This window comes from Streptomyces sp. NPDC051636 (assembly GCF_044453765.1).
Lineage (GTDB): Bacteria > Actinomycetota > Actinomycetes > Streptomycetales > Streptomycetaceae > Streptomyces.
Genome location: NZ_JBITDA010000022.1, coordinates 56,459 through 114,129 on the forward strand (window position 1 = coordinate 56,459; position 57,671 = coordinate 114,129).

Sequence of the window (57,671 nt, forward strand, 5' to 3'; positions counted from 1 at the left end):
CCGCGGGCCGGCCCGCCGCAGGTGCCCGGCCGGGCCACCGCTCCTGTGTCAGATCAGCCGCACGTGCCCCGTGGCCGCGTCCGTGTCACCACATCGCTGATGCCGGTGGTCGCGTCCAGCCACACCACCTGGGTGCCGGAGGCCCGCCGCGGCCGGGAGTTGCTCGCCCCGGTTGCAGGAGACCCGGCTTCTGCGCCCACCCGTCGCCCTTGTGCTCCGGTGTGAACTGCCAGAGCTCGGACAGTGATGCGTTGCGGATCTCGCGGTCCGGCGTGCGGGCGACCATCGTCACCGCTTCTGCGGAGGCCGTCACATCGGAGACGCTCAGCGCCCGCGGGCCGGACTCCGGGCTGAGGTCCGTGATGCCCGAGCCGCCGAGCCCGGACCGCCGCAGGGCCGTGTAGCCGTTCTGCTGGATCTCGTCGACCAGCCGGCAGACGTGATCGCCGGTGATGGCCGTCGGGCCGAGGCTGGTCTGCGGAGAGGCCTGCTGGATCCCTTCTCCTCGCCGGTCGCCACATCGATCACCCGGGTGGTGTACTCGTGGACAGCGCTCACTCGCTGTCTGTCCCGGTAGGTGACCTTGCCGTCGCTCACCGACGGGAAGGTCGCCCGGTGGCAGGTACCCCCACCGATCGCCCCGTGCGCCCGCCACTCCACCGTCCTGTCGTCAGTGGCCGGATTCGCGTGGTGGCGGCCGTCGTTGGGGCTCATGAGTCTCAGCTCCCCCTTGCCGTTCGTGCGCACCCCTCCGCCCCGAGGCCGGCCCGCAGCCCGGTGAAGTACTTGCCCGGGGTGCCGGTGACGACCCGTAGGGGCCATGGAACCGGTGATGCGGCGGCTCATCAACGGGGTGAGGATTTCCACCCGGTTACTTCCAGCCTTTGCGTGTGAGGGTGGGCTTGTGGACGGGATCCGTTGTGGATACGTCTGGGAGCACTGTCGGCAGAAGGGAGTTCGGGTGATGACCACTACTGCGGGCACGGCCCGGTCGGCCGAGGCGGCGCCGGGCAGTCTGCGGCTGCCCGGGATCGTCCTCGGGGTGGGGCTCGGCGGGTTCGTCGACGGCATCCTGCTGCACCAGCTCCTGCAGTGGCACCACATGCTCACCAGCACCGACCACGACCACATCGGAGTGAAGTACTACAGCCCGAAGACGGTGTCCGGGCTGGAGATGAACACCGTGTGGGACGGCGTCTTCCACGCGGTCTGCTGGGTCGCGGTCATCGCGGGCCTGGGAATCCTCCACTCGCGGGTCACGCACAACCGTCGGGCGGCGTGGGCGTCGCGGGCGCTGTGGGGCTGGATCCTGGCCGGCTGGGGGATGTTCAACCTGGTCGAGGGGCTCCTGGACCACCAGATCCTCGGCATCCACCATGTGCGCGGCGGCCCGTACCAGGCGTGGTGGGACGCCGGGTTCCTCGCCCTGGGCGGGCTGCTGGTGGCCGGGGGCTTCCTGCTGCAGCGCGGCGGCCGGCCCTTCGACCCGGACGCCCCCCGCGGTGCCGGGCCGGCCGGGGGCCGTGCCTGATGGACGGCATGCAGCGTATGCACCACGACAGCACCGGCGGCGCTCTGCCGGGCTTGGTGCCGACCGGGCTGATCCTGCTCGCCGCCGCCGTCGGCTACCTGCTCGCCGTGCGCCGAGCCCGTCGCCGCAACCCCGCCAGGGGGTGGCCGGCCTGGCGTTCGGCCTCGTTCCTCACCGGGCTTCTCCTGCTGGCCGCCGCGTCGCTGCCACCGCTGGGACCGGCCGCGCACACCGACTTCCGCGGTCACATGGCCCAGCACATGCTCGTCGGGATGTACGCGCCGCCGGCGCTGGTACTGGCCGCACCGCTCACCCTCCTGCTGCGCTCTCTGCAGCCCGCCCGGGCCCGCCAGGTGACGGCGGTGCTGCACAGCCGTCCCGCACGGGTACTCGGCCATCCCGCGGTCGCCCTGGTACTGAGTACCGGCGGTCTGGGCCTGCTGTACTTCACCCCGCTGTACAACACCGCGATGGACCATCCCGCGGGGCACTGGCTGATGAGCGCGCACTTCCTGGCGTCCGGCTGCCTGTTCGCCCACGCCATCGCCGGCCCCGACCCCGCACCCACCCGGCCCGGGGTACCGGCCCGGCTGGTGTACCTGGGCATCGCCGTCGCCGCGCACGCCCTGATGGCGCAGGCGATGTACGGCGGGTTCTTCGTCGACATCCACGCACCCATCAGCGAGGTCCGGCAAGGCGCGGAGATCATGTACTACGGCGGGGACATCGCCGAACTCCTGCTGGCCGCCGCACTGGTGGCCACTTGGCGGCCCGAGCGCCGTACCCGGGCGGCGTGCCGGACCATTGCGGCCGCGGACCTCCCCCGGTCGGCGAACGGCGTTCGCCAGGGATAACGTGGCCCGTCGCGGGAACGCGAACGTCTCCATCCGGATACGCCGGTTGGGACACGCCATCGTCCCGTCATGGGGGAGAGCACATGCCAGTACGCCTATGGTCCTCGGGGCCGGAATCGCCCCTCCGAGGCGCGGTGCTGGCCGGCCGTTACCGCTTGGACGCCCTGCTCGGGCGTGGCGGCGCCGCCGACGTCCACGAGGCTTTCGATCTCCAGCTGAGGCGACCCGTCGCGGTGAAGGTGTTCCGCGCGGGCGGTGACACACAGACGGAGGAACGCTTCGCCGAGGAGGCCTTCCTGCTGGCCCGTCTGCAGCACCCCGGACTCGTCACGGTCCACGACTTCGGACGCGAAAGAGGCCGCCCTTTCCTGGTCATGGAGCTCCTCAAGGGCTCGACACTGCGCGCGCGCATCGCATCGGGCCCCCTGCCCCGTGCCGAGGTGTGCGTTCTCGGCGCGGCCCTCGCCGACGCCCTGGCCCACGTACACGCCGCCGGGGTGGTGCACCGCGACGTCAAACCGTCCAACATCCTCATGGACGAGGCCGGCATCCCTCACCTGACCGACTTCGGCATCTCACGGCTGATCGACGGCACCACGCGCACCGCCACCGGGGCACTGGTGGGCACCGCGGCCTACCTGGCTCCCGAACAGGTCATGGGCCGCGAGGTCGGGCCCGCCGCCGACGTCTACGCCCTCGGCCTGACCCTGCTGGAGTGCCTCAAGGGACGACTGGAGTACGACGGCGCCCCGCTGGAGGCGGCGATCGCCCGCCTGCACCGCCCCCCGGTCATTCCCACGTCCCTCGACGGCGACCTGTCCCGGCTGCTGCGGGCCATGACCGCCCGGGACGAGAGCGAACGCCCCGCCGCGGATGTCTGCGCCGACGTGCTGACCACCCTGAGCCCGAGCGGTCCCCGCACCGTGCTGCGGGCCGGGACGTACGGCACCGGCCGGGTGGACAGCGGCAGTGTCCCGGCCTTTGCCGAGGAACGCGACCCGGTGGCGACCGTTGCGGCCCCGCGCCAGGCCTCGGCCCTCCGCCGACGCAGCGGCCGGAGCCTCGCGACGGCCGGGGCCGCGCTGGCCGCGCTGCTCGGCGTCACCCTGACCGGATCGATCGGAGACCTGTCCGGCTCCGGGAGCACCACCGCTTCGGGCGCCAACGGCCATGGACCGACCGCGCCCGCCACGGAGCCGTCGGGCACCCCCTCGACGCCGTCGGACGAGGAGACGTCGCCGGCCCCCGCGGCACCCGCCGCGCGGGTCCCGAAGATACCGGGCACCGACTCGGCTCCGGCTCCTTCCCTCACGGGCGACGACGCGGCCCGCGAGCGGGACAGGACAATATCGGTGACGACCGCGGCCGGGCCGGGACCGAAGTCCAAGACGAACAGAGCGCAGACGGAACAGAAGAAGGCGTCCAAGAGGCAGAGTGCGGCCAAGCGTGGCAAAAGCGCTGAGCGCTGAGCGTTGACGTGGCTTTTCGGCTCATGGAATCCGGGAACCCGGTCGCCTGTCCCGCCCGTCCGGGAGACAGGAGGCCGACGTGACCCGTGAGCACAACGCCCAGCAGGACCCGACCACGCAGCACCCCCGCCCCGACTTCTCCTCGCAGGACCAGCCGCACCCGGGCTGGACCGGGCCGATGGACCCGCCGCCCGACCACGGCGAGGAGTCGTACCGCGGCTCCGGGCGCCTGGAGGGCCGCAGGACCGTCATCACGGGCGGGGACTCCGGCATCGGCCGGGCCGTGGCCCTGGCCTTCGCCCGCGAGGGTGCCGACGTGCTGTTCACCTACCTCGCGCAGGAGGAGGACGAGGCCCGCGAGACCTCCCGCCTGGTGGAGGACGCCGGTCGCAAGGCCGTCGCCGTCTCGTGCGACATCCGCGAGGAGGGCAACTGCCGGTCGCTGATCGAGCGGGCGGTCGCGGAGTTCGGGCGTATCGACGTCCTGGTGAACAACGCGGCGTACCAGATGTCCCAGCCGGACGGCATCGAGGCGATCCCGACCGAGCAGTTCGACCGGGTCATGCGGACGAACCTCTACGGTATGTTCTGGCTGACGAAGTTCGCCCTGCCGCACATTCCGGAGGGCGGCAGCGTCATCAACACCACGTCGGTGCAGGCGTACAAGCCCAGCCCGCACCTGCTGGACTACGCGATGACCAAGGGCGCGATCGTCACCTTCACCCAGGGACTGGCCCAGATGGTCGCGGAGCGCGGCATCCGCGTCAACGCGGTCGCGCCGGGCCCCGTGTGGACCCCGCTCATTCCGGCGACCATGCCCGACACGGCGGAGTTCGGCAAGCAGAGCCCGCTGGGCCGACCGGCACAGCCGGCCGAGATGGCCCCGGCGTACGTCTATCTCGCCTCCACGCAGGCGAGCTTCATCACCGCGGAGATCCTCAACGCGACGGGCGGCACGCCGCTGCCGTAGCGCGACGGGGGCGGAGGGATGGGCGAGTGCCTGCTTTAGGGCATTCGTTCGGTTTGGCGGCTAGGATTCTGGTATGGGCGGGTGGTGTGTGGATCGGGCGGTGCCGGGGCCGGCGCGGTGGGGCGGGGGCGGTGTGTGATGGGCTCGGTGCCGGAAGCGGGCGCGTCGGGGGTTTTCCCGGGCGGCAACGCGAATGTGGTGGGGGCGCGGATTGCCGGATACCAGGTGCAGCGCGAGCTTGGCCGCGGGGGAATGGCCGTCGTCTACTGCGCGAGGGACTTGCGCCTGGATCGTCTGGTCGCGCTGAAACTGCTTGCCCCGGAAATGGCACGGAGCGAGACCTTCCGCCAGCGTTTCGTGCATGAGTCGCGGGTGGCCGCCGCGATCGACCACCCGCATATTGTGCCGATTTTCGAGGCGGGTGAGGCGGAGGGCGTTCTGTACATAGCGATGCGTTATGTCTCGGGCCTGGATCTGCGTGCTCTGCTGGACCGTGAGGGCCCGCTGTCGGTGGAGGCGGCGCTGCGCATCGCCGGTCAGGTGGCGTCGGCGCTCGACGCGGCTCATGAGCATGATCTGGTGCACCGGGACGTGAAGCCCGGGAACGTCCTGGTGGCCGGTGGGACGGACAGCGATCACCCTGAACACGTGTATCTCACGGACTTCGGACTGACGAAGAAGTCGCTGTCACTGACGGGTTTCACGACGGTCGGTGAGTTCGTCGGAACGCTGGATTATGTCGCGCCGGAGCAGATTTCGGGACGTCCCGTGGACGGCAGATGTGATCTCTACAGCCTTGCCTGTGTCGTCTATGAGATTCTCACGGGCGGGCCGCCTTTCCGGCGGGACAGGGACATCGCATTGCTGTGGGCGCATCAGTACGACGACCCGCCTGCGCTGAGCGAGAGGCGGGCGGAGATTCCATCGGCGTTGGACGAGGTGATGGCCAAGGCGCTGGCGAAGGTTCCGGGGGATCGTTACGACTCGTGTCTGGAGTTCGTGGCGGCTTTGCGGGCGGCTGCGGGCGGCGAGGGTTCCGGCGGTGCGGGAGTGCGCCGGGCGACCCTGGTGGACCCCGGGGTGGCCGAGGCGCGGTGGCGTGGCGGGCCGGTCCCGGACCCGCCGACCTGGGCCCGGCCGGTCTTCGGTCGTCCGACGGGTTAGCTTTCTGGGCGTGGGTACGGGGTTCCCGCATGTTCGTTCACTTGACGACGACATCCCCGCCCGGCTCGGGCGTCGGAGGGGTCGGGCGTGTCGGGGCAGGGCCCCTTCTCGCCGCCGCTGCCGGAGCCGCCAGGCCGTCGCCGCCGTGGTGCCCGCCGCAGCGGCCCGTGCCGCCGCGCCCGCCGAAGTCGCCCGTGCCGGGGTCGCCGGGTTCCGTGCAGACGGGTCCGCCGGTGCCGGTGTCTCTGGGTGCCGGTGCCGGACTGCTGGTCGGTCCGGCGGCTGAGGAAGCGAACCTGCATCCCGTCCGCACCCCTGGCCGCCGCCCTTCACCACCATCGGGCGGCGCCTGCGTCACCTGAGCGAGATGCCGGCCCTCCGTGCCGACCAGACGTCCGGCGGCCACGCGCTCACCCGGGACGACTGCCCCACCCCCCACGGCCGTGCCCCCCGACGACCCGTTCATCTCCCTGACAAGACGTCAGGGTCGTCTCAGGGCAGGGGTGGGGGTGTCACCGATGGCGGCTGATGAGTGGTGAGCGGCAGGCTGATGGTCATGCCGATCTCCACTACTGACCGCCCCGGCCTCTCCTTCGTCCACCGCGCCGCCGTGACCGCCGCCGGTGCCGCCGCGCTCGCAGGTTTGGCGGCCGCGTACGCGCCGGGTACCGCCTACTCCGAGCCGACTTCCACCACCCGTTCCACTACCGATTTCAGCAACTGCCCACCGCTCCCCGCCGGTGCCGACCCGACCCGCTGGAGATGCGAAGTGCACAGCGCCGTGCCTGCGTTGGCGGTAGGAAAGGTCTCCGTGACGCTCGCCCCGATCACCATGACCCACGCCGAGGGTCCTCTGCCGGACGGTACCAAGGGGCAGGTGTGGGGCGCGATGCACAGCGCGCCGACCTCCATACCCGGGGGATTGCCCGGCACCGCGGCGGATGAGCACTCGCGGCTCCTGGGACTGGCGATACAGCCGGAGTACGGCGGCCGATCCGACTTCTACACCGGGCAGTTGAGTCTGCGCTTCCGGCTGCTGAATCCGCTGTTGCCGCACAGCTGCACCATCGGTGCGAACGAGCCCGTCGACTTCCAGCTGAAGAGGTCGGGCCCCTCGGAGTGGCTCTCCCAGAATCCGCCGCTGATCAAGTTCTCGGCGTACGACGACACCTTCACCGCCCCTGCCGCCGAGCACTGCGGGCCCCTGGCCGGACCCCTCAACCGAAGGCTCGGCCTGCCGGCGGCGAGCGGGAACCTGATCTCTTACGACGCCACCTACACGTTCAAGACCTACGACCGGCTCCCGGGGCGCTGACGGGTTGCACGCGGCCCCGGTCAGCCGGGCCGGGATGCCCCACGGCCGGCAGGCTGCTCCCGGGTCCCACTCCCGGGCACTGCCTGGAGGCTTCTGCCAGCGGGTGATCACCTTGGGCAGAGCGTGCGCGGTGACGCTCCGGGGCTGGCCGCCGTGCATGACGATGCTGGTGGTGGTGGCGGTTCAGACGGTGCGGATGGTGCGGCGTCGACGACGTGCTCGGCGCCGACGCCGAGGGTGTGCCGGGGCGGCGACCGTGATGAGCCGCACGGGCCGTCGACGGGCCGCGCGCTCCTGAACATGTGGTTCTCCCCACAATTCCCCCCCAAGGGGTCCTTCCGTGGCATGGGTCACGTCGCGGGACGGGTGTTTTGTCTACGTTCGCAGTTCTGTGCCCCCACGTGAACTGCCGAGGCCCCTCACCATGCCGCACCGACCGCTCCCCCTGTCACACCTGCGCAGCGCGGGGAGGCGCAGGCCCCAGGCCAGGCGTGCCGTGGTCCGCGTCGGCGTTCTCGCGGCCTCGGTGGCGTCGCTCTTCTCGGTCGGCACACTCGCCCCGGCACTGGCGGCGTCTGCGGGGCCTGACGACGCCGCGACCCACTTCCGTGCGCTGGTACATCCACACGGGAACGCGCGAGTGACGGCCGCAGTGCTCGACCTGGACGGCACGGGCCGGGGGCCCGCGGTCTACGGCGACGACACGCCGTACGACACCGCGAGCATCGTCAAGGTCGACATCCTCGCCGCGGCGCTGCTCCGGGCGCAGGACACCGGACACGGCCTGACCGCGCAGGAACGCGCGCAGGCGGAGGTGATGATCGAGCGCAGCGACAACGAGGCGGCGAGCGCGCTGTGGCGGCGCATCGGCCTGGCGCCGGGACTGGCAGCGGCGAACAAGCGGCTCGGGCTGACCTCGACGAAGGGCGGCCCCGGCGCCAGGTGGGGGCTGACCCGGACGACGTCGAGCGACCAGATACGGCTGCTGCGCGCGGTGTTCGACACCAAGTCGGCGTCACCCGGGAGCTCCACACCGCTCAGCGCGTCCTCCCGAACCTACCTCCGCACGCTGATGACCCGCGTCGTCCGTGAGCAGGCATGGGGCGTCTCGGCGGCCGCCGGCTCCGGATGGGCCCTGAAGAACGGCTGGCTGCGGCGCACCACGACCGGGCTGTGGGACGTCAACAGCGTGGGACAGGTCACGGCGAACGGACGCCACTACCTCGTCGCGATCCTCTCGGACGGCAACACGTCGATGAAGGACGGCATCTCGCTGGTGGAACGCGCGGCCCGGGCCGCCGTCTCCTCGGCGACCGCCCACTGACGGCACTTCGCCGATGAGGATGCCGCCGCAGGAGAGGCCATGGGCACGCGCAAAGCAGGACCCTCCGCGGCGTGGCGTACGAAGTGGTCGATCCTCCCGCGGTGAGTATGGCCTTCCGTCCGCGAGCCGGCTTGGAGGCAGGTGTGACACTGAGCCGTATCGGCCTCGTCGTCCATGGAGGACGAGACGAGGCGGTGGATGCCGCTGGGGTCGTTCGCGCGTGGTGCCACGAGAACGACGTGGAGTGTGCGGACATCGACGTGTGGCAGGACGGCGGGCGGCTGAGCGCCCGGGAGGAACTCGAAGCGGCGGGCGATCCGGATCTCATCGTCACGCTCGGCGGCGACGGAACCTTCCTGCGTGGCGCCCGACTGGCTGCCGAGAACGACGCTCTGGTGCTGGGAGTCGATCTCGGGCGGGTCGGTTTCCTGACGGAGGTCCCCGCCACGGCGGTGCGGACGGCGCTGGACGCCGTGCGGGACGAACGGCTCACCGTCGAGAGGCGGATGCTTCTCACCCTGCGGGCTTCGTGCCGTCTGCAGGTGCCTGAGGGCCTGCAGGCACTCCTGCAGTACGGCCGGGGACCCCTGCTTCCACCGCCACGGGTGCGCACCGAATGCGAGATCGGTGACGACTGGGGCATCGCCCTGAACGTCACCGCGCTCAACGACATCGTGGTGGAGAAACTGTCGAGGGACCGGCAGGTGTCGGTCGGCGTCTATCTGGCCGGTCGGCTCCTGGCGTCCTACTCCGCCGACGCGCTGCTGGTGGCCACGCCGACGGGTTCGACCGCCTACAGCTTCGCGGCCGGCGGGCCGGTCGTCTCGCCTCGTGCCGAAGGCCTCATCTTCACGCCGGTCGCCCCGCACATGGCGTTCAACCGGTCCGTCGTGGCCGCCCCCGACGAACCCATCGGCCTGAGGGTGCTCGAACGGTCGGGCCAAGCCGCCGTCAGCATCGACGGCCAACTGCGCGGCGTCCTCGACCCGGGGGACTGGATCGGCGTGTACGCCTCTCCCCGTCGGCTCAGAGCGGTCCGCCTGGGACCGACGGACTTCTACGGCCGCCTGCGTGAGCGCATGAACCTCACCGACGCACCGGCCGCGATCGCCGACGGAGAGGCCGCTCCGCTGTGGCCGGTGACCACTCCGCCACCAGGTGACCTCGCCCATCTCGCGCTGCCGGCCGCTCCGGGTGACACGTCGGGCCGTCCATGAGCTCCCCCAGCGGGTTACCGCGTTGCTGTTGAGGAGTGCCGCGCACCACTGGCGGGGCCCGTCGCTGCCGTCCGGACAATGCCCGGGCGGTCCCTCGACCGCCACGGCCGGCCCGTACACCGCCGCGGTGAGCGCATCTGCGTGGCGGCACAGCACGCCGCCGACATCTTGACCCGTAAGAACCGGCGGCTTGACGTTCCGGCGTTCGACGCTGATTCAAGAGATTCAATCCGTCTCGACCCCTGCGGCCCACTGATGCATGAACACATGCCGCAGCGCGGCCGGGATCTCACGCCGTTCGGTTCTGACCGCCGGACTGACCGCCGCTACCACGGTGGCCCGCTGGGGCGTGCCCTCGACATCCCCGATGGCGAGTCCCTCGGCCTCAAGAACCTGGACGACTTCCGCTGCCCGGCCGGCGGCCGGGACACGGCCGGGCGCACGGTGCTGTCCTGCGAGGCGGGCCCGTACAACGGGCCCGCGCACAGCACGACATGGGACCGTTTCCTGCGCACCAGGGGCACGTTCCGGCGTGACCGTCAACGGCGCGCGGCCGCCACCGGCCGACCGCCTGCACCCCGTCATCGACGTCGGCGCCCCGGGGCGGCGCGGTGAGAACACCCTCGAAGCCGGGGTGGCGACACCGCTCCAGCCGAACCCGGCGTGACCGCAACGGCGGTGACGGCGCGCTCCGAAGGCTGCCGGCGCGGCACGGTACCCCGCGCCGCGCCTTCCCGACGCGACCGCGGGGATCGCGCGCATTGGCCGACAACACACTCCGTCCACTGTCAAAGAGCGGGCAAACAACCGTCTGGACGCCCGGGGTGGGCGGTGCTCAGCGCACCGGGAAGCCGAAGGAGTGTCCCTGCTGCTTCAGCCACGGCAGGATTTCGCGCAGGGCGGCCACGGTCTGGGAACGGTCTCCGCCCGCGTCGTGGAAGAGGACGGTCGGACCGTTGGACATCTCGTTCTCGACGGTGGCGACGATGGCGTTCGTGCCGGGCTGTTCGAAGTCCTTGGAGTCGACGTTCCAGCCCAGCGGCCGCATCCCCCGGGAGGCGGCGAGCCGGCGGCTGTAGGGGGTGAAGGCACCGCCGGGCGCCCGGTAGTACAGCGGCCGGACGCCCCCCGACGCCTTGGTGATCATGCGCTCGGCGTTCAGGATCTGCTGTGACTGGTACGCCTCGGACTTGGTGTCCATGGTCGTGTCGTGCGAGACCGTGTGGTCACACAGCCGGTGCCCGGCCGCCACCACCGCCTTGACCAGGTCGGGGTGCGCCTGGGCCTGGGTGCCCACCATGCAGAACGTGGCCTTCACTCCGTTCTCCCGCAGCACCTCCAGCACCTGCGGCGTCCAGGCGGGATCCGGCCCGTCGTCGATGGTGATGTTGACGCCCCGGGCACCGCGGTCCGAGGCATGGGCGATGTCCACCGACACCGGCGCCCCGCCCGGGTGGGCGGGCCTGGCCGAGACGCCGGCTCGTGCGTGCTGCCCCGCGGCGGAATCGGCCTGCGCGGACCACACCGAGGTGGCGGCGGCCACCGCCGTCACCCCGATCGCCGCCGCGAGCACCCGGCCGTGCCAGCCCCGTCCGCCATGCCTCACCATGTCCGCCCCGTTCCTTGCCGTCTCCGTGGGTTGCGTGCACCCGTCAGGACGGAGGAATTCGGTCACAGGATCCGTTCGTTACGGATCACGGACAATTCCGCGGGGATTCCGCGACAGGACGGGGACGAGCCGTTCCGACGTCCCGCCACCTCTGCGACCGAAGCGGTCGTGCGGCGCCGGCTGCTGTCGCCCCTGCCGCGGCCGAGGGGGAGCATGGGAGCTGAGCGGAAGAGGGAGGTCTGTCATGAAGACCGGAGCTTCGGAATACGACCGCTGGCTGTACTCTCACACCCCGTCCCAGGCCGAGGGCGAGCGCGACGAACCGGCCGAGCGCGCGGCCGTGGAACAGCACCCTGACGTCCCCAGGACCGAGCCGTCGCAGGCGGAGGGCGAGCGGGTGGACGACGCCAGGAGCGCATGATCGCCGCTGTGCCCTGACGACACGGCGTTCCGGGCACGTGGTCCATCGTCACGCCGGACGGCCTGCCCGCGGGTTTCCTGGTTCGGCGGCCGGTGCCGGAGCGGAGCCGGGGTCGCGGCGCCGCAGCTCCCGGCGGAGTCGGTCGAGTGCCCGGTGCAGTGTGCTCTTGACCGTTCCGGGGGCCATGCCGAGGGCGGCGGCCGTCTCCTCGGTGGACATCTGCTCCCAATGCCGCAGTATCACGACGCTGCGCTGCTGGGGCGCCAGTGTCCTGATGATGTCCATCAGCAGCGCGCGGTCGGCGTGCTGCTCGGTGGAGTCCTCGATGCACGCGTCCGGCAGCTGATCGGTGGGTAGTTCTTCGAGTTTGCGGGCCCGCCACCATTCCGTGCGGGTGTTGATCATGACGCGGCGCAGGTAGGCGTCCGCGAGCTGTTTGTCCGCGATACGCTCCCACCGGCGGTAGGTGCGTAAGAGCGCGGTCTGCAGCAGATCCTGGGCGTCGCGCGAGTCGGGGACCAGGCGCCGGGCGCTGCGCAGCAGAGCGTCGTGCCGGGTACGGACGTACTCCTCGAATCCCAGTACCGCGCCAGGGTGCTCGCTCGGATTCACTTGGTGGGCTCCCTTCGTACGCCGGACGATCCGGAGTCGGCCGTCCGTGCCGTCTGACCGTGACTCTTCCGCCCCGGGGATTGAATGGGCAGCTGGTGTCGCCGCTCCGATCAATGGCCGCAGCGCAGGTCGCGGGCCCGCCGCAGGCCGCTGACCGAAGAAACGCCCCTGGATTGCCGTTCTGTCACCCGCGTGCGTAGCGTCGTGCCGGTGCACCGCGTCCACGGGGGAAGCGGGCGGAGGGGGATGGTGTCGATGGCGGGGCGTCCGGAGAGCCCGCTCGATCCGAGCGCGGGGCCGGTGACGCGGTTCGCGGCCGAGTTACGCAAGCTCCGTGCAGAGGCCGGCAGTCCGACGTACCGGGTGATGGCGCAGCGCGCGGGTCAGGGGGCGAGCACGCTGTCGCAGGCGGCGGCGGGGGAGCGGCTGCCGACGCTGCCGGTCGTGCTGGCCTACGTGCGTGCCTGCGGCGGGGATGAGAAGGAGTGGGAGGCGCGGTGGCGTGAGGCGGCCGCGGAAGCAGCGGCCGAGCCGCGTACCGGGAACGAACGCGCTGAGCCGCCCTACCGGGGCCTGGCCCGGTTCGAACCCGGCGACGCCGCGTTGTTCTTCGGCCGTGACCAGCTCACCGACCGCCTGCTCGAGCTCACCGCGTCCCGCCGGTTCACCGCGGTGTTCGGCCCGTCGGGCAGCGGCAAGTCCTCCCTGCTGCGCGCCGGCCTCATCCCCCGCCTCCGGGACCCGGCCACGCCCGGCCCGCGGCCGGCCGCGCTGCGCGTCCTCACCCCCGGCGAACATCCCCTGCTCGCCCACGAGCAGCGCCTGGTACCGAAGGACGCCGACGGCGACACGTGGCTGATCGTCGATCAGTTCGAAGAGCTCTACACGCTCTGCCCGGACCCGGCCGAACGCGACCAGTTCATCGACCGCCTCCTGACCGCCACCGATCCGACGAGCCGGCTGCGGGTCGTCTTGGCCGTACGAGCCGACTTCCTCGGCCGCTGCGCCGAACACGCCGCGATGACCGGGGCGTTGCAGGACGCCACCGTGCTGGCCGGTCCGATGAGCCGCGAAGAGCTGCGCGAGGCCGTCGTCAAACCCGCCCAGACCGCCGGACTGATCGTCGAACGCGCCCTGACCACCCGCATCCTCGACGACGTCGAAGACGAGCCGGGCGCCCTCCCGCTGATGTCCCACGCGCTGCTGGAGACCTGGCACCGCCGCAAGGGCCGCGCGCTGAGCCTTGAGGCGTACGAGGCGGCCGGTGGCCTGCACGGCGCCATCGCCCGCACCGCAGAGAACCTCTACACCCACCTCGCCCCGGCCCAGGCCGCCCTCGCCCGCCGCCTGCTGCTGCGCCTGGTCACCCCGGGCGACGGCACCCCGGACACCCGCCGTCCCACCCCGCGCACCGAACTCGCGGCCACCGGTGCGAGCGGGCAACTGGACGCGGTCCTCGACCAGTTGGTCCGCGCCCGGTTGCTGACCGTGGACGAGGACATCGTCGATCTGGCGCACGAGGCGTTGCTCACCGCCTGGCCGCGGCTGCACGCCTGGGTGGAGGAAGACCGCGAGCAGCTGAGAATCCACCGGCGGCTCACCGAGGCCGCCGCCACCTGGCACGAACTGCGGTGCGATCCAGGGGCGTTGTATCGCGGCACCCGGCTGGCCGCGGCCGAAGAGGCTTTCGCGGCACCCGGGCGGCGAACCGCCCTCACCGAGCTGGAGTGGTCGTTCCTGTCCGCCGGACTCTCGGCCGCGGAGCAGGAGCGCCGGTCGGCGGCGCGCACCGCCCGGCGTACACGGGCCTTCGTCATGGTCCTCTCCGTGGCCGTGGTCCTCGCTCTCGTGGCCGGACTGGTGGCCTGGCAGCAGAATCGCGCCGGCGAGCGCAGACGGGTACAGGCCGAGGCCCGCCGCATCGCCGCCGTGGCGGAGAGCCTGCGTGCCTCGGAACCGGTGACCGCCATGCGTCTCAGCCTCGCCGCCTGGCGCATCGCCGACCTCCCCGAGACCCGTTCGGCCCTGCTGGGATCCCTGGCCCAGCGGAACCAGGACTCCTTCCGGATACCGGGGCCTTCCGACACCGACGTGACGTACCTCAGCGACAACGGACACGTCGCCGTGTCGGTGGCAGGGCGGCAAGCCGCGCTGTGGGACGTGCGCACGCATCACCGGCTCTCCTCGTTCCGGGTCTCCGCGGCCGACGACGGGATGCCGGTCGTGCGGTCCGCCCTTTCCCCGGACGGCCGGATCCTGGCAGTCGGTACCGGCCGCTCCGTCATCCTGTACGACGTGCGCACGGGCCGGCGCACCGGGCAGCTGCCCGACATCGACATGGCGTCCCTTTCCTTCGGGTCGAGCGGGCGGACCCTGCTCCTGTCCGCCACGGCGTCCAAGGCGGGCTCCGTGACGCGGCTGTGGGACGTGCGCCGTCACAAGCTGCTGTTCCGGGCCGGCAAGGCCGACGGCCCGGGCGGGCTCGTCGAGTGGGGCGCAGGCGGCGACAGCGACGGCGACACCATGGTCACCGCTTTCGTGGTCGGCGGTGGCCCGGGCGTCAGTGCCGACGATCGGTACCTCGTCGACTGCTCCCACGACAGACTCGAGGTGTGGGACACCGCGACGCACCGTCGGTCACCCGGTCCCTGGACGACGCTGCACAGTGAGCAGTGCACCACCGCGGGGGCCGGTTTCGTGCCGGCCCGCGACGAACTGGCGGTCACCACCGACAGCGGCATCCGGATCTGGGACGTTCCCTCGGGCAAGGAACGCACCGAAATCAAGTACCGCGGCCTCCAGGCGACGGCGTACACACCGGACGGCCGCTTCCTCGTCGCCTCGGACGGCGGACAGGTGCTCGTGTGGCGGCTCGACGCACCCCGGGCGCCCGTGTACCGGGCCGCGGTGACGGCGGAGGTCTCCTCGGAGCTGCGGCTCGACCGGCGCGACGGTCTGATCCGGTACGTGTCCAGTGGCGCGAGCAGCACAGTCTGGTCGCTCTCCCTCGACCACGTCTTCCAGCCGGGCTACCGGAAGGACGTGACGACGAGCGCCGCGTTCAGTCCGGACGGACGGTTGCTCGCGGTGGCACGGCAGGCGGGCGGCGGACAGCGCCTGCGGCTGATAGACGTGAGGCACAACAGAGTGCTGGCCGATCGTCTGCCCACGGCTTCATGTCCGGTTGACAGCGGAACGGACGACGGGGAGCCGGGTTGCACGGACAGGGTGGCGTTCTCGCCCGATGGCCGGCACCTGATCTACTACTCCCGCATGTGGGACGAATACGACGGCGACCTCACCCTCACCGTCGTGGACAGCCGGCATCCGGTTCGGCGGTCCACTGTCCGCTTCACCACACCGTCCGACGAGGTGTCGGAGATCGATTCGATGGCGCTGGCCGACGGGCGGACCGCGCTGGTGTCGCTGTCCGGTGAGCGCACAGAGCGATGGGACCTACGCCGTCACGTCAGGACCGGCCGGTGGCCGGACGTCTCGTCGGAATCCCTGGCCGTGCGCGACGACGGCCGGCTGCTGGTGACCGCGGAGGGGCACGTCGTCGACCTCGCATCGGGCCGCTCGACGCCGCACACCCTCACGCGGGGGAGCCCCACGGTGGTGGCCTACAGCCACGACGGCGCGCGTCTCGCGGCCGGTGACGACTCCGGATGGGTCACCCTCTGGGACGGTGACGCCCGGCGGCGCCTGGGCGAGCTCCCCGTCGGCCCCGCCGGCACGTCCGAAGCCGACGGCGCCGCGGGGGTCTCGGCGATCGCCTTCTCCCACGACGGCACGACCCTGGCCGCCGGCACCGAGGACGGCCTAGTTCACCTGTGGGACGTCACGACCGGACTGGCCATGGGCTCCCCGCTGTACGGCTCGGGGGGCCGTGTCACCTCGCTGGCCTTCGACGAGGACGACCACACCTTGTCCGTCTCGGGCGAACACATACCACTGGATCGCTACGACATCGCGCCGGACCGGGTGGCAGCCGATGTCTGCCGGCGGACCGGAACCGGCCTGTCGCGGTCGGCTTGGCGAACCTACGTGCACGACCTGCCGTACCGCGCCTCCTGCTGACCGCCGACTGCAGGCGCGGGCCGGGTGGAGTCAGCAGTCGTTCTGGGCGGGGCGGTCGTTGAAGCGGTCGCCGAGCCAGGAGGCGATGTGGCCGACGGCCTGGTTGTCGGTGAGGAGATGGCCGCCGAGATACGTCCGCCGGGTGGTGCCGATGCCCGCGGCGCGGGGCGTTGCGGGTGGCGTCCTCGGTGGAGGCGGGGATGACCTCGTCGAGCGGGCCGCGGTATTGAAGTACGGGGAAGGAGATGCGATAGCGGGCCTGCGAGGAGGCGGGTCCCACGTCTGCGCCGAGCCGCTGTTCGGCGAGGACCCGGCCCAGCTGCGGCCGTCGGTGCCGCGCTGCTGGTAGAGCTCGTCGAGGCTGAGCCGGCCGGTGGTGCGGTCGCTGATGTGCTTGCCGGCGAGCGTGGTCGGGGTGCCGACCAGGCAGACGGACGTGGCGGTCGTGACGGAGCCCCGGCCGTGATGGCCGCGTCGGCGAGGAAGCCGGCGAAGGCGCCGCCGTCCAAGGAGGCGGCCACGGTCCTCGGATCGCCGCGGACGCCGCAGGAGGCGTCACCGACGACATGCGGGTGAGCGTGGACCGTACGGCCTGTTCACCGACGCCGACGCGGCCGAGTGGGTTGTGACTTCTCCCACCTGCTCTTGCCGGGGCGCGGAGGGCCTACCTACGTTCGGTCGCATGTCCTCCCACGGTCCCCTCCTTCCTGGTGAACCGGGCGAATCCGCCGCGCCGGCCGACTTCGCCGTCGACCTGGACTCACACGAAATGCTCCGGCGGACTCATGTCCTGGCCGCCCTCGGCCCCGACTGGGACCCCGTCGTGGCACTGCGGGGCGAGGAAGAGGCCTACGAGCTGCTGTACTCCGGCCTCAGCCCGGAGCAGCAGCGCCTGTACGAGGAGCTGGTCTCGGCCGGTGTGCTCCCGAGGAGAGGGGACGGCCATGCTGCCGCTTGACCCGCAGGCCGACATCGGACGCCGCGCATGGGTGGACTGTCCCAACTGCGGCGACCACCGCGGGTGCGTCACGTGCGAGCAGGGCCGTACGTGCTCCGAGCACTGGCGCTACCTGCTCTCGAACACCGGCAGCCTGCTCCACCTGCAGTGCCCTTCGTGCACCCACATCTGGACACACGAGACCCATTTCGGCGCCACCCGCTCCCAGCGGTAGCGCACCACTCGCCGGCACAACCCCCACGGCTCATCCGGCGCCGGCCTGGACTTGCCTTCGAGTGCACTCCAGCATCCACACTGATCCCGGCAAGATGCGTGTTGGGGACAGAAGGGCGGCAGCAGATGGAGACGACGAGCCGGGCGGGGCACCCTCTGCCGTACGACGTCTACCGGCAGGCGATCGAGCGGGAGACCCTGCGTTTCGCCGAGGTGGTGAAAGACGCGGACCCGGCGATCGCCGTGCCGTCCTGTCCCGACTGGACGCTGGCCGATCTCACCCGGCATGTCGGAGCGCTGCAGCGCTGGTTCTGCACGTTGCTGACCGGGCTGGTACAGGAACCTCCGCGCAGCCGCGACGTGGAGTTGGGGCTGCCGGAACAGGCGCGGGAGTACGCCGACTGGGTGGCAGCGGGCGTACCCGGTGTGGCGGCCGTACTGCGGGCCACGGATCCCCAGGCGGCGATGTGGGCCTGGGGTGAGGACCAGCACGCGCGGTTCTGGGCCCGCCGGATGCTGTTCGAGACGCTGGTGCACCGGGTGGACGCGGAGCGGGCCGTGGGCCGGGAGTCGGACATCGACGCCGTGCTGGCGGCGGACGGGGTGGACGAGTTCCTCGTCAACCTGCCCTACGCGGGCCTCTTCGCCCCGGCTGTGAAGAAGCTGCGTGGCAACGGCGAGACCATCGCTTTCCGGTGTGCGGACTCCGGCGGCGGAACCGGCGAGGAGTGGCGGGTGCGGCTGGAACCGGACGGTTTCCGGCTGCTGGAGCGGGCAGGTGGCGACACCTCGGCTTCCGACGTGCGGGCGGCGGTACAGGGGCAGGCGGCGGATCTCCTGCTGCTGCTCTACGGGCGGCGCTCCTACCAGGACACCGCTTTCGGGATCTCGGGAGAGCCCGCGGTGCTCGACCACTGGTTCACCCACACGGCCTTCTGAACCGTACGGAGGCGGGTCTCCAGGCCGTCGGGGTCATCCGCTCCACGGCCACACCCGCACCAGGTTCTCGCAGCCGCCGGCGGCGAGCGGGTCGCCGTCGGGATCGGGAAGTCGTCGTACCGGCCCGCCTGTTCGCGATGACGGATCCCGGGGCTGTCGGTGGCCTGGCAGAGCCGTCCGCGCCGCAGCCACAGCACGCGACCGTCGTCCGTGCACAGCAAGCGCATGGCCTTGGCGCCCAGGCCGCCGCGGCTGTCCCGCTCGCTGAAGGCGCGCCGCAGGACGAGCGAGCGGTCCACGATCCGCCGCACGAGGAGTTCACGGAAACCGGCGCACGCGACGTGTGCGCCGGACGGGGAGACGGCCAGCCGGCAGCCCGGGCGCAGGAACTCCAGCCGGTTGCGAAGGGACCATTCGGTCGCAGGCACCCCGGGGCGGTGCACAAAGAGCCGGTTGGTCGTGGCCAGGGCCACCACCGAGCCGTCCGCGCTCACGGACGACGCCGCCAGGCCGGAGGGACGGGGAGTCTCGCGGAGGATCCTGCCGTCGAACGAAACCGAGCAGGGCCACGCGCCGTCGGTCGTGCGTGGCGATGACTTCTCCGCCGTCCGTTCAGCAGCCGCGGCACGTCACACCACGCCGCGCACAAACGGTCCGGTCTGTGCGCGGTGCCGGCGGTGACGCGTGGACGCCGGTTCCGGCGGGCAGGCACATCGGGGCACTACGACGGCTCCGGGACCTGGCACCAGATACGAGTGGATTCGCGCGCACCCTGCAGAGGAGGCCTGGTTACCGGTGTGACTCATGGGGCAGCAGGTAGGGCAGTGAGCAGGGCTTATTGGGTTGGGTGGTGACGACCCGGGACCCATAGTGCTAGAAAGGCCGAATGGGAGACCAATTTGCCCGGCTTAGACGCATATCGCTGCGGCCGCTGGCAGGAAAGAGCCCGCGAAGCGTCGCCGGACAGGTGTTCATCCTGCAGGCGGCGCTGGTGGTGCTGCTCGTGGTCTTCGCCGTATTCGCCCTTGTCCTGCAGTCGCAACGCGACACCAACGCCGAGGCCAAACGCCGCTCCGTGGCCGTCGCGCAGACCTTCGCCCACTCCCCGGGCATCCTGGCCGCACTGCAGACCCCCGCCCCATCGAAAGTGCTCCAGCCGCTGACCGAGGCGGGACGCAGGTCCGCGGGCGTCGACTTCGTCGTGGTCATGGACACCCACGGCATCCGCTACACCCATCCCCTGCCCGACCGGATCGGAAAGCGGTTCGTAGGCACCATCGGGCCGTCGCTGGCCGGAAAGGTCTACACCGAAAGCGTCCACGGCCCGCTCGGTGAGGAGGTGCAGGCCACCGTCCCCATCAAGAACGACGACGGCAAGGTGGTGGCCCTCGTCTCCGCGGGGCTGAAGGTCAAGAACGTCACCAACCAGGTCGACCGGCAAATACGGATCATCCTGACCGCTGGGGCAGGCGCGCTCGGCGCGGCCACCGGCGTGACGGCGCTGGTGGGCCGACGGCTGCGACGGCAGACCCACAGTCTGGCGCCGGACGAGATGACCCGCATGTACGACCACCACGACGCGGTGCTGCACTCCGTGCGCGAAGGAGTTCTCATCGTCGGTGACGACGGGATGCTGCTGCTGGCGAACGACGAGGCCCGACGGCTCCTGGACCTGCCTCCGGACGCCGAGGGAAGGCATGTGGCCGAGCTGTCGACCCTGGAACCCGAAACGGTCGCGCTCCTCACCTCCGGACGCGAGGCCACCGACGAGGTGCACTTCGCCGGGCCGCGACTGCTGGCGGTCAACCAGCGGCCCACGGATCGCTGCGGAGGCCCCAAGGGAACCGTGGTCACCCTGCGCGACTCCACCGAACTGCAGGCCGTGTCCGGCAGGGCCCAGGTCGCACGGGACCGGCTCAAGCTGCTGTACGACGCCGGACTGGGCATCGGGACCACCCTCGACGTGGTCCGTACGGCCGACGAGCTCGCACGGGTCGCCGTCCCCCGCTTCGCCGACTTCGTCACCGTGGACCTGGCCGACGCCGTGCTGCACGGCGAGGAACCCGCCACCACGGCGACCGGCATGCGACGCATCGCCGTGTGCGGCATCCGGGACGACCATCCCCTCTACGAGAAGGACCGGCTGATCGACTTCCTGCCCTCCACACCCCAGGCGCGCGGCTACGGCACCGGCCACTCCGAGCTGGTGGCCGACCTGTCGACCGCCACGGACTGGCACGCGCAGGACCCGGAGCGCACCGAGGAGATCGTGGACTACGGCATCCACTCCCTCATCACGGCCCCCATCCACGCCCGCGGCGTCGTGCTGGGCCTGGCCAACTTCTGGCGGTCCAAGGAGCACGGCCCCTTCGACGAGGAGGAGCTGTCGCTGGCGGAGGAGCTGGTGGCCCGTGCCGCCGTCAGCATCGACAACGCCCGCCGGTACACCCGCGAGCACGCCCTGGCGGTCACCCTCCAGCGCAGCCTGCTGCCCCGCGCCCTGCCCGAGCAGAGCGCCCTCGACGTCGGGTACCGCTATCTCCCCGCACAGTCGGGGGTGAGCGGCGACTGGTTCGACGTGATACCCCTGCCGGGCAGCCGAGTGGCCCTGGTCGTCGGCGACGTGGTCGGTCACGGCCTGCACGCCGCCGCCACCATGGGACGCCTGCGGACCGCCGTGCACAACTTCTCCACGCTCGACATGCCGCCCGACGAACTGCTGTGCCATCTGGACGACCTGGTCGGCCGTATCGACCAGGACGAGGCGAGCACCGGGGCCGCCGCGGCCGTCGTGGGTGCCACCTGCCTGTACGCGATCTACGACCCCGTGACGCGCCGCTGCGCCATGGCACGCGCGGGGCACCTGGCGCCCGCACTGGTCCTGCCGGACGGCAGTGTCACGTTCGCCGACCTGCCGGCCGGGCCACCGCTCGGCCTGGGGGGCATGCCGTTCCAGACGGCGGAACTGGACCTCACCGAGGGCGCCCAGCTCGTCCTCTACACCGACGGCCTCATCGAGGACCGTGCGCGCGACCTGGACGTGGGCATGGAACTGCTGCGCGAGGCCCTGGCAGGCCACCCCGACCGGCCGCCCGACGAGAGCTGCCAGGCCGTGCTGGACGAGCTGCTGCCCGGGCGGCCCCAGGACGACGTCGCTCTGCTCATCGCCCGCACCCGCGCGCTGCCGCCCGACCGGGTCGCCGGATGGGACGTACCGCCCGACCCGGCGGCCGTCGCCAGGGTGCGCCTCGCGGCGTCCGACAAACTCGACGAGTGGGGCCTGACCGAACTCGGCTTCGGCCTGGAACTCGCACTGAGCGAGCTCGTCACCAACGCCATCCGTTACGGTGGCGAGCCGATTCACGTGCGGCTGATCCGCGACCGCACGCTGATCTGCGAGGTGGCCGACGGCAGCAGCACTTCGCCCCATCTGCGGTATGCCGCAACGACCGACGAGGGTGGCCGCGGCCTGTTCCTGGTCTCGCAGCTGACCGAGCGCTGGGGCACCCGGTACACGCCCCAGGGCAAGGTGATCTGGGCGGAACTGGCGCTGCCACCGGCGGTCACCGAGGACCCCGGCCGGGCGCCGGCCGAAGCCGACGTGAACCGTTAGGCACGCTGGGCGGTGCGGCGGATCCTGGAAGCAGGGCGGACCTGCAGCGAGGCGGGACGCCGGCACCACCGGCCCGACGCCGGCGCGCGCGATGGTAGGGATCCCGTCTACGTCGTGAAACAGGCGACCGGACCGATCAGGATTCGAGAAGCGCCGGCGCCCGAGGCGCAGCTAGCGTGATCGTCATGGACATCACCAGTCCCACGACTTCAGGAGTGACCATGACCGGCTCTTCCACCCAGGGAATCAAGACCGTGCTGCATCCCGTCTCCGACCTGGAGACGGCCAAGAAGGTGTACGCCGCCCTGCTCGGCGCACCGCCGCAGACCGACGAGTCCTACTACGTCGGCTTCGAGGCCGCGGGCCAGCACATCGGGCTGGTGCCGGGCGGCGGACCGCAGGGCATGACCTCACCGGTGGCCTACTGGCACGTACCGGACATCGAGGGGAAGCTGGCCGAGGTGACCGCCGCGGGTGCCACCGTGAAGGAGCCCGCGCACGACGTCGGCGGCGGCCGCCTGGTGGCCACCGTCACCGACCCCGACGGCAACGTCCTCGGACTGCTTCAGGACCGATGAGCGCCGCCCCCCGCTCCCGCGCTCAGCGCCGTCGCGACACCGAACACCTGCTCACCCACGACATCGACATCTGGGTGGCCAGTGCCTCGGCGGACGGTGCGCCGTATCTGGCGCCGCTGTCCTTCGACTGGGACGGCGAGGCACTGCTGATGGCCACGCCGGCGGACAGCCCCACGGGCAGGAACCTGGCCACCACCCGAACCGTTCGGCTGGGCCTGGGCCCCACCCGCGACGTGTCCATGATCGAGGGCGACGTCGAGGTCCTCGGGATCGACGCGCTGCCGCAGGAACGGGGTGACCGGTTCGCCGCGCGCACCGGCTTCGACCCGCGTGCGCCGGCCACCCCGTACCGCTGGTTCCGTGTCTCCCCGCGCCGTATCCAGGCCTGCGCGAGGTGAACGAGCTACCCGATCGCGAACTGATGCGCGCCGGCCGCTGGTTAGTCTGACCCCGCGAAGGCGTCCCCGCTCAACAGATGGAGACACGATGGGCATGGCCACGAGGACGGACACGCAGTCGTCTGTGCCGCACGTCGCCGACAGCCACGATCTGATCCGCGTGCACGGCGCGCGGGTGAACAACCTCAAGGACGTCAGCATCGAGATCCCGAAGCGCCGGCTGACGGTGTTCACCGGCGTCTCCGGCTCGGGCAAGAGCTCGCTGGTGTTCGACACGATCGCCGCGGAGTCGCAGCGGCTGATCAACGAGACCTACAGCGCCTTTGTGCAGGGCTTCATGCCGACGCTGGCGCGGCCCGAGGTCGACGTACTCGAAGGGCTGACGACCGCGATCATCGTCGATCAGCAGCGGATGGGTGCCGACCCCCGCTCCACGGTCGGCACCGCCACCGACGCCAACGCGATGCTGCGGATCCTGTTCAGCCGGCTCGGCAAGCCGCACATCGGCTCGCCCAAGGCGTTCTCCTTCAACGTCCCCTCCATCAGCGGAGCGGGCGCGGTCACCTTCGAGCAGGGCGGGAAGACCGTGAAGGAGCGGCGCAGCTTCAGCATCACCGGCGGCATGTGTCCGCGCTGCGAAGGCCGCGGCACGGTCACCGACATCGACCTCACCCAGCTCTACGACGACTCCAAGTCGCTCTCCGAGGGCGCGCTCACCGTCCCCGGCTACAAGGCGGGCGGCTGGAACTACCGGCTCTACAGCGAGTCGGGCTTCTTCGACCCGGACAAGCCGATCCGCACGTACACCAAGCAGGAGCTGCAGGACTTCCTCCACCGCGAGCCGACCAGGATGAAGATCGCGGGCATCAACATGACCTACGAGGGGCTGGTCCCGCGGATCCAGAAGTCGATGCTCGCCAAGGACAAGGAGGCGATGCAGCCGCACATCCGGGAGTTCGTGGAGCGCGCGGTCACGTTCACGGCCTGCCCCGAGTGCGACGGCACCCGGCTCAACGAGGGGGCCCGGTCGTCGAAGATCGAGGGGATGAACATCGCCGACGCGTGCGCGATGCAGATCAGCGACCTGGCCGAATGGGTCCGCGGCATCGGCGAGCCGTCGGTGGCGCCGCTGCTCGCCACACTGCGGCACACCCTCGACTCGTTCACGGAGATCGGTTTGGGCTACCTCTCGCTGGACCGACCGGCGGGCACGCTGTCGGGCGGCGAGGCGCAGCGCGTCAAGATGATCCGCCACCTCGGCTCCTCGCTCACCGACGTCACCTACGTCTTCGACGAGCCGACCATCGGCCTGCACCCCCATGACATCCAGCGGATGAACGACCTGCTGCTGCGGCTGCGGGACAAGGGCAACACGGTGCTCGTCGTGGAGCACAAGCCGGAGACGATCGCGATCGCCGACCACGTCGTCGACCTCGGCCCCGGCGCCGGTACGGGAGGCGGCACCGTCTGCTTCGAGGGCACCGTCGAGGGACTGCGGGCGGGCGGCACCCTCACCGGCCGCCATCTCGACGACCGGGCCGCCCTCAAGGAGACGGTGCGCAAGCCCACCGGCACGCTGGAGATCCGCGGGGCCACCTCCCACAACCTCCAGAACGTCGACGTCGACATCCCGCTCGGGGTGCTCTGCGTGGTCACCGGCGTGGCGGGCTCCGGCAAGAGCTCCCTCGTCCACGGCTCGATACCGGCCGGCGCGGGCGTGGTGTCGGTCGACCAGGGAGCGATCAAGGGCTCGCGGCGGAGCAATCCGGCGACGTACACCGGACTGCTCGACCCGATCCGCAAGGCGTTCGCGAAGGCCAATGGCGTGAAGCCGGCGCTGTTCAGCGCCAACTCCGAGGGCGCCTGCCCCAACTGCAACGGCGCCGGAGTCATCTACACCGACCTGGGGATGATGGCCGGCGTCGCCAGCACCTGCGAGGAGTGCGAGGGCAAACGGTTCGAGGCATCCGTACTGGAATACCGCCTCGGCGGCCGGGACATCAGCGAGGTGCTCGCGATGTCGGTGACCGAGGCCGAGGAGTTCTTCGGCGCCGGCGAGGCGCGCACGCCGGCCGCGCATGCCATCCTCGGCCGGCTCGCCGACGTCGGGCTCGGCTACCTCACCCTCGGCCAGCCGCTCACCACGCTGTCCGGCGGCGAGCGCCAGCGGCTCAAGCTGGCCACCCACATGGCCGAGAAGGGCGGCGTCTACGTCCTCGACGAGCCGACCACCGGCCTGCACCTCGCCGACGTCGAGCAGCTGCTCGGCCTGCTCGACCGGCTCGTCGACTCCGGAAAGTCGGTCATCGTCATCGAGCACCACCAGGCGGTCATGGCGCACGCGGACTGGATCATCGACCTCGGCCCCGGCGCCGGCCACGACGGCGGCCGGATCGTGTTCGAGGGCACACCCGCCGACCTCGTCGCCGCCCGCTCCACCCTCACCGGCGAGCACCTCGCGGCCTACGTCGGTACCTGACCGAGGCGGTCGCGGACCCGTAAGCAAGCTGCCGGGGCGGGGCGCAAGGCGTGTGCTGTGCCGGCCGACGCGTCGTGTTGCTCCCCGACGCGTCGGGGCACGCGGGTCGGTCTTCCTGGGCGTGGCGCTGCTGATCGCCTTGACGAAGTGACGCCCTGGCACTCGCCGGGGTCCACCGCGCGGCGCGCCCGTCACCGCCCCGGCGCCCCCGCCCGCAGGCCGTCCATGACGAGGTCCAGGAGACGGGTGGCCCGGGACTGCCAGTCGTCGCGGGGGTCGATCTGCCAGAGGCCGGCGATGGCGAGGAGGAAGTCGTCCGCGGTCACTCCCGGGCGGATGGTGCCGGCTTCCTCGCACGCGCGGAGCAGGAGTTCGGCCGCGGAGGTCACCGGGGTGTGCGCCGGCCTGCCGGGACTTCCCGGCGCGCTGGTCGCCTGGCGTATCGCTTCGGCCAGGCCGGCCTTGGTCATGGCGAACTCGGCGAGCCGGTCCATCCACGCGCGCAGGGCCTGGTGGGGTGCCCGGTCCTTGAGCAACTGAGCCGCGCTGTCGGCGACCTGCCGCATCTCGTGGCGGTAGATCTCCAGGACCAGCGCCTCGCGGTTGGGGAAGTTGCGGTAGAACGTGCCCTGTCCGACGCCCGCCTTCCTGGCGATCACGCTCAGGGCGGCGTCCGCGTTCCCGGTCAGCTCGGCCAGTGCGACTTCCAGGATGCGCTCACGGTTGCGTTGCGCGTCCGAGCGCAGGGGTGCTTCGTTCTTCTGCTGCACTCGTCCTCCTCCTCGAGCTCGTGGCCGAAACCCCGTCCTTGCTAAGCGGACAGCTGTCCGTTAGGTTTCCTTGACGGCGGACAGCTGTCCGGTTCGGTCCACCATAGCCGTGGCCGCGGCCGCGGCCGGGCCGCAGTGCGCTGTCGCCGTCGGCGCCTCGCGCCCGCGTCATGCGTCCTCGTCCTGTTCGTTCCTTCCGCAGCAGCGTCGCCCCGTACGACGCCCTCCCTCCGACACCCGACTCTTCCGGCTGCCGGACTGTCCTCCCTGTTCCGGAAAAGCGAAAGAAGCTGCTCATGGCCCTCTCGGCGTCCAGCGACATCACCCTGAACGTCAACGGCGAGAAGTACACGTTGCCCGTCGACCACCGCACCACCCTGCTTGACGCACTGCGCGAGCGGCTCGACCTGACCGGCACCAAGAAGGGCTGTGACCAGGGGCAGTGCGGCGCCTGCACCGTCCTCCTCGACGGACGTCGGGCCGTGGCCTGTCTGCAACTGGCCGTGGCAGCCGAGGGGCGCGAGATCACCACCATCGAAGGGGTGGCCGAGGGCGAGCGGCTGCACCCGGTGCAGCAGGCCTTCCTCGATCTGGACGGATTCCAGTGCGGCTATTGCACGCCCGGACAGATATGTTCGGCGATCGGCGTGATCGAGGAGCACGCGGCCGGCTGGCCGAGTGCCGTCACCGACGACCTCAGCCCCGAAGCGGGGCCACCACCGCTCACCTCCGACGAGATCCGGGAGCGGATGAGCGGCAACCTGTGCCGCTGCGCCGCGTACGTGTCGATCGCCGAGGCGGTCGCCCGGGCCGCCGCGACCGTGGCGGACCGGACTGCCGCGGCGCAGGTCGATGCCGCCGCGGAGAAGGGGCAGGCCACGGCATGAGGGAGTTCGGCTATCAGCGGGCGTCCGACGTCGCCGGCGCCATCGCGTTGCTCGGGGCAGATCCCGACGCGCGCTTCCTGGGCGGGGGCACCAACCTCGTCGACCTGATGAAGACCGGCGTCGAACGTCCCGCCCGGCTCATCGACGTACGCGACCTGCCACTGGACCGCGTCGAGCCTATGGAAGACGGCGGACTGCGCATCGGCGCCACCGTCACCAACAGCGACCTGGCCACCCACCCCGAAGTCCGGCGCCGCTACCCGGCGCTGGCGCAGGCAGTGCTGGCCGGCGCGTCCGGGCAGTTGCGCAACATGGCCACCGTCGGCGGGAACCTGCTGCAGCGCACCCGCTGCGGTTACTTCACCGACATGACCAAGCCGTGCAACAAGCGCGTCCCGGGCAGCGGTTGCCCCGCCGTCGAGGGCGAGCACCACAACCACGCGATCCTGGGCGCGACCGACCACTGCGTGGCCGTACATCCCTCGGACATGGCCGTCGCGCTGACCGCCTTCGACGCGGTCGTCCGCTACGAAACCGCCGACGGGCCCGGTGAGTTGCCGGTCGGCGAGTTCTACCTGCCCGTCGGCGACACCCCGCACCGCGAGACCGCACTGCCACCGGGAGCACTGATCACCGGTGTCACGCTGCCGCCCGCCCCGGTCGCCGCCCGCTCCCGGTACCGCAAGGTACGTGAACGCGCCTCGTACGCGTTCGCCATCGGAGCGGTCGCCGCCGCGATCGACGTCCGCGACGGCGTCGTCCAGGACGTGCGACTGGCCCTCGGGGCGGTCGCGTCCCGTCCCTGGCGGGCCGTCGCGGCGGAAGCGGTGCTGACCGGAGCACCGGCCGACGCGGAGACCTTCACCGCCGCGGCGGCCGCCGAACTGGCGGCCGCACGGCCCCTGCCGCACAACGGATACAAGGTGACCCTGATGCGCAACCTCGTGGTGGCCGCGCTGACCGAACTCGCCGAGGAGGCCACCCGATGACCACCGTCACGACCGGGACCAGGACTTCGACGCCCTCCGCCGGCACCCCGCACACCCGCGTGGAGGGCCGGGACAAGGTCACCGGAGCGGCCCGCTACGCGGCGGACATCCCTTTCACCGAACTCGCGCACGGCTGGCTGGTGTTGTCCACGATCGCCCGTGGACGCATCCGTGCGATCGACACCGTTCCCGTTCTCGCCATGCCGGGCGTCCTCACCGTCCTGGACCACCGCAACGCTCCGCGGGTCGACACCGACTACACGACCCTGCTGGGCACGCGGCCTGACCCGACCTGCGCCGTCTTCCAGCACGACCGGGTGCCGCACGTGGGCTGGCCGGTGGCGCTCGTCGTCGCCGAAACACCCGAGCAGGCCCGGGAGGCGGCCGAGGCGCTCGTAGTGCACTACGAACAGCAGCCGCACGACGTCGAATTCACCGGTGAACACCCGGATGCCCACCCCGTGGACGGCCACATGCCGGCGGTGACGGACAAGGGAGACCTGGAAGCCCGACTCGCCGCGTCCGCCGCTGTCGTGGACGTCGAGTACACCACGCCCGAAGAGCACCACAACCCGATGGAACCCCATGCGGCGACGGCCCGCTGGGACGGCGGCCGGCTCGAGGTCGTCGACTCCAACCAGGGCGCCACCTGGGTCGTGGGCGAACTCGCCAACCTCTTCTCACTCGACCCCGCCTCGGTACGCGTACGCTCCGAGCACGTCGGCGGCGGCTTCGGCAGCAAGGGTGTCCGCGCCCACCAGGTGGCCGCCGTGATGGCCGCCACCGTTCTGCAGCGCCCGGTGCGCGTCGTCCTGACCCGCCGCCAGATGTTCTCGCTGGCCGGCTACCGCAGCCCCACGGCCCAGCGGATCAGGCTCGGCGCCGACGCCGACGGGCGGCTGCGCGCACTGGAGCACCGGTCGGTGAGCCTCACCTCCACCGTGCACGAGTTCGTCGAACCCAGCGCCGGAGTGGCACGGGTGATGTACGACGCCGACGCCCATCACACGGCCAACCGCGTCGTACGGCGCGACGTACCGACCCCGACCTGGATGCGCGCGCCGGGTGAGGCGCCAGGGTCCTTCGCCCTGGAGGCCGCCCTCGACGAACTGGCCGAGAAGTGCGGCATCGACCCGATCGAACTGCGCCTGCGCAACGAACCCGACAAGGGACCGGTCTCCGGCCTTCCGTTCGCCGGCCGCAATCTGCGCGCCTGCTTCGTCGAGGGCGCCCGCAGGTTCGGCTGGGCGGACCGGGACCCACGTCCCGGCCGGCGCCGCGACGGGCGCTGGCTGCTGGGCACCGGCACGGCGGCAGCATCCTTCCCCGCCGGAGCGGCACCCTCCACGGCGGCGGTGACAGCCGAGGCGGACGGCACCTTCACCGTGCGGATCGCCGCGGCGGACATCGGCACCGGTGCCCGGACCGCGCTCACCCTGGTCGCCGCGGACGCACTGAACGTGACCCCGGACCGTGTCCGGGTACGCATCGGCGACAGTGACTTCGGACCCGCGATGATCGCCGGCGGTTCGATGGGCACCCGCTCCTGGGCCTGGGCCGTCACGGCGGCGGCCGGCGAACTGCGCGAGCGGCTCGCCCTGGGCGCCGGCATTCCCCCGGAGGGCATCACGGTACGGTCGGACACCACCGCCGCCATCGGCGCCCTCGCCCAGAAGGAACGGCACTCCTTCGGAGCGCAGTTCGCCGAGGTGGCCGTGGACGTCAGCACCGGAGAAGTACGCGTGCGGCGCATGCTCGGCGTCTTCGCGGCGGGCCGGATCATCAACCCGCTCACGGCGCGCGGCCAGTTCGTGGGCGGCATGATCTGGGGCATCTCCATGGCCCTGCACGAGGAGGCGGTCCGGGACCGCGCCTCGGGCGGCCACGTCGGTGCCGACCTCGCGGGCTACCACGTGGCCACACACGCCGACGTGCCGCTCATCGAGGCGGACTGGGTGGAGGACCCCGACCCGGACGACCCGGTCGGCATCAAGGGAATCGGGGAGATCGGCCTCGTGGGCGCCGCGGCGGCCATCGCCAACGCGGTCTGGCACGCGACCGGCGTCCGGCACCGGAGCCTGCCCATCCGCCCGAGTCGCGTCCTGGCCGATGTACCCCGTGAACCCCATGCGTCCGATGGGGGAGCACCGCATGCTTGACATCGCGGAGGAGCTGAACCGCTGGATGGACGAGGGCCGCAGCTTCGCCGTCGCCACCGTGGTGGCCGTCACCGGCAGCGCTCCCCGTGGCCCCGGCGCCGCGCTCGCCGTCGACAGCGCGGGCACCGTCGTCGGTTCCGTCTCCGGGGGTTGCGTGGAGGGCGCGGTGTACGACCTGTGCCTCCAGGCACTCCGCACCGGTGAGAGCGTCACCGAACGGTTCGGCTACAGCGATGAGGACGCCTTCGCCGTGGGGCTGACCTGTGGCGGGGTCATCGACGTCCTGATCACGCCGGTCGGCGCGCGGGCGCCGGCCAGGGCGGTGCTCCGCGCGGCGCTCTCGGCCGCCGTCCGGGGCGAGCCGGCGGCCCTGGCCCGGGTCGCCCGCGGCCCGGCCGAAATCCTGGGCCGGGCCTTGCTGGTGCGCCCCGACGGCACGTACGAGGGCGGTCTCGGCGGCCAGGAGGACCTGGACCGGACGGCGGAGGCGAATACCCGGGCGATGCTGGAGACCGGCCGCACCGGTACCGTCGGGCTCGAAGGATGCGGCTGGGACGGCTCGTACCGTCCCGGCGGGCTCACCCTGCTGGTCGAATCGAACGTGCCGCCCCCTCGAATGATCGTCTTCGGCGCGATCGACTTCGCCGCGGCGTTGGTGCGTGCGGGCAAGTTCCTCGGTTACCACGTGACCGTCTGCGACGCACGTCCCGTCTTCGCCACGCGGGCCCGCTTCCCGGAAGCCGACGACATCGTCGTCGACTGGCCGCACCGCTATCTGCGGCACACCGAAACCGACGGCCGTACGGTGCTGTGCGTGCTCACCCACGACGCCAAATTCGACGTACCCCTGCTGCAGGCGGCGCTGACGATGCCGGCCGCGTTCATCGGCGCGATGGGTTCACGCCGCACCCATGAGGAACGCGACCGGCGCCTGCGCGAAGCCGGAGTGACCGAGCGGCAGCTGGCCCGACTGAGGTCCCCGATCGGCCTCGACCTCGGCGCCCGCACACCGGAGGAGACCGCCCTGTCCATCGTGGCGGAGATCATCGCGGTCCGGCGAGGAGGAACGGGGGTTCCGCTGACCGGATCGGAGACGCCGATTCACCGTGAGCGCATCGGATCGGGTGCGGAAAATCCGGCAAACCTGCACACCGTTCACTGACGGCCGTACGAAACCTGAGCGGCAATCACGACTGAGCCGTGGCCCGAGGGATTCCGCACGGGACCGTGCACCGGCGCAGCAGGCCGTGTGAAGGAGTGAGCGTGTTCGGTCACCACGCCGTCACGCCGGTGAAGGCGGCTTCGGCGGTGCGTCCTGCTCGGGCCTTGGGCGGCTGGCCGTCCCCATGCCCGCGTGCTTTGATCATCGCGTGGCGCGGGTCGCCGTCAACGGCTCTCGGCAACGGGAACCGAGCGAGCCGACTCGCCATGGAAAAGTGCCTATTCGAAGGGAACAGCGCGTCATGAACCTTGCCCCCCAGGTTGAGACAGCCGAGATCTCCGACGCCGGCCTGGACCATGTCTCCGGCGGTCTCTCGGGCGGCGGCTCCGGGGGTCTCCACCTCGAGACGCCGGTCGCGGACATCTGCGCCGACGTTCTGGCTGTTGCCTCTCCTGATGGTCTTGCGGCGGGCGGGAGCCTCCACGTCGCTCACTGAGGGAAACGTGACCGCGTCCATGGGTCCCGGATCATCCGATCCGGGACCCATGGACGATCAGCGTGCTCCCGCCGGCCGGGTTGGCCCGTGCGAGAGGACGCGGGGGCGGGGGCGCTGGTCTTCACGGTGAACAGCGCCCGCGCTCAGTCCCGGTTCTCGTCCGGCTGTCGCCGCATGCGGTCGGGGGACCAGTCCTGGTACGGGATGCGCGCCAGATCGTGGATCTGCCCGACCGTGCCCCACTCGTTCCCGCCCAGCCGGGCCAGGGGGCGCAGCAGCCCGATGTCCGGTCGGCCGTCCACCAGGACCTCGTCACTGACGACCGCGTGCACGACCCGGCCGAACACCACCGTCGAGTTGCCCAGCCCCAGCGTCGCGTGCAGCGTGCATTCGAGCGCCACCGGAGACGCGGCCACGCGCGGAGGCTTCACCCGCACCGAGGGCTCCCGTGCGACACCCACCGCCTCGAACTCGCCCTCGTCACTGGGGAAGTCGGTCGCGGTCGCGTTGATCTGCTCGAAGAGCGGCTCGGGAGTGAAGTTGACGACGAACTCACCCGTCTCCTCGACGTTGCGCAGCGAGTCCTTGCGCCCCACGGAGGTGAACTGGACGATGGGCGGATCGGTGCAGGCGACGGTGAAGAACGAGTGCGGTGCCAGATTGGCCGTCCGGCCGTCCGCGGTGAGGGTCGAGACCCAGGCGATCGGCCGGGGCACGATCACGGACGTGAGCAACCGGTAGAACGAACCCGGATCGATGGATTCCGGTGAGTAGTCGACGCGCATGGCAGCACGTTATCCACCGCCGCCGGGGATGCCGGAGCGGCCCCCGGCACCGGCGAGCAGGCAGACGGTGAGCGCCGCGGTGTCGTCCTGCAGGCGGCCGTGGCTGTAGACCAGCAGGTCGTGGTGGAGCTGCTCCATGAGCTCCCGCGGCGGGAGGGGACCCCAGGAACGGAGGCGCTGGAGAAGGGGGTAGAAGGAGCCGGCCGCGTCGCGGGTCTCCGTGATGCCGTCCGTGTACAGCAGGATCTGGTCACCGGGCCGGAGGGGGTAGGCGTCGACGTGGTACGGGTCCCCGACGAGCACGCCGAGGTTCAACGGCGGAGCCGACCGCCCCTGGTCCAGTTCGCGCACCTCGTCAGGGCGGATGAGGAGCGGGGGAGGGTGGCCGCAGTTGACGACGCGGACGAGATGGCCGTCGGCGGGGATCTCGGCGAAGACGGCGGTGACGAACCGTTCGCTCATCTCGCTTCCGCCGAGCTGCGTCATCCTGCGGGTCACGCTCGTCTCCACGCGGTCCACCAGGGCGGGAAGGCCGGGTTCGTCATGCGCCGCCTCACGGAACGCGCCGAGCAGGGCGGCGGCCGTCTCCACCGCGAGCAGGCCCTTGCCGCGGACATCGCCGATGAGCAGCCGGACCCCGTGTGCGGTGGGGACGGCCTCGTAGAGGTCGCCCCCGATGCGCGCCTCCGCGGCGGCGGAGAGGTAGAAGCTCTCCAGCAGGAGGTTGCCGATCCGGTGCGGAACCGGTCTGAGCAGGACGCGCTGCGCGATCTCGGCGACAAAGCGTACGTCGGCGAGCGTGCGCTCACGGCGGATGCGATGAGCGGCCAGGATCGTGCCAAGGGCGCCTACCAGGGCGGTACACACGTAGGTGGTCACGTAGTGGCGGTCCCACAGGTAGCCGACGGCCCGGCCCGCACAGCACGGCGTACCGGCCAGCACCCCTTCGAAGACGACGGCGAACGCCGTGACGCCGCCGACGACGACGGGGCCGTGGGCGAAGGCGGTCACCAGCGGGAGGGCGGTCAGCACGAAGCTCACCGGCCACTGAACGGGCGTGACCGGTTCGATCAGCAGGACGGCCGCGACGTACATGACCGGAAGCCAGCGCATCCACGCCGGGGGCGCGGGCAGCCGCGTCCGCCCGGCGGTGCCCGCCTCCGGCTCCCGACGGGCCGCCCGACCGGTACGTCCGTGCCTCACCGGTCGCTCCCGTGCGCGGACGCCGCCGGGCCGCAGCGGACAGTCCCGGGCGTGGGACGAGCGGGCGGACGACACGCCTGACGGCTCGGCTTATGCGGCCTGCGCACACGGGACTCCTGTCACGCGATCTCGACAAGAGGTCCAGCCTGCTGCGCGGCGCCGCGGCGCACCGGTGATTGCTCCACCCAACGGCATGTTCGGCGGGCACCCGCACCGTCGCCGTGAGCGACCGGGCGGGGAGCAGGGGCCTGGGTCCGGGCCGCCGTGGAATCCCGCCAAACGGGTGATGCCCGGCTCCGGCCCAATGGCGCGGGAAGCCAAGGCCCACATGCCCGTGCAGCACTCGTTTCCTTCACCGGCGATCGATTCGGAGTGGCAGCCCGACGGAGGCCGACCGAAACTGAGATCCACGGTTCGTGATCACGAAATGACGCATAGCGATCGCGGCTTCCATGGTTCGGTAGCCGGCTCTCGAAACGTCCTCCAGGAGGTCGAAAGATGGAGCAGTCCTCCGAGGTCCATATATCCGGGCCGGACGAAGCCGTCGTCGACAGGCGCAACAGCTCCGGCCCGACGGTGACCGAAACGGAGAGGAGGCTCGCCGACGTACTGGCCGATGTCACGTCCGTCGAACGCATACCGGTCGACAGCCACTTCTTCGACGACCTCGGTGCCAATTCCCTCGTCATGGCCCAATTCTGCGCACGGATCAGGAAGAGGCCGGATCTGCCGTCCGCGTCGATGAAGGACATATACCGGCACCCGACGATACGAAGCCTGGCGGCGGCTCTCGCGGCGGCGACTGACGCTCCGGCCCATTCGCCGCACCCGAAGTCCCCTTCAGCGCGGATGACCGCGTCGGCTCCGGTGACGCCGAAGAGCCGCCGGAACCATGTACTCTGCGGAACTTTCCAACTGTTGGTCTTCCTGGTGTACTCCCTGGTCGCGGGGTTCGCCGCGGCACGAGGCTACGGGTGGATCGCCACCGGACCGGGGCTGGCCGACATCTATCTGCGGTCGCTTCTCTTCGGGGGCAGCGGCTTCGTGGCCATGTGCCTGTTCCCGGTCATCGCCAAATGGACACTGGTCGGCCGCTGGAAGCCCTGCGAGTTTTCCGTGTGGAGTCCCGCCTATCTCCGCTTCTGGCTCGTCAAGGTGCTGCTGCACGCGAATCCGATGGTCTTCTTCGTCGGCAATCCGCTGTACGTGCTGTATCTCCGGGCACTCGGCGCGCGCATCGGAAAGGGAGTCACGATCCTCTCCCGCTCCGTACCGGTCTGTACCGACCTGCTCACGATCGGCGCCGGGACGGTGATCCGCAAGGACTCGTTCTTCCTCTGCTACCGGGCGCACGCGGGGCGCATCGAGACCGGGCGGGTCACGCTCGGGCACGACGTGTTCGTCGGCGAGAAGACCGTCCTCGACATCGACACGACGATGGGTGACGGAGCGCAGCTCGGGCACTCCTCCGCCCTGTACCGCGGCCAGGTGGTACCGGACGGCGAGCACCGGCACGGGTCCCCGGCCCAGCCCACGGTGACCGACTACGTGCGGGTCGCGCCGACGAGGTGCGGCACCTCGCGCCGGGCCTGGTTCGGGCTCTTCACCCTGCTCCAGCTGTTCTTCCTCTATCTGCCGCTGGCCTTCGGCGGGGTGTACATGCTGTTCACCGAGGTTCCGGCGATCGGCAAGCGACTCGGCCCGGACACGGACGGACTCGCGCTCTCGGTCCTGACCACCGACGCGCTGGCCGTGTCCCTCGTGCTGTTCTTCGGCTTCGTCGTTCTGGGGCTCGTCGCGTTGTACTCCGTGCCGCGTCTGCTGAGGCCGGCGGTAAAACCCGACCGGGTCTATCCGCTGTACGGATTCCACTACGCCGTCCACCGGGCGATGGCCCGCATGACCAACGTGAAGTTCTTCGCCTGGCTCTTCGGCGACAGCTCCTACATCGTGTACTACCTGCGCGGCCTCGGATACGACTTGTCCCGCGTCGAGCAGACCGGGTCGAACTTCGGCACGGAAATGCAGCACGAGAGTCCCTTCCTGGTCTCTGTCGGCAGGGGGACGATGGTGGCCGACGGACTGTCGGTCCTCAACGCGGAATTCTCCAGCACCTCCTTCAGGGTGTCCCGGGCGTCGATCGGACCGCGCAACTTCCTCGGCAACAACATCGCCTATCCCGCGGGCGGCAGGACGGGTGAGAACTGCCTGCTCGCGACGAAGGTGATGATTCCCCTCGACGGTGAGGTGCGCGAAGGGGTGGGACTGCTCGGCTCGCCCTGCTTCGAGATTCCCCGGTCGGTCGAGCGCGACGGACGGTTCGACGCTCTCAGGACCGGAGACGAACTGCGCCGCCGCCTCGCCGCGAAGAACCGCTACAACCTCCGGTCGATGGCCTTGATGCTGTTCGCGCGGTGGCTGCACACCTTCCTGCTCACGGTTGTCGCTCTCGCCTCCATCGACCTGTACGGCGTACTCGGACATGTGGTGATCGCCGCATACCTGGCCCTCACGCTCGGCGTCACCACCCTGTACTACGTCGTCGTGGAGCGCTGCACCACGTCGTTCCGTGCGCTGCGCCCTCAGTTGTGCTCCATTTACGACCCGTATTTCTGGTGGCACGAGCGCCTGTGGAAGGTTCCGGACCAGTACCTGAACGTCTTCAACGGAACTCCGTTCAAGCCCCTGGTCTGGCGGCTGCTGGGAGTGCGCATCGGCCGGAGGGTGTTCGACGACGGCTGCTACCTCACAGAGCGGACGCTCACCACCATCGGGGACGGGTGCACCCTCAACGCGGGGAGCAAGATCCAGTGCCACTCGCAGGAGGACGGCACCTTCAAGTCCGACGGCACCACGATCGGTGCCGGCTGCACGCTCGGTGTGGCCGCCCACGTGCACTACGGCGTGACGATGGGCGACGGCGCCGTGCTGGCACCCGACTCCTTCCTCATGAAAGGCGAGGAAGTCCCCCCGAACGCACAGTGGGGTGGCAACCCCGCCGTGGACATGCCGGATGCCCCCGATCAGTTCCGCGGCATCGGCTCGGCAACAGCAGCGTCTCCGGCCGACGGCGCTCCGGCGACGCTGAATTGAGGAAGGCCATTCGATGGGAGCGAGCGTGGAGACGGACCGCGAGTTCTGGAGCCGTGTGCTGACCGCTGGTGGTCTCACCGCGGTGCCACGATGGGTTCGGGAACCGGTCGCGGGAGTGGCCGAGTACGAGGCTGCCGTGCCGGACGACGTGATGGCGGCGGTGCGGAAGCTGGCGCGGCAGTCGGCGGTGCCGGTGAGCGCGGTGCTGCTGGCCGCGCATGCCAAGGTGCTGGCCGCGTTGTCCGGTGAGCAGGACGTCGTGACGGGCTATGTCGCGGGCGTGCGGGGCGGACCGCTGCCGTGCCGGCTGACGGTTCCCCCCGGGTCCTGGCGCACGCTCGTTTCCGAGGCGCACCGCACCGAGGCGGAGTTGTTGGCGCACCGGCACTTCCCGGTGGGGGAGCTGCGGCGGGAACTGGGACTGGCGGAGCCGTCGTACGAGATCGTGTTCGACCCGGCGGGGGAGGAGGCCGGGCTCGTCGACTACGCCGCGCTGAGCGTGGGCTGGTGCGACCGGGACGGGCGGCCGGCGGTGCGGCTGCGGTATCGCAAGCAGGTGCTGGACACCGACTGCGCGGCCCGGATCGGCGGCTACCACCTGACAGCGCTTCGTTTGATCACGGCGAACATGGACGCCGATCACACACGGCAGAGCCTGCTGTCCGCCGACGAGGTGCAGGAGCAGCTCGAGGGGCTGGCCGGGCCCCGCCGGACGCTGCCCCAGGCGCGGATGCACGAGCTGTTCGAGCAGCGGGTGCGCGCGCATCCGCAGGCGGTGGCGGCCGTGCACGGCGAGCGGGAGTGGACGTACGGCCAACTCAACGCACGCGCGAACCGGCTGGCGCGGGCACTGCTGGAGCGGGGACTGGACCGCGAAGACGTGGTCGCGGTGGTCACCGAACGTCATCTCGACTGGCTGGCCGCGACCTTGGCGGTGTTCAAGGCGGGCGGCGTCTACCTGCCGATCGAACCGCACTTCCCGGCCGGACGTATCGCGGCGACGTTGTCACGTGCCGGGTGCCGGCTGGTGCTGACCGAATCCGGCAGCACCCACACCCTCGACCAGGCCCTGGCCACTCTGCCGGGCGTCGAGAAGCTGCTGATCGGGACGGCGTACGAGGAGCGGCATGCCGACGCGGACGTCGCGGTGGAGGTCGACGCCGATCAGCTGGCCTACATCTACTTCACCTCCGGCTCCACCGGCGAGCCCAAGGGCGCGATGTGCGAGCACGCGGGCATGCTCAACCATCTCCACGCCAAGATCGACGACCTGGGGATCGCCGAAGGGTCCGTGGTGGCACAGACAGCCCCGCAGTGCTTCGACATCTCGCTGTGGCAGCTGGTGTCGGCGCTGCTCGTGGGCGGACGGACACTGCTGGTCGGGCAGGAGGTGGTGGTGGACGTGGAGCGGTTCGTCGACACCCTCGTCCGCGGCCGGGCCGGTGTGGTGCAGGTCGTGCCCTCCTACCTGGAAGTGGTCGTCTCCTACCTGGAGCAGCATCCCCGCCCGCTGCCGGACCTACGGTGCGTGTCGGTGACCGGTGAGGCGTTGAAACGGGAACTGGTCCAGCGCTGGTTCGCGATCCAGCCGGGGATCAAGCTGGTCAACGCCTATGGCCTGACCGAGACGTCGGACGACACCAACCACGAGGTCATGGACGGCGTCCCCGAGCGCGTGCTGCTCGGACGTGCGGTCAACAACGTGCACGTGTACGTCGTCGACGAGCACCTGTCCCTGGTGCCCCTGGGCGCCCCGGGTCTGATCGCGTTCTCCGGTGTCTGTGTGGGGCGGGGCTACGTCAACGACCCCGACCGGACCCGGGAGGCCTACCGCGAGGATCCGCACCGGCCGGGTGAGCGGCTGTACCTGGGGGGTGACTGGGGGCGCTGGCAGCCAGGCGGCAAGCTGGAGTTCCTCGGCCGCCGGGACAACCAGATCAAGATCCGCGGCTTCCGCATCGAGATCGGTGAGATCGAGAACACCCTGCTGCGCGTACCCGGGGTGCGCGACGGCGCGGTGGTCGTCGCCGAACGGGCCGACCACAGCGAGCACCTGCACGCCTTCTACACCGGCCGGCGCCTGGAGGCGGACGCGCTGCGTCAGGCGCTGAGCGCCGAACTGCCCGCCTACATGATCCCCTCTGCCTTCCACTGGCAGGCCGGCCTGCCGCTGACCGGCAACGGAAAGACCGACAGGAAGGCCCTGACCGCGCTGGCCGAACAGACGGCACCGCCCGCAGCGAGCGACACCACCGGCGAGCACGACCGGGCCCCGCTCACTCCGACCGAACGGAAGCTGGCGGCCGCGTGGGCGGAGCTGCTGGGCGTCCCCGAGCACCGGATCGGCCGCACGGACCACTTCTTCGACTCCGGCGGCACCTCACTGTCGGCGGTGAAACTCACCATCGCCCTGGACCGCGCCGTGTCCCTCAAGGACATCACCCGGCATCCGGTACTGGCCGACCTCGCCGCCCTCCTCGACGGCACCGCCCGGCAGCGCCCGGAGCTGCTGCAGCCGCTGTCGGAAGCGGACGGCGTGCCGGACCGCGTACTGGTGTGCTTCCCCTACGCGGGCGGCAACGCGGTCAACTACCAGCCCATGGCAAGCGCGTTGGCGGCCGGCGGGGTCGCGGTCCACGCCGTCGACCTGCCCGGCCACGACCTGGCCGCCCACACCGAGCCGTTCGCGCCGATCGAGCAGGTGGCGGAGCGGGTCGTCGCCGAGCTCACCGGACGCGGCCCGGCCGGAGTCATGCTGTGGGGCCACTCGTCGGGCGCCGCGCCGGCGCTGGCGACGGCGCGAAAGCTGCAGGAACGCGGTGTGGACGTTTCCCGGGTGTTCCTCGGCGCGCAACTGCTCGGCACCGCCGGCGACCGGCACGCCGCCGTCGCCGAACTGACGGGCCGCAGCAACGCCGACATCGCCGCGCGGCTGACCGCGGACAGCGGCTACACCGAACTGCGGGAACTCAACGCCGAGCACGCCGAACACGTCGGAGCCGCCTACCGGCACGACTGCGTGTCCGCACACCGCTACTTCGCCGCCGCCCTGGAAACCCCACCGCCGGTGAAGCTGACCGCGCCGGTCACCGTGGTCGTCGCCGTCGACGACCCGAACACCACCGGGTACGCCGGCCGCTGGCGCGACTGGCAGCTCCTGGCCGAGCGCGTGGAGCTCCACGAACTCGCCGACGGCGGCCACTACTTCCCGCGCACCCGTCCGGCCGAAGCGGCACGGGCCGTCCTGGGCGCCGTGGAACCGCTGGCTTCCCCCTGACCCTCCCGTCGCCTCCACCGGGGCAACCGAAAGGAGACTGAGATGTCGTCGTCACCCCCCCTGGCAACGCTGCGTGACGTGCAGCTCGAGCCGGACAGACCGCCGATCCTGCACGTCGACTCCCCCGGCGACAAGCCGAGTTGGGCGGCCGAGCACCGCGAAGCGCTGCGTGCCCAGGTCACCGAGCACGGTGCGCTGCTCGTCCGAGGCCTGGGACTGCGGGACGCGGCCGAGGCCGGTGCCGTGTTCGCGGCACTGGCCGGTGGCCTGATGACCGAGAGGGAGGCCTTCGCGCCCCGCGACACGTACGGCCCCGGGCTGTACTCATCCGCCACCTGGCCGGCGAACCAGCCGATGTGCATGCACCACGAACTGAGCTACGTGCTGGAGGTGCCCGGCCTGATGCTGTTCGCGTGCCTGACCGCGCCCAGCCAGGGCGGGGCGACGGCGGTGGCCGACGCGGAAGAGGTGCTTCAGGCGCTGCCCGCCGAACTGAGCGAACGGTTCGAGCGCGAGGGCTGGCTGCTGACCCGCGCCTACAACGACGAGATCGGTGCGTCCCTCGTGGAGTCCTTCGGCACCGACGACCGCGCGGCCGTCGAAGCTTACTGCCGCGCCCACGCCATCGACTTCGCCTGGCAGCCCGACGGGTCCCTGCACACACGGCAGCGGCGCAGCGCCGTGGTACGGCACCCGCTCACCGGCCGGCGCTGCTGGTTCAACCAGATCGCCTTCATGAACGAGTGGACGCTGGCCCCGGAGGTGCGCGAGTACCTGGTGGACGTCTACGGCGAGGACGCCCTGCCGTTCAACACCCGTTTCGGAGACGGTACCGCGATCGGCGAGGACGTCGTCCAACTGCTCAACGCCACCTACGAGGAGCACACCCGGCGCGAGCCCTGGCAGGCCGGCGACCTCATGCTCGTCGACAACATCCGTACCGCACACAGCAGAGAGGCCTTCAGCGGAGAGCGCCAGGTACTGGTGGCCATGGCCGAGCCCCGGCGCCTGCCCGACTGCTGCCCGAACCCGGAGGCAAGCCGGCGATGACCAACCTGTTGTCACCCACCACCCAGCGGGGCGAGGCCCATCCGGCGACCCCGACCTTCGCGGTGATCTCCGGCGCCCAGGTCCAGAAGGCCCTGAGCGGGCGCGAGAAACAGATCGTGGAGCTCGTCGAGGCCACCTACCGGCTGCACGGCGCCGGGCAATCGGTCAACCCCCCGTCGTACTTCCTGCGCTTCCCGGACCGCCCGGCGGACCGGATCATCGCGCTGCCGGCCTCCATCGGCGGGTCGGTCAACGTCGACGGCCTGAAATGGATCTCCAGCTTCCCCGCCAACGTGAGTGCCGGCCTGCCCCGTGCCTCCGCGGTCCTCATCCTCAACGACCACGACACGGGCTACCCGTTCGCCTGCCTGGAGAGCTCCATCATCAGCGCGACCAGAACCGCGGCGTCCGCCGCGCTGGCGGCCGACTGGCTCAGCCGCACCCGGCCGCGCCCCGCGCGCATCGGCTTCTTCGGCACGGGCCTGATCGCCCGCTACATCCACACCTTCCTGACCGGCACCGCCTGGACGTTCGACACGGTCGGCGTGTACGACGTCTCCGCCGACAGTGCCGCCGGTTTCCGCGGCTACCTGGAGCAGTCCGGCGCCCCCGGACGGGTCACCGTCCACGACAGCGCCGAGGAGCTGATCCGCTCCAGCGACCTGGTGGTCTTCGCCACCGTCGCCGGTGAACCCCACGTCACCGACCCGGGCTGGTTCGCCCACAACCCCCTCGTCCTGCACGTGTCCCTGCGCGACCTCGCCCCGGAGATCCTGCTCTCGTCGGCCAACATCGTCGACGACATCGAGCACTGCCTGAAGGCCGACACCTCTCCCCACCTGGCCGAACAGCTCACGGGCAACCGTGACTTCCTTGACGGCACCCTCGACGACGTCATGACCGGACGGCTCACCCCGCCGCCCGGCCGACCGGTGATCTTCTCACCCTTCGGACTCGGCGTCCTCGACCTCGCCGTCGGCAAGTACGTCTACGACGAAGTGGCCCGGGCGGGTCACCTCCGCCTCATCGACGACTTCTTCCACGACCTGCGCCGCTACGGCTGAGGCCAACCGCTCGGCCCTGGCACCCGGAGGCCCACCGTGCCCGTCATATCCGCTCCCCACGCCTTCAACGAAGGACACCTCTACGTCGACCTCGAGCCGGTCCTCGGGTGCCGTCTCTACCTGAAGTGCGAGGGCTTCAACTTCGCCGGTTCCATCAAGTTGAAAGCCGCGAACGAGATGGTGGAGGCGGCCGAGCGAGAGGGACTCCTGACGGCGGATTCGATCCTGGTCGAGTCCTCGTCCGGAAACCTCGGCGTGGCGCTCAGCATGATCGCCGCCAGCAAGGGTTACCGGTTCCTGTGCGTGACGGACTCCCGTTGCAACCTGTCGACCAGACTCCTGATGGAGGCACTGGGCAGCGACGTGCACATCGTGGCCGACCTGGACGCCAACGGCGGCTTCCTCGGCAAACGGATCGACTACGTCCGCGACCTGTGCGCGTCCGACGAGCGGTACGTGTGGCTCAGCCAGTACACCAACGCGGGCAACTGGCGGGCGCACTACCGCACCACGGCACCGGAGATCGCCGGCCACTTCCCGCGGCTCGACGTGCTGTTCATCGGCGCGGGCACGACCGGGACCCTGATGGGCTGCGCTCGCTACTTCCGGCAGTGGCACCGGCCGGTGCGGATCGTCGCCGTGGACAGCGTGGGCTCGGTGGCCTTCGGCGGCGAGCCCGGTCGCCGGATGATCCCCGGCCTGGGCATGAGCATGCGCCCGCCCCTGCTCGACGAGTCCTACGTGGACGAGGTCATCCGGGTCGAGGAAGCGGACACCATCCGCACCTGCCACCGCCTGGCCCGCCGCGGCTTCCTGTTCGGCGGCTCCACCGGAACCGTGGTCAGCGGCGCGACGGACTGGCTGGCCCGGCACGACACACGGGGCCTCACCGCGGTGGCCATCGCCCCCGACCTCGGCGAGCGCTACCTCGACACCATCTACCAGACCAACTGGCTGCAGGACCTGTACGGCGAGGACCTCCTCGACTCCGAGGAGGTGCCCGCCCCCTCCCGCCGGGCCGTCAACAGGGACCGCAGAGGGGAGCACTGACACGGCCGCCGCGTGCGCCCGGATCAGACGCGGATCAGCCCCGTCAGGCAACGCCGGGGCGACGACCGCCGCTTGGCGGCCTGGTCCGGCACGGACGTCCCGGCCGACTCGGCCGACCCGGCTCCCTCGACCATGCCGGCCTCCTCGGGATCCGGTGTCCGCGGCGTCGCGGACGCGGCGGGGGCGGCGGGGTCCCCGCTTGATCCATTGCGGGGTACCGGCGAGTAGCGACAAGGTCGCGTCGGCCCTTTCACCAGCCTTCTGGGAGTTCGGTGTCGGGTCCCCGCGCCAGGAAGCGGCGCCCTTGTCGGAGGTGTGGCGGGCGGGGAACGCGGCGGTGCTGCCCTGACGGTCAGTCAGCGGCACGTGCCGCTCGGGCCTGCGCACATATGACGAGCGCCAATGACCGCCTCAGGGCAGGACCTTGACCCCTACGCCCGCGATCCGGCCCGCGGCATCGAAGTCGACCTCGACCGCGTTGCCGCCGGGCAGGTCGGCGACGATCCGGCCGCTCTCGACGCGCTGCGGTACGCCGTGGTGATCGAAGTACCCGCCGACGACGTGCCGGGCCGAGTACCCGATCAGCCCCGCTCCGGTCAGGAGTGTCCGCGGCAGCGAGACCGGATCCAGGCCCGCGCGCGGAACCCGCGTGTCGTCGGGCAGGAAGTAGACCTGCGTGGCCGGTCCCGCCGGAACGCCGATGTACCCGGGTGCCTCGGCCACTCCCATCCCGGTGAAGGCGAGCATCTCCGCCGCGCGCCGCGGGTCGTCGAAGCCGGACAGATGCAGGACCTCCTCCGTCAGTTCGGCGATGCCGTGCGCCCGCCCGTACCGCTCGACCGCGCCGGCCAGAGCAACCACCTCGGTCCCCCGCAGGCCCGGGTTCGCCCAGCCCCACATCCAGGACTGCTCGTCCAAGTCGTACGTACCGAGCACGGCCACGCGCAGTTCCAGCTCCCCCTGCCGGTACCGGCAGGCCGGCAGGTCGGCGGTCCACGGCCCCTCGGGCAGGAACGCGGTCAGGGCGTCGAGCTGGGCCGCGCCCCAGGCGGCATGCCGTTCGGCCTCGAGAAGGAACGCGTCGCTGAATTCACTCACCATGCCCCCGACCCTATGGACCACCGCGATCCCGCGTCCGGCCGGGGTCGGGTGAGGGGCTCGTCGGTCCGCTGCCCGATGCCCCTGTGCGTCTGCGAGTTGGTGCTCGAACCGGCGTGCGGGCCCGCTGCCTGCCGGGGCTGGGGTGCGTGATCACCGCGCTCGCTCTCGCGGTGACCGGAGGACGAGAGTGCCGTCCGGTTCACGGACGACACGTGACCCGAAGTCGCGGCTGATCCGGTGCAGAACGGTCCGCAGCCAGTCGGCGTCATCATGTGAAGCGTGCCGCAGCCGCATCCGCCGCGTCTGGAAGGGCACCATCCGCACAGCGGCCGGTGTGCCGGTGACCGGATCCGCCGTGACGAGGTACAGCAGCCGCAGATCGTCCCGGTACCGTTCATAGCCGCTGATTCCCTCGTAGTCGTCGACGAAGTCGCCGCAGCCGTACAGGATCAGCTTTCCCCGGTACATCTCCACGGGGCGCGGATGGTGCGAGGAGTGCCCGTGCACCATGTCCGCCCCGCCGTCGATGAGCGCGTGAGCGAAGCGGACCTCGTCACGGGAGATGCCGAAGCCCCAGTTCGCCCCCCAGTGGATCGAGACGACCGCGATGTCGCCCGGTCGCTTCACCTGCCGTACGCGACTGGTGATCCCGGCCGCGGCAGCGCCGGACGGCGCGGCCACGAAGTCGACACCGCCGTGCTCGGCGGTGGCGGCCCACCCGTGTGGGATGCCGCTGGACGCCGTCCCGCACGAGAAGACCAGCACCCGGCCACCGCCGTCGACGGGGATGATCGCCGGGCGCCCGGCCTCGCCCGCGTCCCGGCCGGCCCCCGCCGTTCTCAGCCTCGCGCCGGCCAGCGCGCGGAGCGTCTCGTCGAGTCCGCCGAGCCCGAAGTCCAGCACGTGGTTGTTGGCCAGGACGCAGACGTCGGGGCGGGCGGCGGCCAGGCACGGCAGGTTGGCGGGGTTCATCCGGTAGTGGACCTCCTTGCCGGGTGCGAACCGGCCGGCCTGCGTGACGCTGGTCTCCAGATTGATGATCCGGGCGTCAGTCGCGGCCTCGTCGAGGACCTGCAGTGCCTCACCCCAGGGCCAGGAGAAGTCGACCGGGCGGGGAATCGGCCCGTTCACCGCCTCGGCCATCTCGACATAGGCACGGGCGTCACGGACGTACGTCTCCCGCAGCACTGGGTCCCCGGGGTTCGGAAGGATCTGATCGACACCCCGGCCCAGCATCACGTCACCGCAGAGGAACAAGGTGACCAGGCCCCCGCGCATGCTCCCAGGCTAAGCGGTGGGGCGCCGCCGGTCCCGCGGGATCTCGTGGCAGGCGGGACCGGGACCGTGGGCCGGCGACTGGTGCCGCGGCTCATGGCCGGGGGCCGTCAGGTGACGGCTGCGACGACGAGCGCGGCTGCGGGGCTCCTCGCCGCCGGCTTCGCAGAATCGACCTTGCGGCCCGCTGATCGCGTCGGGTCAGGCCCTCCGGGTTCGGGCGCGCAGCATGCGGCTGACCGCGTCCGAGCGTTCCAGGAGGGTGTTGCGGACCACCGGGGCTGCCTCGTGGGACCTCTGCCGGGCCTTTTCGACGTACGCGGAGTCGATGGCGTGCGGTGGGAAGAGGTGACTTGTGAAGGTCATCGCCGGGATCATTCCGCCTTGGTGCAGATCGGGGATCAAGTCCAGGTAGCCCTGGGTGTAGGGGGCCAGCAGGTCATCCTGTGCGGGCCGCCAGAAGGCCGCCGCCACCTGGGCGACCGTGCTGACGGGGACGGCGCGGTCCACCGCCAGCTTCTGCCAGACCTCCGCCTTCGCGGCGGGGTCGGGCAGGGCGGCTCGTACGGTGAGGGCACGGACCCAGGCGTCGGGATCGGGATCGCGTTCCAGCAGGAGGGCGGCGTCGCAGGAGACGTCCCCGCCCAGCTCCGCCTCGCGGACCAGCGCCCGCCAGCGCAGGTCCACGTCGTCGCCCGCCTGTTCGCGGAGCCAGGCCAGGTCGTCCGCGTTGGTCGCGGTGCGGGCCAGACCGCGCAGCGCGACCTGACGGCGGCCGGGGTCCGCGGCGAGGCGCCGACAGGCTGCCGCCACCGCCGCCGTCAGCCCGGCGCGCTCGCCGGGCGGCGCCCACAGTTCGGCGATGTTCGCGGCGAGTGTCAGATACGGCTCGATCACGGCGTCGGACGTCTCGGCCGACAGGACCGCGGTGATGCACCGTCCGGCTTCCGCCGCCGTGGCCTCGCCGGTTGTCAGCATGTCCCACACGGTGGCCGCGGCCACGCCCCGGGAGAGGGCCGTGGGCAGTTGGGCCGCCGTACGGAAGAGGGCGTCCCTGGTCGTGGGGTCCGGGCGGGTCGTGGCGAAGGTCAGGTCGTCGTCGTTGATCAGCAGGACCTCCGCCGCGGGCGGCAGGCCGGTGACCGCGGTACGGGTCTGCGTCACCTCGACCCGCACCAGCGCCCCGCGTTCCAGGGTTTCACCGTTCCGGCCGTACGCGCCCACCGCCAGCACCTGCGGACGCGGGGTGCCGGCGGCCACCAGCGTGACGCTCTCGTCGTCACGCTCCAGTGAGAAGCGGTCGGTGCCCGCCGTCTCGAGCCAGGCCGTGCGCCAGGCGTCCAGGTCGCGCCCGCTGGCCTCACAGAGGGCGTTGATCAGGTCCTGGAGCGTGGTGTTTCCCCACGCGTGGCGGGCGAAGTAGGCGGCCATGCCGGCCCGGAAGCGCTCCTCGCCGACGTACGTCATGAGCTGCTGGAGGACCGAGGCGCCCTTGGGATAGGTGATGTTGTCGAAGATCGACGCGGCCTGGGCGACGTCGTGGATGGGCTGGTGGATCGGGTGGGAGACGGGACCCTGGTCGGACAGGTATGCCTTGAGCTTGTTGCCCACCAGGTGGCCCGCCCACGCGTCGGTGTACCGGGTGGCGCGCTCGGCGGCCCAGTGGCAGGCGAACTCCGCGAACGCCTCGTTCAGCCAGAGGTCGTCCCACCAGCGCATGGTGACGATGTTGCCGAACCACATGTGCGCCATCTCGTGCAGGAGCACCCTCGCGAGCAGCTCGCGCTCGGCGGGTGTCGGCGCCGCCCGCCGCAGGAACGCGTCCGACCAGGTCACGCAGCCGTAGTTCTCCATCGCCCCGCCGAACTCGGGCATGAACACCTGGTCGTACCTGCGCTGCGGGAACGGCATCGCGAAGGCCTCGCCGAAGAAGGCCAGGCCCTGCCGGGTGAGGGTGAATATCTCGTCGGCGTCGCGGTCGAGGACCTCGGCGAGAGAGCGGCGGGCGTACAGGCCCAGGTCGTGGCCGTCGGCCTCGCGGCGGATCTCGTGGAAGGGGCCCGCGTTGACGACGGTGTTGTACACGGACAGGGGCGGGGTGTCCGGGAAGGTCCAGCGGCGGGCCGAGTCCAGCTCCTCGATGCGCGCCTCGCCGGAGTTGCTGGTGACGGTCCATGCGGGCGGGGCCGTGACGGTGAAGGCGTGCGGGGCCTTGAGGTCGGGTTGGTCGAAGCACGCCCAGACGAACCGGGCCTCGTCCGGTTCGAAGCTCATCCACACGTAGACCTCGCCGTCCGCGGGGTCGATCGCCTTGTGCACGCCCTCGCCCGTGGCCGTGTCGGCCTGGACGCTCTCCACCCGCAGCACGTTGTGCCCGGCCAGGGCGGGGAGAGGGATACGGCCGTCCCCGGTGGGAGTCAGGGGCCTGCCGTTCAGCGTGGCGCTGCGTACCTGTGCCGCGCAGTCGGCGAAGGTCTCCGCGCCCGGCTCGTGGCAGCTGAAGGTCACGGTGGAGACGCACCGGACCTCCGGCCCGTCGGACAGGCCGGTGAGGTCGATGTCCACGTCGTACCGCTCGACCGTCAACAGCCGGGCCCGGCGCTCGGCTTCGGTACGAGTCAGGCTCCGGATCCCCATGCGTCCTCCCTCGGCAGACAGCGGGCGTCAGCATACGACGGAGATCACCGGTGATCGCAGGCACTTTTTGGGACCCGGTAACCGACCTCGGGCTCGTGGAGTGGATGACGGCCGCCGAGAGCATCGCCCTGAGCACCGGATCCGCGCGCCGCGCCGGACTGATCTCCTGGCGGGGACGCGCGAGCGCGGCACCGGCGCGCTGCGGACCGTCGCCGGCCCCTCCATTCCGACGCGCCGATCGCCGAACCCGGGCCGGCCGAGCGTTCGCTCGTCGCGATCGCCAGAGCCCTGGCGGTACGCGCGAAGCTCATCGTCCTCGACGAGCCGACCGCCCGCCTTCCGGCCGCGGAATGCGCCCGGCTGTTCCGCGTCCTGCGCGCCCCGCGAGACCGGGGGCACGCCGTCCGCTACGTGACCCACCGCCTCGACGAGGTGTACCAGGCTGCCGACGCCTTCGCCGTACCGCGGGACGGCCGCCTGGTCAGCCACGGCCCGGTGGCGGGCCACAGCCCCGTCCGCCTGGTGCGTGACATCGGCGGCGGGGAACCGGCCGGTCACCGCCCCGCCCCGCCAGGGCCCCGGCCGCCCGCGACGGCGTACGGGCCGCCGGCACGGGCCAGGTCAGTCCGGAACTCGGGTCCGGGGAGGTCCTGGGCCCGGTCGGCCTCCCGGGCGCCGGGCCCTCGTCGACGCCCGGCCCCACCCCGACGGGCGGGCCCTTCTCCTCGGCCGGCCGTACCGGCCCCGCAGGTCGCCGACGCCGTCGGCCTCGGTGTGGGTTTCGTACCGGGCGACGGATCCCGGGAGGGATGCGCGGCCGAGCTGACCGTACGGGAGAACCTGGCGTACCGGAGATCTCCGGGGCAAGTAACCCTCTTACGCAGTACGAGTGAATGAGCAGACCTTTCCGTTCGGTGCTGATGGCGGATCTTTTACGGTCTCCGTGAGTGGAGCCGGCGGCTGCAGGGGTCCCTGCGGGCGGGGTGCCGGTCGTGAGGCGCACCGGAGGTTGGGATTGGGGAAGTCGCCGGACGTGCTCAGGATCCGCTGCGGCCGGACCGGGGCGGGGGTCTGGGGCGCGGTCGGTGCGGTATGTCTCGTCGGAACAGTGCTGACCGTCGGCGGGTGGTGGACGGCCGGGGGTTCGGCGGCACGGATGGTCGCTTCCGGGCCGTCCGTCGGCTGCTGGGCGTTGACGGTCTCCCTGATGCTCCGTGCGTGGGGCGCGAGTGGACTGGTACGCAAACGCCTGCTGCTGTTGGCGGGTTCCGCGGCAGCCGGGGGCGTGTACCGGGGGGCGGTCAGCGTTCTGTCGGCTCACCCTCAGGCGTGGGGACGGGACGCACGCCTCTTGCTCGGTTCGGTGGTGGTCACCGGAGTGACGCTGGCGGTCGGCCTGGGGATGGCCGGTCTGGTGGTCGCGGCCGATGCAGGTGCGGGGCGGCACGTGTTACTGCGGCGCGTGTTCGACGGGGTTGTCACAGCCGGATCCGTGTTCATGACCGGATGGGTGCTGGTGCGGCCGGCCGGTGACGACTGGCGGCTGGGGACGGGAATGATCGGCGTCCTCTGGACCGCGGAAGTCGTGTTCCTCAGTTTTCTGTTCGCCCTGCGCCGCCTCGTACGGGGCGACCAGCGGGCCACTTTGTGGGTAGGGGCCGTCGGGCTGTCCCTCGCGCTGATCGGCGACACCCTGCGACTGCGGACGGTCGGCCCGCATGCCTCCGCGATGATGTCCTACCAGCTGGTCGACGTCTGCGATACCGCGGGACTGCTGGTGGTCGCCGTCGGACCCTGGGTGCCCGGCGGGGCGAGCGTCCTGGTCGCCGGCCGGCCGACGTTGCGACTGGGGATGGAGGGCGCCGCGGCGTTCATTCCCCTGACCGTCTGCACGGTCACGGCGCTGGGCTACGCGCTGGCCCCTCTTTCCCGCGACCCGGTGCCGCTGCTGGTCGGCGGGACGGTACTGCTGAGCCTGTGGGCACGCCAGACTTTCCTGAGGAGCGAGAGCATCGGAAGGAACGACTGAGTTCTCACAGCGGGGTGGTGGGAGTACCAGGCCGCCGGCGCGTGCCTCCGGGTCAACCGCGTGGGCTCCCGGTCCCGCATCCGGCCGGCCGGATGGCCGAGCCCGGACCCTCCACGTCGGCGGCGGCATGAGCGCCGGCCACCGAACGGCTCCGCCCGTCTCCCGCCTGCGGCCCGACAGGGGGCAGCCCTGCGCGCGGGTGCGGCCGCGCGCGTGGGGGAGTACGCTATTCATCGAGTGATGAATTAGGCTCTCCAGAAGGGTGGGGCTGTGATGGAGCGGACGACGTGTTGTGTGGTGGGGGGTGGCCCCGCGGGCATGGTGCTCGCCCTGCTGCTGGCCCGGGCCGGCGTCGCCGTGACGGTGCTGGAGAAGCACGGCGACTTCCTGCGTGACTTCCGCGGCGACACCGTGCACCCCTCGACGCTGGCGTTGCTGGACGACCTGGGCCTGGCCGAACGCTTCGCCCGGCTGCCGCAGCGCCGGGTGCGCACCGTCCAGCTGCCGGTCGGGAACGGCCGGTCCACGATCACGGTCGCGGACCTCGCGGTGCTGCGAGGCCCGTACAACTACGTGGCGATGGTGCCCCAGTGGGACCTGCTGGACCTCCTCGCCGACGAGGCCCGGCGCGAGCCGTCCTTCGAGCTGCGGATGAGCACCGAGGCGACTTCCTTCCTGACCGAAGGCGGACGGGTGACCGGGGTGCGCTACCGCACCTGCGACGGCCGTACCGGCGAGCTGCGCGCCCTCCTCACCGTCGCCTGCGACGGCCGCGGATCACTGGCACGCTCCCTGCCCGAACTGGGACTGCACCGCTTCGGCTGCCCGATGGACGCCTGGTGGTTCCGGCTGCCGCGGCACGAAGGGGACCCGTGCGGACTGGTCGGTGGCGCCGGAGACCGGTTCCTGACCGCGATGATCGACCGCGGGGACTACTGGCAGTGCGCCGCGCTCATCCCCAAGGGCACCGACACCGAGCGCCGTGCCGCCGGTCTCGACCGCTTCCGCGCCGACTTTGCCGCCGCCGTCCCCTGGATCGCGGATCGCACGCACCAACTGCGCTCCTGGGACGAGGTCAAGCTCCTCGACGTACGCCTGGACCGGCTGCGCCGCTGGCACCGCCCCGGACTGCTGTGCATCGGCGACGCCGCGCACGCCATGTCCCCGGTCTTCGGCATAGGGATCAATCTCGCCGTGGAGGACGCCGTGGCCGCCGCCCGGTACCTGGTCGAGCCGCTGCGCCGCGGGAACGTGGGTCTGCGCGACGTACGCGGCGTGCAGCGCCGACGCCGTCCCACCACGGTCGCCACGCAGGCGCTCCAGCGGACGGCCCATGCCCGCTTCATCGCTCCCGTCCTGCGGGGGCAGCCGCCCCTGGGCAGCGTGGACAGGGCACAGCGCATCGCAGGGCTGGTCACCGGGTCACGGTTGATACGCCGTCTGCCCGCGTACTTCATCGGCTACGGCGCTCTTCGAGAGCGTCCACCGGACGCGGCGGTGCACTAACTGCTCGGAAGTACCTGCCTTGACGTACGGTACTGACGTGGGAGTAACCGAAACGACGTTCGTGGACCGCGTTCGGATCGCCGACGGCGACGGGACATGCCCTCAGCGCCTGGTCATGGAGCACGTCACCAGCCGCTGGGGCACCCTGGTCCTGATCGCGCTGCTGGACCGCTCGTACCGTTTCAGCGAACTGCGCCGGGAGATCGGCAGGGTCAGCGAGAAGATGCTGGCCCAGACCCTGCAGACCCTGGAGCGCGACGGCCTGGTCCACCGCGAGGCCAAGCCCGTGATCCCGCCCCGCGTGGACTACTCGCTCACGGACCTCGGCCGGGAGGCCGCCGAACAGGTCCGTGGCCTCGCGCTGTGGACCGAGCGGCGGATGGCGGCGGTCCAGAAGGCACGCGAGGAGTACGACGCGGCGAAGGCGTGACCCGCACGCTCCTGCACCGTCACGCGAAGGTCTGCCGAGGGCGTCGGCGCCCTGCCCGCGCAGCTCGGTCAGCCGCGCCAGGACATCCTCGGTGGCGGAGCCGACGACCGCGTCCGCGCCGACGGCCAGCGCGGTCTCCGGCCGCGAGGGGATCACGCCGGCCACCACCACGTGCTCCACCCCGAGCAGCTTGAGGCAGATCATGTCGTGGCGCCCAGCCCGATCGGCCCGGCACCGAAGACCGCCACCTTGTCCGTGGGCCTGGCCCCGCAGCGGTTGACGCAACCACATCGGTCCGAAGAGCGATTCCAGGAAAACGCCTCCTTCGCGACCAGGAGCGACAAGCGCACGTGCGTCGCCCCTCCCCATCGTCGCCGAGGTGGGCCATCAACTGCGGTTGTCCGGCCGGGCGAGTTCGTGGATCGGCGCCGGACCCGAACGGCGCCCGTCCCTTGAAGGGGCGGGCGCCGCTCGATGATCCGGCTGTCAGGACGGCCTGCTTGTGCCCCCGCCGGGCCTTAACCGGTCAGGGTCGGGACGTAGGGGGACAGGGCAGGGGCGAGTTGGACGCCTGGGGCCAGGCCCAGGGCGACCAGGGCGTCCGGGAGGCCGCGGCCGAGGCGCGCCGCTTCCGTGGTACCCGGGGCGGCCAGCTGGCGGCAGCTGGCGGAGATGATGTCGAACAGGTGCCGCACCCGGCCGGGCCCACGCGGCAGCAGCTGGCCGTGGAAGTCCTCGTGGTGGGCGAGAACAAGGGCGGCAAGTCCGGCGATGTGGGCCGAGGCCGTGCCGGTGCCGTCCAGTGCCGTGTATCCGCCCTGCGGCGAGCACGACAGCACCGCCACGCCGGGAGCGACGGCGTCGACCCCCGGGCCGTAGCAGCTGAACGGCGCTGCGAACAGCCCTTCCGGTGTCAGCTGAGGGCCCACATGGGTGGCCTGGGACGTGTCCTGCGGGTAGGAACCGAAGACTCCCAGCGCGCCCACGGCGAAAACGGTCGGCAGCGAGCCGGGGAAGGCGACGGGCCCGCCCGTGTCGCCCGCGGGAGCGACGCAGGCGATACCCGCGGCGTTGGCATCGGCGAGCTTGCGGGAGACCAGCGCCGACGCATACGGGGCCGCCACCCCGATGTGGGCGACGTCGACCTCCTGGTCGATGCAGTGGTCCAGCGCGGCGATCAGGTCACTGAAGCAGCCGCCGGGCTGCACCTGACAGACCTCCAGCTCGGCGTCGACCGCGATGCCGATGATGCCCTTGCCGGTGTCCGCCCCGGCGATGATGCCCGCCGCGTGGGTGCCGGTACCGACCCTGTCCTGGGCCCAGCCCTCTTCCGTACGGCGGACCAGATCGACCCCTGAGCGCGCCCGTTGCTTCAGGTCGGGGTGCTCCGAGGCGACCCCCGACCCGATGACCGCGACCCTGATGCCGAAGGCGCGGAACGTGGGAGGCAACCGGTCCAGCCGCATGGCCTGCTGGCCCCAGCCGTACTGCTGCCTCTCGTGCAGCCCCGGGTACACCTTGTCCAGCGGTGTGAGGGCGATCAGGTTCTCCTCGGTCACCGACAGATCGGGACGGCTGATCCAGCGGTCCGCGTAGCCGCCCGCGGGCCGGACGTACAGGGACTGCACGGATTCCGCGGTTTCCGTGGCCAGCGTGACGGTGACCGTCCCGTCGGCGCTGGTGATGCCCTGCGCCGGCCATGACGAGCCGATGAGGTACACCCCGGCACCGGCCAGTGGCTCGCCCTCCGGGCCGCACAGGCGCAGCGAGATTTCCACGGGTTGTTCGAGCGGCGCGACCAGCGCCGGATCGCGGAGCGGCAGGATCCCCGCAGTCGGGGTGACGGCGGGGCCGGCGCCGGACAGCGGCAGGTCCGGCTCGATGTGTACGTGCAGCGACCGCATCGCAGGCACCTGGTCCTGGGCCGCCTCGACGACCGCGATTTCCGGGCAGGAGGGGGGCAGTCCAGCCGATTGCAGCTTCTCGGACGGCTGAAGCCTGCGGACCACCTTGACCTCTGGCATGCGCTCCAACCGGTCGCACACGGCGTCCATGCTGAGCTCGGACACTCCTGGCGGGAGCAGGTGCTGCGGCAGCGGTGCCACCATGTACCGCTCGCGGCGCTGCTGCACCGGGCGCGGTGACCGCGCGCCCTTCTTGTGCTGCCCTGCTTGTCTGCCCTCAGGTTCGGATCCGCCGGCGCCGCCCGCCTCGGACCCGTTCGCGCGGGCGCTTTCGGGCCTTTCCTTGACCATCACGTCCACCTTCACCACGCCTACGTCGTAACTTGTGCTTCTGATCCGGCGACGGGGCGGCTGGCGCTCACACGCTGATGCGGTGTGCCCGGGAACAGCTCCGGGCACACCGCATCGCGCCGCCCTCAGGTCAGCCGATACCGAACGGCTGACCCATCTGACCGAAGCCGAAGCCAGGCTGCTGGTACTGCTGGCCGTACGGCTGCTGACCGAACGACTGCTGGCCGAGGCCACCGCCCCACTGCTGCTGGCTCTGCGGGCCCTGCTGGCTCTGCTGAAGCAGGGTCACGATCGCGGTCGGCAGCGCCTGCTGCACGGACTGTTCCACAGCGTGCCGGATGCCCGTGTGCAGCGCGCGGTGCAGCGCCAGAGCCAGGTACGGGTGGGCCTGCTGGGCCATTCCCGGCTGCTGCTGGAGCTGCTGCTGGATCTGCTGGATCTGCTGGAACGTCTGCTGCACTTGCTGGGCCACCTGCTGTGCCGTCTGCTGGCACGCCTGCTGGATGGCCTGCTGCACCATCTGGGAGATCTGCTGCGGGCCGCCCATCTGAGGGCCGCCCTGCTGCAGAGGTTGGGTACCGGTCATCACCGACATGAATGCTCCATTCGATGCCACCAGGGGAAGCCGACATTGGGGTGTCGTCGGCTTTGTCATAGAACATGACGAGCTGAAGCTATTTCGGCTCTGACCTCACCGCAAATCGGACAACTCGCACGCTCGAGGGCCCGGCCTCGTCCGGAACGGGAATCGTGCCGCCGACCGGGTGAAGTCACCGCGGACCGCACTCGCCCGCCCTGAAGGGCAACGCTCCTGACCCCCCGGCTCGTGGCCGAACGGGCCGCGAGCGACGGCACGTCGGCCGAGCGACTGCGCCGGCTGCCGCTCTCAACGATGGACGACGTCTTTTCCGCGCACCCTCGGCGCCGGCGTCGCCTGGTGCGCCGGCTTCTGCATTCCGTCTCGATATCCTCATTTCGGTGACAATGGTCGCCGATTCAAATGTCACCTTGTCAATCAGCTGTTTTCACAGCGCCGGCTCCGAAGGCCCATCGACGCTGGTGGCGACGAGATCGCCGTCCATCGCGGTCTCAGTCTTCCGCATGCAGGCAGTGATGGATGCGCCTAACATAAAAACATGGAAACAGAGGGCGCATACTACACAGTTGAGACGGGCGACACTCTGTACGAACTGGCTCAAAGGTTCGGAACCACCGTCGAGCGGCTTCAAGCGTGGAACAACATCCCCGACGCGAACTACATCCAGGTCGGCCAACTCCTGATCGTCAGGCAGGACGATTCCGGCTACGTCCCGTTCCCGGGAGCCGCATGGTTCAGGACTCAACCCAACAGCCCCATCATCAGCATGATGGGAATTCGCCTGATCGAAGAGGGATGTTCGAAATACGGCCCGAGCGGCCCACCCTCTCAATGGACCGCACAGCACCGTGACTCCTACGCCATGTGGCAGCGGAAGCTCGGGTACAAGGGTGCGGACGCGGACGGCTGGCCGGGAGAAAAGTCATGGACCAAGCTCCGGGTTCCCTATCCCAGCGAGGTCTACGCGTAGGCACGTAGAGGAGACACCACGTGGCCACTCAGATCTGCAACCACACCAAGACTCGGCCAACCATCAAGCGCGGCGCGTCAGGGACAGCGGTAAAACAGGCGCAGTGCTACCTGAACAATTCACTCAGGGGGCAACGACTCGCCGAGGACGGGGTTTTCGGGCCGGTCACCGATGCGGCGACACGGAAATTCCAGCAGTGCGCGGACATCACGGTCGACGGCATCATCGGAGCCCAGACCTGGTCGCATCTGACCTTCTGGGCCAACAGCCCGGACTTTGTGTGCTGAACGCACGGCGCCACTCGTAAGTCGCGCCGGAATCCCCTCGGGTTCGTCCGGGGAAACGGGCTCCCACACGCCGTTGACCACATCGACAGCGGCGTGTCCGCCCGGACGGAGGCGTGCATACGCGTGGGGAAATCGGGCCGAGTCCCCGCAGAGGTGGTGACCAAACCTGTTGCATCCGACGTGTGTTCCGTCGCGTGCCGGGCACCAGGACCGCCGGAGGTTGATAAAACATGGTTCCCCTGCTTCTGGTTCTCCTGCTGGCTCTGATCCTCTTCGGCGCGGGCTTCGCGCTGAAGGCGCTGTGGTGGATCGCTGTGATCGTGCTGGTCGTCTGGCTTCTGGGCTTCGTGGTCCGAGCGGCGGACAGCGGCGGCCGCAGGAGCCGCTGGTACCGCTGGTGACCCAGCGATACCAGTGACCAGCACCGGCCATCTGTGGGCCCCGTGGAACGCCCGGGGCCCACAGGCGTGCCCTGGACGACTGCCGGCGCCGCCCGCTGCCGACCGGAACTGCCGTCCTGACGCGGCGGCCTGACCCTCGACGACCTCGACGGCCTCGTCGACCGCCCCGGCTACTCCAAGACCCGCATCGGCGTGCTCCTGAGCCACACCGCCGCGAGCGGGGTCCGCGCCCGTGTCACACCGGACCGATGACCTTTTTGCGCATGTGCCCGAAGACCACCGACGTCATACGCAACGAGGCCGAGGCAGGCGGCAGTTCGCGTCGGCTGGGGTACATCCTGCTGCTGCTCGGCGGGCCGGCCCGGGCCGGCCGCAACGTGCTCGGCAAGCGCGCGAGCGCCGGCCAGGACGCCGCGGGCGTCACCTACCACCAGATCCTGGCGGGCGCGGCCG

46 protein-coding genes and 2 pseudogenes (1 of these 48 cut by a window edge) are annotated in these 57,671 nt (G+C 71.1%); 36 read left to right on the forward strand and 12 right to left on the reverse strand.

From position 1 onward, the window contains the following. Nucleotides 1-964: 964 nt before the first annotated feature. From ACIBBH_RS30860 to ACIBBH_RS30900, 9 genes are all read left to right on the forward strand, one after another. Nucleotides 965-1,531 carry a DUF2243 domain-containing protein gene (locus ACIBBH_RS30860; protein WP_399410226.1) on the forward strand — a complete coding sequence of 189 codons (567 nt, stop codon included), beginning with the start codon at nt 965-967 and terminating at the stop codon, nt 1,529-1,531. Beyond that, entirely contained in the window at nt 1,531-2,385 is an 855-nt protein-coding gene (locus tag ACIBBH_RS30865) for a cytochrome c oxidase assembly protein (protein ID WP_399410228.1), read from the forward strand. The genes ACIBBH_RS30860 and ACIBBH_RS30865 overlap by 1 nt, the downstream gene beginning before the upstream one ends. A gap of 83 nt (nt 2,386-2,468) precedes the next feature. Continuing rightward, complete coding sequence (locus ACIBBH_RS30870) at nt 2,469-3,854, forward strand: serine/threonine-protein kinase (protein ID WP_399410230.1); 1,386 nt, start codon at nt 2,469-2,471, stop codon at nt 3,852-3,854. Nucleotides 3,855-3,933: 79 nt separating this feature from the next. Continuing rightward, nucleotides 3,934-4,824 carry an SDR family oxidoreductase gene (locus tag ACIBBH_RS30875; protein ID WP_399410232.1) on the forward strand — a complete coding sequence of 297 codons (891 nt, stop codon included), beginning with the start codon at nt 3,934-3,936 and terminating at the stop codon, nt 4,822-4,824. A 138-nt stretch (nt 4,825-4,962) separates the two neighbouring features. Then, a complete protein-coding gene (locus ACIBBH_RS30880; RefSeq protein WP_399410365.1) occupies nt 4,963-5,988 on the forward strand; it encodes a serine/threonine-protein kinase in 1,026 nt (341 codons plus the stop codon). 556 nt (nt 5,989-6,544) lie between these two features. Continuing rightward, nucleotides 6,545-7,303 (forward strand): hypothetical protein, encoded by a 759-nt coding sequence (locus ACIBBH_RS30885; RefSeq protein WP_399410234.1) that lies wholly within the window; start codon nt 6,545-6,547, stop codon nt 7,301-7,303. A 424-nt stretch (nt 7,304-7,727) separates the two neighbouring features. Beyond that, a complete protein-coding gene (locus ACIBBH_RS30890) occupies nt 7,728-8,627 on the forward strand; it encodes a serine hydrolase (RefSeq protein ID WP_399410236.1) in 900 nt (299 codons plus the stop codon). A gap of 143 nt (nt 8,628-8,770) precedes the next feature. After that, nucleotides 8,771-9,844 carry an NAD(+)/NADH kinase gene (locus ACIBBH_RS30895; protein ID WP_399410238.1) on the forward strand — a complete coding sequence of 358 codons (1,074 nt, stop codon included), beginning with the start codon at nt 8,771-8,773 and terminating at the stop codon, nt 9,842-9,844. A gap of 532 nt (nt 9,845-10,376) precedes the next feature. Beyond that, complete coding sequence (locus ACIBBH_RS30900; protein ID WP_399410373.1) at nt 10,377-10,511, forward strand: hypothetical protein; 135 nt, start codon at nt 10,377-10,379, stop codon at nt 10,509-10,511. Between the two features lie 168 nt (nt 10,512-10,679). Here ACIBBH_RS30900 and ACIBBH_RS30905 read toward each other — a convergent pair whose 3' ends face one another. Continuing rightward, nucleotides 10,680-11,453, reverse strand: a complete 774-nt coding sequence (locus tag ACIBBH_RS30905; RefSeq protein WP_399410240.1) for a polysaccharide deacetylase family protein — start codon at nt 11,451-11,453, stop codon at nt 10,680-10,682. A 244-nt stretch (nt 11,454-11,697) separates the two neighbouring features. On the opposite strand from ACIBBH_RS30905, the gene ACIBBH_RS30910 reads away from it, so the two are divergent. After that, entirely contained in the window at nt 11,698-11,874 is a 177-nt protein-coding gene (locus ACIBBH_RS30910) for a hypothetical protein (RefSeq protein WP_399410242.1), read from the forward strand. 48 nt (nt 11,875-11,922) lie between these two features. Here the strand turns inward: ACIBBH_RS30910 and ACIBBH_RS30915 are convergent, their stop codons facing one another. After that, entirely contained in the window at nt 11,923-12,486 is a 564-nt protein-coding gene (locus tag ACIBBH_RS30915) for a SigE family RNA polymerase sigma factor (protein ID WP_399410244.1), read from the reverse strand. Between the two features lie 255 nt (nt 12,487-12,741). Here ACIBBH_RS30915 and ACIBBH_RS30920 point away from each other — a divergent pair, with 255 nt between their 5' ends. The 5 genes from ACIBBH_RS30920 (at nt 12,742) to ACIBBH_RS30940 (ending at nt 18,676) form a co-directional block, all read left to right on the forward strand. After that, entirely contained in the window at nt 12,742-16,566 is a 3,825-nt protein-coding gene (locus tag ACIBBH_RS30920; RefSeq protein ID WP_399410246.1) for a hypothetical protein, read from the forward strand. A gap of 151 nt (nt 16,567-16,717) precedes the next feature. Then, complete coding sequence (locus ACIBBH_RS30925; RefSeq protein ID WP_399410248.1) at nt 16,718-16,915, forward strand: hypothetical protein; 198 nt, start codon at nt 16,718-16,720, stop codon at nt 16,913-16,915. Nucleotides 16,916-17,248: 333 nt separating this feature from the next. After that, nucleotides 17,249-17,524: a DUF6400 family protein gene (locus ACIBBH_RS30930; protein ID WP_399410250.1), complete on the forward strand. Its 276-nt coding sequence runs from the start codon at nt 17,249-17,251 to the stop codon at nt 17,522-17,524. Beyond that, nucleotides 17,511-17,738 (forward strand): hypothetical protein, encoded by a 228-nt coding sequence (locus ACIBBH_RS30935; RefSeq protein WP_399410252.1) that lies wholly within the window; start codon nt 17,511-17,513, stop codon nt 17,736-17,738. The genes ACIBBH_RS30930 and ACIBBH_RS30935 overlap by 14 nt, the downstream gene beginning before the upstream one ends. Nucleotides 17,739-17,863: 125 nt before the next feature. Further along, on the forward strand, nt 17,864-18,676 hold the full coding sequence (locus ACIBBH_RS30940) for a maleylpyruvate isomerase family mycothiol-dependent enzyme (RefSeq protein ID WP_399410254.1): 813 nt from the start codon (nt 17,864-17,866) through the stop codon (nt 18,674-18,676). On the opposite strand, the gene ACIBBH_RS30945 is transcribed toward ACIBBH_RS30940, so the two are convergent. Next, nucleotides 18,601-19,170 carry a hypothetical protein gene (locus ACIBBH_RS30945; RefSeq protein ID WP_399410256.1) on the reverse strand — a complete coding sequence of 190 codons (570 nt, stop codon included), beginning with the start codon at nt 19,168-19,170 and terminating at the stop codon, nt 18,601-18,603. The two genes, ACIBBH_RS30940 and ACIBBH_RS30945, sit on opposite strands and share 76 nt — an antisense overlap. Nucleotides 19,171-19,562: 392 nt before the next feature. Between ACIBBH_RS30945 and ACIBBH_RS30950 the strand changes: the two genes are divergently transcribed. The 4 genes and pseudogenes from ACIBBH_RS30950 to ACIBBH_RS30965 all read left to right on the forward strand — a co-directional run bounded on the left by ACIBBH_RS30950 (nt 19,563) and on the right by ACIBBH_RS30965 (nt 25,744). Further along, nucleotides 19,563-22,289 carry a SpoIIE family protein phosphatase gene (locus ACIBBH_RS30950; RefSeq protein ID WP_399410257.1) on the forward strand — a complete coding sequence of 909 codons (2,727 nt, stop codon included), beginning with the start codon at nt 19,563-19,565 and terminating at the stop codon, nt 22,287-22,289. Between the two features lie 221 nt (nt 22,290-22,510). Then, complete coding sequence (locus ACIBBH_RS30955; protein ID WP_399410259.1) at nt 22,511-22,867, forward strand: VOC family protein; 357 nt, start codon at nt 22,511-22,513, stop codon at nt 22,865-22,867. Further along, nucleotides 22,864-23,315, forward strand: a pseudogene (locus tag ACIBBH_RS30960) (pyridoxamine 5'-phosphate oxidase family protein). Before ACIBBH_RS30955 ends, ACIBBH_RS30960 begins: the two are co-directional and overlap by 4 nt. A gap of 38 nt (nt 23,316-23,353) precedes the next feature. Further along, nucleotides 23,354-25,744: an ATP-binding cassette domain-containing protein gene (locus ACIBBH_RS30965; protein WP_399410261.1), complete on the forward strand. Its 2,391-nt coding sequence runs from the start codon at nt 23,354-23,356 to the stop codon at nt 25,742-25,744. A gap of 191 nt (nt 25,745-25,935) precedes the next feature. Here ACIBBH_RS30965 and ACIBBH_RS30970 read toward each other — a convergent pair whose 3' ends face one another. Beyond that, complete coding sequence (locus ACIBBH_RS30970; RefSeq protein ID WP_399410263.1) at nt 25,936-26,514, reverse strand: TetR/AcrR family transcriptional regulator; 579 nt, start codon at nt 26,512-26,514, stop codon at nt 25,936-25,938. 296 nt (nt 26,515-26,810) lie between these two features. Between ACIBBH_RS30970 and ACIBBH_RS30975 the strand changes: the two genes are divergently transcribed. Genes ACIBBH_RS30975 through ACIBBH_RS30990 form a run of 4 tightly spaced genes read left to right on the forward strand, consistent with a single transcriptional unit; the run spans nt 26,811 to nt 31,711 of the window. Beyond that, nucleotides 26,811-27,401, forward strand: coding sequence for a 2Fe-2S iron-sulfur cluster-binding protein (locus ACIBBH_RS30975; protein ID WP_399410265.1), 591 nt, complete (start codon nt 26,811-26,813; stop codon nt 27,399-27,401). Then, a complete protein-coding gene (locus ACIBBH_RS30980) occupies nt 27,398-28,390 on the forward strand; it encodes an FAD binding domain-containing protein (protein ID WP_399410267.1) in 993 nt (330 codons plus the stop codon). Before ACIBBH_RS30975 ends, ACIBBH_RS30980 begins: the two co-directional genes overlap by 4 nt. Then, nucleotides 28,387-30,549 (forward strand): xanthine dehydrogenase family protein molybdopterin-binding subunit, encoded by a 2,163-nt coding sequence (locus tag ACIBBH_RS30985; protein WP_399410269.1) that lies wholly within the window; start codon nt 28,387-28,389, stop codon nt 30,547-30,549. The genes ACIBBH_RS30980 and ACIBBH_RS30985 overlap by 4 nt, the downstream gene beginning before the upstream one ends. Next, the gene (locus tag ACIBBH_RS30990; protein WP_399410271.1) at nt 30,542-31,711 is read left to right on the forward strand and encodes an XdhC family protein; all 1,170 of its coding nucleotides are present in this window, start codon (nt 30,542-30,544) and stop codon (nt 31,709-31,711) included. Before ACIBBH_RS30985 ends, ACIBBH_RS30990 begins: the two co-directional genes overlap by 8 nt. Before the next feature lie 109 nt (nt 31,712-31,820). Here ACIBBH_RS30990 and ACIBBH_RS30995 read toward each other — a convergent pair whose 3' ends face one another. The 3 genes from ACIBBH_RS30995 to ACIBBH_RS31005 all read right to left on the reverse strand — a co-directional run bounded on the left by ACIBBH_RS30995 (nt 31,821) and on the right by ACIBBH_RS31005 (nt 34,195). Further along, nucleotides 31,821-32,228: a hypothetical protein gene (locus ACIBBH_RS30995; RefSeq protein ID WP_399410273.1), complete on the reverse strand. Its 408-nt coding sequence runs from the start codon at nt 32,226-32,228 to the stop codon at nt 31,821-31,823. Between the two features lie 122 nt (nt 32,229-32,350). After that, nucleotides 32,351-32,992 (reverse strand): flavin reductase family protein, encoded by a 642-nt coding sequence (locus ACIBBH_RS31000; protein ID WP_399410275.1) that lies wholly within the window; start codon nt 32,990-32,992, stop codon nt 32,351-32,353. Nucleotides 32,993-33,001: 9 nt separating this feature from the next. Beyond that, complete coding sequence (locus tag ACIBBH_RS31005) at nt 33,002-34,195, reverse strand: PP2C family protein-serine/threonine phosphatase (RefSeq protein WP_399410277.1); 1,194 nt, start codon at nt 34,193-34,195, stop codon at nt 33,002-33,004. Nucleotides 34,196-34,693: 498 nt separating this feature from the next. On the opposite strand from ACIBBH_RS31005, the gene ACIBBH_RS31010 reads away from it, so the two are divergent. Genes ACIBBH_RS31010 through sbnA form a run of 5 tightly spaced genes read left to right on the forward strand, consistent with a single transcriptional unit; the run spans nt 34,694 to nt 43,729 of the window. Then, nucleotides 34,694-37,288 (forward strand): Pls/PosA family non-ribosomal peptide synthetase, encoded by a 2,595-nt coding sequence (locus ACIBBH_RS31010; protein WP_399410279.1) that lies wholly within the window; start codon nt 34,694-34,696, stop codon nt 37,286-37,288. 13 nt (nt 37,289-37,301) lie between these two features. Beyond that, nucleotides 37,302-40,565 carry an amino acid adenylation domain-containing protein gene (locus ACIBBH_RS31015; protein ID WP_399410281.1) on the forward strand — a complete coding sequence of 1,088 codons (3,264 nt, stop codon included), beginning with the start codon at nt 37,302-37,304 and terminating at the stop codon, nt 40,563-40,565. A 42-nt stretch (nt 40,566-40,607) separates the two neighbouring features. Beyond that, on the forward strand, nt 40,608-41,615 hold the full coding sequence (locus tag ACIBBH_RS31020; protein ID WP_399410282.1) for a TauD/TfdA family dioxygenase: 1,008 nt from the start codon (nt 40,608-40,610) through the stop codon (nt 41,613-41,615). After that, a complete protein-coding gene (sbnB, locus tag ACIBBH_RS31025) occupies nt 41,612-42,679 on the forward strand; it encodes a 2,3-diaminopropionate biosynthesis protein SbnB (protein ID WP_399410284.1) in 1,068 nt (355 codons plus the stop codon). The genes ACIBBH_RS31020 and sbnB overlap by 4 nt, the downstream gene beginning before the upstream one ends. Before the next feature lie 36 nt (nt 42,680-42,715). Further along, nucleotides 42,716-43,729 carry a 2,3-diaminopropionate biosynthesis protein SbnA gene (gene sbnA / locus ACIBBH_RS31030; protein WP_399410286.1) on the forward strand — a complete coding sequence of 338 codons (1,014 nt, stop codon included), beginning with the start codon at nt 42,716-42,718 and terminating at the stop codon, nt 43,727-43,729. Between the two features lie 411 nt (nt 43,730-44,140). On the opposite strand, the gene ACIBBH_RS31035 is transcribed toward sbnA, so the two are convergent. The 3 genes from ACIBBH_RS31035 to pepN all read right to left on the reverse strand — a co-directional run bounded on the left by ACIBBH_RS31035 (nt 44,141) and on the right by pepN (nt 48,742). Further along, nucleotides 44,141-44,830: a DUF6882 domain-containing protein gene (locus ACIBBH_RS31035; RefSeq protein ID WP_399410288.1), complete on the reverse strand. Its 690-nt coding sequence runs from the start codon at nt 44,828-44,830 to the stop codon at nt 44,141-44,143. Between the two features lie 150 nt (nt 44,831-44,980). Next, nucleotides 44,981-46,108 carry a CapA family protein gene (locus tag ACIBBH_RS31040; protein ID WP_399410290.1) on the reverse strand — a complete coding sequence of 376 codons (1,128 nt, stop codon included), beginning with the start codon at nt 46,106-46,108 and terminating at the stop codon, nt 44,981-44,983. Between the two features lie 198 nt (nt 46,109-46,306). Then, entirely contained in the window at nt 46,307-48,742 is a 2,436-nt protein-coding gene (gene pepN / locus ACIBBH_RS31045; protein WP_399410292.1) for an aminopeptidase N, read from the reverse strand. 83 nt (nt 48,743-48,825) lie between these two features. On the opposite strand from pepN, the pseudogene ACIBBH_RS31050 reads away from it, so the two are divergent. From ACIBBH_RS31050 to ACIBBH_RS31065, 4 genes and pseudogenes are all read left to right on the forward strand, one after another. Then, nucleotides 48,826-49,585, forward strand: a pseudogene (locus ACIBBH_RS31050) (sugar ABC transporter ATP-binding protein); the annotation flags it as partial. Nucleotides 49,586-50,093: 508 nt separating this feature from the next. Beyond that, nucleotides 50,094-50,771, forward strand: a complete 678-nt coding sequence (locus ACIBBH_RS31055; protein ID WP_399410294.1) for a hypothetical protein — start codon at nt 50,094-50,096, stop codon at nt 50,769-50,771. Nucleotides 50,772-51,044: 273 nt separating this feature from the next. After that, on the forward strand, nt 51,045-52,277 hold the full coding sequence (locus ACIBBH_RS31060) for an FAD-dependent oxidoreductase (protein WP_399410296.1): 1,233 nt from the start codon (nt 51,045-51,047) through the stop codon (nt 52,275-52,277). 115 nt (nt 52,278-52,392) lie between these two features. After that, nucleotides 52,393-52,707, forward strand: coding sequence for a winged helix-turn-helix transcriptional regulator (locus ACIBBH_RS31065; protein WP_399410367.1), 315 nt, complete (start codon nt 52,393-52,395; stop codon nt 52,705-52,707). Between the two features lie 518 nt (nt 52,708-53,225). Here ACIBBH_RS31065 and ACIBBH_RS31070 read toward each other — a convergent pair. Beyond that, nucleotides 53,226-54,980 (reverse strand): S8 family serine peptidase, encoded by a 1,755-nt coding sequence (locus ACIBBH_RS31070; RefSeq protein WP_399410298.1) that lies wholly within the window; start codon nt 54,978-54,980, stop codon nt 53,226-53,228. A gap of 112 nt (nt 54,981-55,092) precedes the next feature. Beyond that, complete coding sequence (locus ACIBBH_RS31075) at nt 55,093-55,557, reverse strand: hypothetical protein (RefSeq protein WP_399410300.1); 465 nt, start codon at nt 55,555-55,557, stop codon at nt 55,093-55,095. Between the two features lie 541 nt (nt 55,558-56,098). Here ACIBBH_RS31075 and ACIBBH_RS31080 point away from each other — a divergent pair. From ACIBBH_RS31080 to ACIBBH_RS31095, 4 genes are all read left to right on the forward strand, one after another. Continuing rightward, nucleotides 56,099-56,530, forward strand: coding sequence for a peptidoglycan-binding protein (locus ACIBBH_RS31080; RefSeq protein WP_399410302.1), 432 nt, complete (start codon nt 56,099-56,101; stop codon nt 56,528-56,530). A 20-nt stretch (nt 56,531-56,550) separates the two neighbouring features. Then, on the forward strand, nt 56,551-56,817 hold the full coding sequence (locus ACIBBH_RS31085; RefSeq protein WP_399410304.1) for a peptidoglycan-binding protein: 267 nt from the start codon (nt 56,551-56,553) through the stop codon (nt 56,815-56,817). A 230-nt stretch (nt 56,818-57,047) separates the two neighbouring features. Beyond that, the gene (locus tag ACIBBH_RS31090; RefSeq protein ID WP_399410306.1) at nt 57,048-57,218 is read left to right on the forward strand and encodes a hydrophobic protein; all 171 of its coding nucleotides are present in this window, start codon (nt 57,048-57,050) and stop codon (nt 57,216-57,218) included. A 263-nt stretch (nt 57,219-57,481) separates the two neighbouring features. After that, nucleotides 57,482-57,671, forward strand: partial view of a DMT family transporter gene (locus ACIBBH_RS31095; protein ID WP_399410308.1) — the 5' end (the start) only. The gene runs 437 nt beyond the window's last position; 190 of the gene's 627 nt are visible here — the first part of the coding sequence; the start codon lies at nt 57,482-57,484; the stop codon falls past the right edge of the window.

Excerpts from the sequence above, each read along its gene's own strand:
- ACIBBH_RS30865 (WP_399410228.1), top strand. The coding sequence starts at position 1,531 with ATGGACGGCATGCAGCGTATGCACCACGACAGCACCGGCGGCGCTCTG.
- ACIBBH_RS30950 (WP_399410257.1), top strand. The coding sequence starts at position 19,563 with ATGGGAGACCAATTTGCCCGGCTTAGACGCATATCGCTGCGGCCGCTG.
- ACIBBH_RS30965 (WP_399410261.1), top strand. The coding sequence starts at position 23,354 with ATGGGCATGGCCACGAGGACGGACACGCAGTCGTCTGTGCCGCACGTC.
- ACIBBH_RS30920 (WP_399410246.1), top strand. The coding sequence starts at position 12,742 with ATGGCGGGGCGTCCGGAGAGCCCGCTCGATCCGAGCGCGGGGCCGGTG.
- ACIBBH_RS30985 (WP_399410269.1), top strand. The coding sequence starts at position 28,387 with ATGACCACCGTCACGACCGGGACCAGGACTTCGACGCCCTCCGCCGGC.
- ACIBBH_RS30930 (WP_399410250.1), top strand. The coding sequence starts at position 17,249 with ATGTCCTCCCACGGTCCCCTCCTTCCTGGTGAACCGGGCGAATCCGCC.
- ACIBBH_RS30905 (WP_399410240.1), bottom strand. The coding sequence starts at position 11,453 with ATGGTGAGGCATGGCGGACGGGGCTGGCACGGCCGGGTGCTCGCGGCG.
- ACIBBH_RS30885 (WP_399410234.1), top strand. The coding sequence starts at position 6,545 with ATGCCGATCTCCACTACTGACCGCCCCGGCCTCTCCTTCGTCCACCGC.
- ACIBBH_RS31040 (WP_399410290.1), bottom strand. The coding sequence starts at position 46,108 with ATGCGCGGGGGCCTGGTCACCTTGTTCCTCTGCGGTGACGTGATGCTG.
- ACIBBH_RS31000 (WP_399410275.1), bottom strand. The coding sequence starts at position 32,992 with ATGCGCGTCGACTACTCACCGGAATCCATCGATCCGGGTTCGTTCTAC.
- ACIBBH_RS30860 (WP_399410226.1), top strand. The coding sequence starts at position 965 with ATGACCACTACTGCGGGCACGGCCCGGTCGGCCGAGGCGGCGCCGGGC.
- ACIBBH_RS30975 (WP_399410265.1), top strand. The coding sequence starts at position 26,811 with ATGGCCCTCTCGGCGTCCAGCGACATCACCCTGAACGTCAACGGCGAG.
- ACIBBH_RS30910 (WP_399410242.1), top strand. The coding sequence starts at position 11,698 with ATGAAGACCGGAGCTTCGGAATACGACCGCTGGCTGTACTCTCACACC.
- ACIBBH_RS30870 (WP_399410230.1), top strand. The coding sequence starts at position 2,469 with ATGCCAGTACGCCTATGGTCCTCGGGGCCGGAATCGCCCCTCCGAGGC.
- ACIBBH_RS31035 (WP_399410288.1), bottom strand. The coding sequence starts at position 44,830 with ATGGTGAGTGAATTCAGCGACGCGTTCCTTCTCGAGGCCGAACGGCAT.
- ACIBBH_RS31015 (WP_399410281.1), top strand. The coding sequence starts at position 37,302 with ATGGGAGCGAGCGTGGAGACGGACCGCGAGTTCTGGAGCCGTGTGCTG.
- ACIBBH_RS30990 (WP_399410271.1), top strand. The coding sequence starts at position 30,542 with ATGCTTGACATCGCGGAGGAGCTGAACCGCTGGATGGACGAGGGCCGC.
- ACIBBH_RS31010 (WP_399410279.1), top strand. The coding sequence starts at position 34,694 with ATGGAGCAGTCCTCCGAGGTCCATATATCCGGGCCGGACGAAGCCGTC.
- ACIBBH_RS30890 (WP_399410236.1), top strand. The coding sequence starts at position 7,728 with ATGCCGCACCGACCGCTCCCCCTGTCACACCTGCGCAGCGCGGGGAGG.
- ACIBBH_RS30955 (WP_399410259.1), top strand. The coding sequence starts at position 22,511 with ATGACCGGCTCTTCCACCCAGGGAATCAAGACCGTGCTGCATCCCGTC.
- ACIBBH_RS30940 (WP_399410254.1), top strand. The coding sequence starts at position 17,864 with ATGGAGACGACGAGCCGGGCGGGGCACCCTCTGCCGTACGACGTCTAC.
- sbnB (WP_399410284.1), top strand. The coding sequence starts at position 41,612 with ATGACCAACCTGTTGTCACCCACCACCCAGCGGGGCGAGGCCCATCCG.
- ACIBBH_RS30880 (WP_399410365.1), top strand. The coding sequence starts at position 4,963 with ATGGGCTCGGTGCCGGAAGCGGGCGCGTCGGGGGTTTTCCCGGGCGGC.
- ACIBBH_RS31020 (WP_399410282.1), top strand. The coding sequence starts at position 40,608 with ATGTCGTCGTCACCCCCCCTGGCAACGCTGCGTGACGTGCAGCTCGAG.
- ACIBBH_RS31065 (WP_399410367.1), top strand. The coding sequence starts at position 52,393 with ATGGAGCACGTCACCAGCCGCTGGGGCACCCTGGTCCTGATCGCGCTG.
- ACIBBH_RS31080 (WP_399410302.1), top strand. The coding sequence starts at position 56,099 with ATGGAAACAGAGGGCGCATACTACACAGTTGAGACGGGCGACACTCTG.
- ACIBBH_RS31090 (WP_399410306.1), top strand. The coding sequence starts at position 57,048 with ATGGTTCCCCTGCTTCTGGTTCTCCTGCTGGCTCTGATCCTCTTCGGC.
- ACIBBH_RS30980 (WP_399410267.1), top strand. The coding sequence starts at position 27,398 with ATGAGGGAGTTCGGCTATCAGCGGGCGTCCGACGTCGCCGGCGCCATC.
- ACIBBH_RS30935 (WP_399410252.1), top strand. The coding sequence starts at position 17,511 with ATGCTGCCGCTTGACCCGCAGGCCGACATCGGACGCCGCGCATGGGTG.
- ACIBBH_RS30995 (WP_399410273.1), bottom strand. The coding sequence starts at position 32,228 with ATGGACGCGGTCACGTTTCCCTCAGTGAGCGACGTGGAGGCTCCCGCC.
- ACIBBH_RS31075 (WP_399410300.1), bottom strand. The coding sequence starts at position 55,557 with ATGTCGGTGATGACCGGTACCCAACCTCTGCAGCAGGGCGGCCCTCAG.
- pepN (WP_399410292.1), bottom strand. The coding sequence starts at position 48,742 with ATGGGGATCCGGAGCCTGACTCGTACCGAAGCCGAGCGCCGGGCCCGG.
- ACIBBH_RS30925 (WP_399410248.1), top strand. The coding sequence starts at position 16,718 with ATGCCCGCGGCGCGGGGCGTTGCGGGTGGCGTCCTCGGTGGAGGCGGG.
- ACIBBH_RS31060 (WP_399410296.1), top strand. The coding sequence starts at position 51,045 with ATGGAGCGGACGACGTGTTGTGTGGTGGGGGGTGGCCCCGCGGGCATG.